Source organism: Achromobacter sp. 1011791174 (assembly GCF_059760925.1).
In genome coordinates this window covers 1-56,247 of sequence record NZ_JCBANH010000002.1, presented here as the reverse complement: position 1 = coordinate 56,247, position 56,247 = coordinate 1, and the positions used below count along the sequence as shown (strand labels likewise).

The following is a 56,247-nucleotide window of genomic DNA, read 5'->3' as shown; positions in this document are numbered from 1 at the left end:
GGGAACTGCGACGCCGCCTGATGGCGGGCTCCTTCCTGCCGGGCGAACGGCTGCGCGAAGAGCACATCGCCGCCGAAATGTCGGTCAGCCGCACGCCGGTGCGCAACGCCATCGAACGGCTGATCGCGGACGGGCTGGTGACGCGCGAGGAACGGCGCGGCGCCGTGGTGCTGGGCTGGCAGGACCGCGACATCGACGAGGCCTTCGAGCTGCGCATGCTGCTGGAACCCTACGCCGCCGGGCTGGCCGCAAGCCACGCCAGCGACGCGCAGATCGAGGAACTGGAACGGCTGAACCAGTCCATGCAGGACGCGGTCCGCTCCGCCGCCCCCGACCGCGTGCAGCAGGTCCAGCAGCTGAACAACCAGTTCCACCACAAGCTGCTGGAAGCCGCGCAGTCGGCCCGCGTGCGCGCCATGGTCGAGAACCTGCTGGACATGCCGATCATCATCGGCTCGTTCTATTTCTACGGCGACGACGACATGCTGCGCAGCGTCGAGCACCACCGGCAGATCATCGCCGCGCTGCGGGCGCGCGACGCCGAATGCGCCGCGCTGGCAGTGCGCTTTCACCTGGCGGCCACGCATCTGCTGTTCCGCAACCACCGCAAGGGCAAGGCCCAGCCGGCGGCGGCATGACGCGCCCGCCCGCGCACGAGACGGGATCGCGCTGCTCATGTCCCACAGCATGAGCAAGCCGCCAAGCGCCCGGCGCGGCGTCCTGGGTTGGGGCGCCACGCGGGCCGTCCTGGACGCGCTCGCGGCCCAGGACATCCCGTTGACGCAGGAGGAACGCGAGCGGGCGAACGCCTTCGCGCACGACGCGGACCGGCGCGACTTCATCGCCGCGCACCGGCTCGTGCGCGCCATGGCCGCCTCGATCATCGGCGCGCCGCCCGGGACGATCGTCCTGCGGCAGCGCTGCGACACCTGCGGCGGCCCGCATGGCCGCCCCACCCTGCCCGATCATCCCGGGCTGCATGTCAGCCTGAGCCACGCGAAGGGCGTCGTCGCCGCCGCCTGCGGCGACCGGCCCGTCGGCATCGACCTGGAACGATGGAACGCGTCGCAGCCGGATCATTCCGACCTGGATTTCGCGCTCGCCCCGGCGGAGCGCAAGCGGCTCCAGTCCATGGCCGCATCCGATGCGGACGCCGATGCCCCCGTCTCGCCCGCCGCGCTGGCCTTCCTGCGGCTCTGGGTGCGCAAGGAATGCCTGGTGAAACTGGGCCGGATCACGCTGGATCAGCTGGACAGCGTGGATTTCTCCGCCTTCATGCAAACCGAGTCGGTCGCGCAAGCCGCCGTGACGCATTTCGCGCACCAGGGCCTGCACTATTCCGAATGGCTCGATCCGGAACTGCGGGTCGTGGGCACGGCGGTCGGCGACGGCCCTTTCAATATCCATCCGTTCCGTTAAGGCTGCCGCCGCGCGGGACCGCCCCGGCGCGCGGCGTCCCCGGCGGCCGAGCCGCCCGACGCTGCCCGCTTGCCGTCCTAGTAGTCCCGCACCGCATCGAACCAGCGCTGCGCCTGCTCCTCGGTCACGCCGAGCCGCAAGGCCGAATCCCGCTGGCTGAACTGCCAGACGGCCTCGCCGATGTCGTCGCGCTCCGGGGTTTCGATGCCCTTCATCTGGTTGAAATGCGCGGCGAAGGCCGTGATCGCCGCCTGCGCCGCCTCGACATCCGTCGCGCCGTCGAGTGCGTCCCGCGCCGCATCATAGGCCGCGTTCGCCGCCTTGGCCTGACGGCCGCTCCAGCCCGAAAAAGGCCGCCCGTATTCACGTTGCCACCATTCCGGCTTGCGCAACTGGCTGACCGAGGCATGGCTGGTCCAGGCCCGCTGCTGTCCACGCGCCTTCATCTGCGCCCTCAGCCGCTTGCCGGCGGCTTCGTCGACGTTGTAGGCAATGAAGCGGTCCAGCAGCGGCCAGCTGTCCAGCGGCGGCAGGCCCTGCAGGTCTGGCGTGAACCGGATTTCCAGGGCCCGCAGATGAGGCAGCCGCAACAGCGCGTCCCAATCGGCGAAACGGCCCCACAGCATGAGCTGCGTCAGCGCCGGAAAGCGCTCGATGCCTTGCAGGGAAATCGCCTGACCCATCGGCCCGCCATGGAGCGACAGCGACGACGCCTGTCGCAGCAGCCCCAGGTCGGGCAGGACATAGGGCGCCATGCCTGGCCGGCGGCCCAGCGCGGGCGCCAGCGTCAACGAACCCGGCGGCTCGCCGTCGGCGGTCAGGCGCGACAGATCGCCAAACAGGTGCAGCGCGCAACCCGGCGGCAGCGTCATGTCGAGATGACCGCCGCCTTCGTCCAGGCGCAGTTGCAAGGTGTGGATCCGCGCGGCGCCGGCGTCGACGCGGCGAGCATCGCCGAATGCCGGCGTCCAGCTGAATTGCTCGATGGGGCGACGCTCGGACCAGCCGATGAAGCCGGCGTCATTGCCACAATAGCCGATATGGCGCGGCCAGGGCGATCCCGCTGGCGTGGCATAGGGATCGAGCGCCGGCCAGTGGATCGCCGCGTCGGGCGCCACGTGCAGATCGGCCTTCTTGCCCATGCCGGCGGGTCCGATGACCAGATCGCCGCGTCCCGCTTCCCGGATGAGCACATGGCTGCCCGGTTCCGTCAGGCCGAGCGCATAGCGCCCGGCATCGCTCACGGACCCCTCAGGCTGATCGGATACGTCCATGATGGCGGACATGAATTGCTCCTGGTGATATTAAGCATGCGACCCGGCGAAGGCCGGCGGCGCTCGACGCCCTGCGCGACGCCCTCACAGCGTCATGACCGGCTGGTCTTCGATCCGGAAGAACAAGGCGCGCGGCCCCAGGAAGTCCGATCCGTCCAGATACTCGAACTCCACGCGCTGACCCGGCTCGGCCACCGGCCCGAAGTGCTCGACCCGGTACATCAGGCCCCCGATGCGATAGTTGTGAACCAACGTGGCAACGTTCGAGTTGGTCGTGCGCAAGCGATAGGTCACGACTTCCTCGACCACCCCGCGCACGCCGTGCTTGTACCGCGCGCGCTTGAGCCTGGGGCTGCGCATGCCCAGCACGAGTCCCAGCAGGAAGAGAAAGCCGGCCAGCAGGATCAAGGGGCTCCAGAACAAGCTGCCGACCAGCACGGCCAGGGCGACCACGTAGAAGAACTTGCGCAGGCTCAGTTCCTCATTGCGCACGGCCTCGCGGTCGGCATCGCTGATTTCCTCGACCGAATTCCAGACTTGCGTGCTCATCGGATACTCGGCCCGCAGCAGCACGGGCGGCGTGTCGGGCGACAGCGTCAGCAGATGCAGCCGCACGGGCAGGTCCGTCAGCGCCGCGGCCGCCAGGGGCCGGAAGCCGTCGCGGGTGTCTCTGGACACCTCGTTCCAGAACGGCAGGGCCACATTCACGCGCTGCTCGCCAAACGCGTAGCAGATGCCGGGCGACTCGGCCGGGCCGAAGCCGGTCAGATGGCCGGCAACGATCTGCTTGGGCATGCGCCCCTTCAAGACCTGGTTGAAGCGACGCCAGGCGCGCGGCAGCTTCAACAACCTGCGCCCGAGAAACACCGCGAAGGCCCCCATCGCCGCCGTGCACAACAGGATCACCAGGCCGTCGCCACTGATCAGCAAGCTGCGGTCGACAATGACCAGCACCACGAACAGGACCACGCTGCTCGCCAGCAACAGAAACATCAGGCCGGCGAACACGGCCGTCAGCAATCTGCTGCTGCGACTGCGGCGCAGCAGCAGGATGTCCTCGTCGGACAGGGGTTCTTCCGTGACTTGCAGGGTCGCGCTCATGCTTGCCGCCATCTCCTTCTCAAAACGCGTCGCGCCACGATCGCGCTCAATAGATCCCGTAGGGAACCTCGACCGCCAGGGGCTTGCCGCCCTGGGCCGGACGCAGCGCATAGGCATGCACCATGCCGTCGTCGCTGGCCAGCGGCACATCCTTGCGCGTCACGCTGTAACGCTGGCCATCGAGTTCCAGCGTGCGCGGCGCCACCGCCCGGGCCTGGGCGGGCAGCAGCAGGCCGCCCAGCTCGTCGGCCATGTCCGAGAATTCGTAGTCGAGCAAGGCGCCTTCGGCGCGCAGCAGCTGCACGCGGGGCCGGTACGGCGCGGCGTCCAGGTTCCAGCCATTGACCAGATCGGTGATCCACGGGCCCGGAATGCCGTAGTTGCTGTCCAGCTCGGCCTCGCTGATCTCCGGCCCGACCACGACCAGGCAGCACACGATCTTGCCGGCCTGGTAGTCGTACACCGCCCTCTTGCCGCCCGCGGCGACCACGCCGGGCAGCATCGAGAAACGGTATTGCTGATTGAACTGCGCATCGGACACCTTGCGCCAGGCGCCGACGGTAGGCGACTGCGCCGATGGCGTTGTCGACGACGCGGGCGTCTCCCGCGCGGGTTGCTGTGTTGGTGACTGCGCCTGGCACGCCAGCGTCATCAGCATGCCTGCGGCCAAGGCGGCGACTTTGCTCGGTAAACGGATCATGTGTGGTCTTGAGCGGTTTGAAGTGATTCGAGAGATGTTGATCGAGCCAGGGATCAGCCGGCGTCCCGCCGCGCCTTATCCCGGCAGCTTGCCCTGCTTGCGCGTTGCGCGCTCAGCCAATCGCTGCGCCATGTCCTGCTGACGCTGCATCAGCTCGGCGATCTGTTCGGCATAGAGGTCGGTGAGATCGCCTTCCAGCGGCTCCGGATCGGTCATGTCGTCGATCACCACGACCGTTCCCGCCTGATCCACGCCCCAGATCCGGCTGCCGTCGCCCACGATCTTCAGCACGGGCAGGATGCCGGGCAGGCCGGCCTCGGCCAGCTGGCGCTGCTGCGCCGAGATGCTGGCCCATTCAGGCAGTTCCGGCGCATCGATGCCCAGCAGCACCAGGCCGCGCCAGAAGGTCCAGGCGGGGCCGACCTCGAATTCCTTCGCATGCGGCCAGACTTCCTCGCGCGCCATCACGCACAGGCCGTTGGCGCGCTGACAGAAGGCCGCGAACGCCGCCGGCAACGGGAAGCCGACAGCAGCCTCCAGGCTGGATATCGCCTGCGCGTCGGGCGCGGGCGCGGCCACGACCTCGAAGTACTCGGTGTCAACGGGATCCAGAATATCCCACATGCGTTCGTGAAACTGTTCGGCGGTCCGGGTCATGCAGGCTTCCTGAATCAAAGACAAATACTGGCTCGCCGCGCGGGCGGGAACCTTGAAGGCACATCACTATATCGCTGATCGCGGCGGGCCGGCGGACGCGAACGGACGCGCTATGGCGTCCCCAACGCCAACAGCGCCTTGGCGGCCTTGGCGGCGGCGGACCCGCCTGCAAAGCCCGCCAGCCAGCCGCGCAGGTCCGCGTCCTCGACCGGACGCGCGTGGCGCAGCGACTCATCCAGCAGCACCGTCAGCAGCGCGCCGATGCCGCGCGCCTTGTGGTCCAGGCGCGGCAGCAGGCCGCCCAGCACCGCGATGACGGCGGCGGGCGCGAGCGTCGCGGCGTCCGCGAAGGACTCCGCCCAGCGCGTCAGAACGATGGCGGGCGCGCAGGCGGCAAAAGCCTGCGCCACGGCCGCCGCGTCCACGCGGCCCGGGATCGCGGCGGCGAACACTTCCACCGCCTGCGCGCGCACCCCGGCCTGCTTGGCCGCCATGCCCAGGGCCAGCAATTGGGCCGTTTCGGACCGCCAGGCGCCCGGATGCGTGGCCAGCACGCGCAGGATGGCGGCCGCGCGGTGCTCGGCGTCATCGCTCGCCGCGACATTCATCAGCCCCAGATTGGCGGCCGTCAGCGGCAAAGTCGACGCCGGATGGGCCAGGCCGAGTTCGGCGCAGACCAGCGCATGGGCGTCGACGCCGTCGTTGTAGCGCAGCGGGCCCGACGGAATCAGCGCCGGCTGCGTGGCCGAAGGCGCTTCCATGGGCTCCGCTTGGATCTCGGGGTGCCACCACACCCATTGCGGAGAGCCATCGGCCTTCAAGGTTTCCGACCCACGGCTGTGCCACTCGATCCGCAAGGTGTCGGTGATCCGCGGCCACGCGCCGCCGGTGGCCTCGACCACGCGCGCGCGCTGTTCGGGCGGCACGCGCAGCAAGGCCTGGGTCAGATCCACCGGGAACGGCGCGCCACTCTCCTTGCCCGCCTCGTAACGGGCCAGCAGAACATCGGCATCGACCCAGCCCTGCGTGTCGGTGGGCGTGGCCAGCAGCGGACGGCGCGACGCCCTGCCCTGCACGATCCCCGCCACCTCGCGCAGCCGGGTGACGAAACTGGGCAGCATGGTGGTTTCCTCGGCGCTGGGCAGCGCCTTGGGTTCGCCCACATTCTCCCGCACCCACTCGCCATCGACCTGCCGGCTCCTGGTGTTTTGCCAGAACTTTCGCGGCAGGAACGCGCTCGCGGGATCGTGCGCCGCCAGCAGCAGCGCAGCCGCGTAGTGCTGTTCGTCGCGCTCGGCAAGGTGGCGCGCCCGCTTCGCCAGGGGCGCGATCGTGGCCGCCACCTGCCCGGACGTCGCCAGCCAGGCCAGCGCCAGCTCGAACTCCAGCGCGTCGGCGGGCGCTTCCAGCAGCGCGGCATAGCGTTCCTGGGCATCCTCGTCGGTCCAGGGGCGCAGCGGCGCGGGCGGCGGCAAGCCGGGAAGCGCGTTGGACGAAGGCGGGGCTTGGCCGCCCGCCGCCAGCCCTTCCCCTGCCGCGCTCCCGGCCCCGGCGTCCGACAGCATTGCCGCCACCGCCGGCGCCAGCGCGTCGCGCTGCTGATGCGCCAGATCCTCACGGCCCAGCCTGGCCAGCGCCTTCACCGCCGCCCGCTGCACGTCGGCATGCGGATGCCCCAGGCCCAAAGCCAGCGCCTGCGCCACCGCGTCGGACTCGACCGCGGCCCGCGCGCCCAGCGCCTCCAGCATGCGCAGCACCGACAGCGCCGCCGCCTTCGGCCCCGAAAAAGCGCCGCCGCAAGCTTGCACGAAGGGCGCGGCGTCGAGCAGGCCGTGCTTGTGCAGGACCTCCAGCTGCTTGACGCCCAGCGAGACAGTGGCGGTGATCGACGAACCCAGGCACAGGCGCAGCAGCGGCTGGTCCGCCGCCGTTTCTTCGGGCGTGGGCGCCAGGGACGCATACACGCGCGAGAACCAGCCGGCGCGATAGGCGGAGAAATCCCGGTTGAGCGCCTCCAGGCAGCCGCGCAGCACGCGGCCCCGCTCCAGCGTGCCTTCGTTGGCCAGCAGCACGACCGTGTTGTGCCAGTTGAATTCCTCGCGCGAGAACTTGTCGATGTTGGCCAGCGAGATCTCGCCGCCGCCTTCCACCTCGAAGACCCGCCAGAACACCTGATCGCGCAGCGCGTGGTCATGGCGCAGCATGAACAGCCGCACTTCCTGCTCGTGCCGCCCGCCCAGCCCGCCGACCATGGCCAGCACGTAGTCATCGGTGTGCTCGACCTGGAGCCCGTTGAACAGCTCGTTCAGGCGGATCGGCACGAAATTCGGGCGCTGTGACCAGCCTTGCGCCATCTCGCGCAGCCGCCTGGGCGAGGCGTCCACCGCGCGCAGGTCTGCCGACTGCACGCCCAGCATGGCGTCGTACAACGCGCGCAAGCTCGCGCCTTCCTCGACCAGCCGCGCCAGGTCGCGGTAGTAGCCCAAGATATTTTCGTAAGTCGTCATGCGAGCGGCTATTCCTCGTGAGTGCGCTGCGCGGCGGCAGCGGCGGTTTCGGCCAAGGGCGTCGCGCGCGGCGCGACGGTTTCCAGGCTGCGCAAGGTCACCGCCAGCACCGACGCGCCCTTGCGGCGCGCCGCCAGCGTGGCGGGCAAGGCTATCGGCATGCCATAGTCGTTGGACAGGCGCGCGGCAAGCTCGATGAGCTTGGCGGCCTGGGCCATCGGCTTGCCGTCGGCATCGACCAGCCTGGGCAGCAGCGCCTCCAGCGTCTGCAGCGCGCGGCAGCCGGCGAGCGCGCTGATGGAGGCCGCGTCGGCCAGCGTCTGCGCCAGCCGCCCGGCCAAGGCGAAACCGTCCGCCAGGTGCGCCGCGATCTGCTCGGCGAACGGCGCGGGATCCAGCAGGCCAACGTCGGCCAAGCGCGCGATCGCTTCCGCCGCCTGGGCGCGCTGCTCGGTCATCTTCGCCGACGCGGCCAGCGCCAAGGCCGAGTACACGGGTCCGCCCGGCGCCCTGCGGGACGCGCCCAGCGCCGCCAGCAGCGGCCCCAGGCCGCGCACGTTGATCACATTCACCGCCGCGCACAACATCGGATGGAAGTGCGCGGCCAGCGTGTCGGGGTTGGATCGCAGCAGCCAGGCCGTCCATTGCACCACCTGGTCGTAGCCGTCCTGTTCCCGCGCCTCCTGGGCGCGGAAGGTGAATTCGGCGGGCACGTCGGCGACATCCAGGGCAGGCGATGTGGAAGCGTCGGCCGCCGCCATCCAGAACGGCTTGGGCACTTCTCCCAACACCTGCAAGTCGCGCGAGAAAGTCCCTGCGCCCGGCTCGGCCAGCACCCGTTCCCAGACGAAGCGCTGGCCGGGGACGGCCACCGGCGGAATGAACGGCTCGCCCCGCGCCCGGCTGGCCCGCAGTTCGTGAAAGACGCCGGCCAGCAGAGCCAGCGGCGCATGCGTCGGCAGATATTGGTAGCCCGAGCGGGAGGTCCAGGTCTCGCGGATCGTCCAGTCGCCGGTCGCCACGTCGTAGCTTTGGCTGGTGAACGTGTTTTCCTGCAATGCCACGCCCACGGGATCCGGCTTGCCCGCGCTGGCCACGACATAGCGGGCATAGCCCTGGAAACTGACGTCATCCCGGCCCAGCAGCGCGGCGGCCAGCAGGCGTCGCGGCGAGGCATTGCGCTCGTCCCACACCGACTCGATGATCTCGGCGGCGCGGTGTCGCAGCGCCTCCGGCAGTTGCAGTTGCGGACGGCTGGCCAGATGGGCGAAGAGGCGAGGCAACTCGGCGCCGTCTCCGGCGCCCTCGAACTGCGCGCGGATCAAGGCATGCAATGCCTCGTCATCGACGATGGCGAGCGTGTGGTCGGGCAGATCCGGCAACGGTTCGCGACGCGGCGGCGGTATCGTGACTGCCTGGGCCGCCCCCTCTTCCCGCGCGCCCATCTCGCCATCCGTGGCGGCCCGCTGCGTCTCGTCCGACGAGTCCACCAGCTTGCGCGCCAGCGGCGCGAGGTCCAGCGGCATGCCTTCCAGCGCCTCGCCGACGATCCGCGAAAGGCGGTTGCGCTGCCCGGCATCGGTCCTGAGCGCGGCGAACAGCCCCAGCTGGGCCTTGACCAGCTTCTTCTCCGCACGCGTCAGGACGGCGGCCCCGGCATCGATCATCGCGTCCGCGTCCAGCAGCCCGACGGCGCGTTTGAGCATGTCCTGGGCCAGGCCCACCGCCGTGCTGGGCGCCGTGGCCAGCACGGCGAGATACGCGTGCTGGCTGGCGACGACCTCGTGCGCGGCCGGATCGGCCAGGCGATGCATGCGCAAGTACCAGGCGATGCTCTTCGCTGAAAAATCTCGCAGCAGCGCTTCCCTCGACTCGACCAGCAGCCGCTCGCGGAACGCCGGCTCTTCCTGGCACAACGCCAGGACGGCCGCGTCCCAAGCCGGCCCGGTGCGCTCGACGAGCTGGTAATCGGCGCCCATGCCCTCGACCCGGAACAAGGCCCAGAATTCACGCCCGATCCAATCGGGATGCGCCCGCAGGTGCGCGGCCATGAGCTTGCCGTGGTCCGCGTCCAGCTGCCCGTCCGCGCCGACGGCGCTGACCTGTCTCACGAAGCACCGCAGATACGCCGCCGACAAGGGCGCATCGCCGTCCAGCCGGACCAGCGCGTGGCATACCGGCCATGCCAGATGCTCACCCCACCAGTACTGCTCCGCTAACAGCTCGACGAACGCGGCGCGCCACGTTGCGTCCCGTCCGGCTGCCGCCTCGATCACGGCCGGCGTCATCTCGCCGTGGCGCGCGCCATATTCGCGCTTGCGTTCCATGTCCGCCGGCGCCAGCGTCTCCGCCACGAGCTTGGGTTTGCCCAATGCGGCCAGCACAAAGCAAGCCCGGGGCGTCGGCCCCTCCGCGTTGAACAGGCGCGATGGCGGCAAGGCCTTGGCCAGCGCGGCGCGCTCGTCCTCGTCCGCGCCGTCCAGCGCGCGCGCGAACGGCGCGATATCCGCCGCGTCGCCGCCGCCGGCGGCCTCGCGCAGCGCCGCGCGGCGTTCGGTCAGGTTCAAGGTCATGCTCCGGCTCCAGGCGCATTGAGGGGATCAAGAAACATGCGCACCGCCAGCGTGTGCTTGCACGGCCCGCGCGTGCCTTGATACTTGGCGTGCCAGGGGCAGGTGCAACGGTCTTGCGCGGGCTCGGCGCCCAGCGCGATCCGGTAGCGCTGCTGCGCCGATTGCACCGTGTACTGCCCCTCGCCTTCGCGCCGCACCCCGCCGCCGGCCACCAGCTTGCGCGCCTCGGCCAACCGGGGATGCAACGTATCCAGCAGCCCCGCCTGCACCGGCAGCGGGCGATGGAAGTACGCGCCCGCCGCCAGATCGAACCCCACCTGGCCGGAAGACGCCAGCACGCCCAGCGCGGACGCGATCTGCGCGTCGGGCAACAGGGCCCGGGCGGCCAGCTGCGCGATATCGATGCGCGGCTCGAAAGCCAGCAGCGTCGACACGAACGCCGCGTCCTCATTCGCATCGCCGCCCGCGACCAGATGCAGCACCGCGCCCTCGCCCGAGAACCCCCGCGCCTTTTCCGGGCTCAGACCCAGCGTGACCCGCGCGCCGGGCAGCTCCAGCACCCAGGCGCTGGCCTGCGGCAGCGCGCCCGCCGCCGTCTCCGCGCCATAGGCGCGCAGCGCGGTGGCATAACGCAACAAGGGCTCCAGCACGCGCAGCCGCTCCGGCCCCGCCACGCAGACCGCGCCGGGCGTCGCCTGCGTGGCCAGCCGCAGCGAGCGGGCCGCCTGGGTCGCCCACATCACGGTCTTGGTCGACGATGACCGCGGCAGCGCCTGCACGAACTGGCGCAGGGCCGCCCCCGTCAGCGCATGGCGGCACGCCATGCCCGCCGACAGCATCTGCGTCTCGGCAAAACCCTTGAGCCAGCGGGTGGGCAGCGGCACCTTTTCCTCGACAATCTCGCCCGCTCCGGTCGACACGCGCAAGGCATCACTGCCCACGTTCAGGTGCAGGGGCTCCGACGCCCGCAGCCCCGCCAGCGCCTGGCGCAGCGGCGGATTCACATCCACATTGGTCACGCCCGGCGCCACGTGCGTGGCGTCCAGCGCCGCCGCGTCCACGTCCAGGCGCGCATACACGCCGCAGCACACGCTGAACGACTCGAAGCGCAGGCCCTCGGGCGTGGACGTCACGACCGGATCGGCCGCCCGCAGCACCGCCGCCAGGGTATTGGGCGGCACATAGAACCGCGTGCGCGCCACCCGCGCCAGCATCAGCAGCGCTTGCGCCACCACGGCCGGCTGCGCCACGAAACCGGAAAAGAAGAAGGGATGCGCCACCGCGCCCGACGGCGCGACGCCGCCGCTGGTGGCCAGGCTCAGGTCGGCCTGGCCCGGGCGCTGCGCGAATTCGGAAGGGGCAAGATAGGCATAAGCCAGCTCCGCCATTCAGGGACTCCTTGATGCGGACTGGACGCCGCGATGATCCGCCGCCGTCGCGATCCGGGACGGGAACGGTTGATCTTCTGGCTGAGGCGGGCGTCCGCCATGGGACGACTGCGCCGGTGAGACGGTCAGCTGCGTGGTCATTGGGTCACATGTTAACTGGCGTCGGCGGTTGGGCCCGGCCTGCGCGGCAGGACGGGCCGGCGCCGCCACGGCGCCAGCCTCGCTGCGGGAGCGCTTCGAGACGCCGTCGGGCGGCTTGCCCCTGCCGCGTCCGACCATCACAGCCTGACTGGGTGACCGTTTGACGACGTTGACGAAACGTATCGACAAAGCGTGCCGGCAAACGGCATTGACAAAAAATATAGCTTGCTAGCATCATAGCAACATGAGTGATGACAGCGTCAAACAGTTCAACGTGTACCTGCCGGTCAGCCTGATCCGGGAGGTCAAGCACCATGCGATCGAAGCCGAGCTTTCGCTGTCGGCCCTGGTCGCCGAAGCCCTGCGGGCCTATCTGGCCGACCACGCCGACAAGCCCGCCGACCCAAACTAGGAGCCATCCCATGAAAACCGAAGGTGTAGAAGCCATATTCCTGACGACCCACAACTGGGGCAGGTCGGCCAAATTCTTCCAGTCCCTGGGCTACACGCTCGACTTCGAAACCGACCACAACTCCGGCCAGCTCCGCAACGGCCCGGGCCCCTACCTCTTCATCGCCGAAGTGCCCGCCGACCAGGCGCCAGCCATGCAGCTGGTGATGAAAGTCGCCGATGCCCGGGCTCTCCAGCTGGACCCCGGCGTCGAAGTCGTCTCCCCCTTCCAGGACACCCATTGGGGCACGCAGGAGATGACGGTGCGCGATCCCGACGGCCGTGTCTGGAGCCTGCAGGCGCCCAAGTAAAAGCGGAGCGACCGCCATGCCGAACAGCAAAGCCCCCAGCCCAGACAGCACGGCCGAGCGCACCGCGCTGTGGCGCGCCCTGCATCTGCAAGCCGATGCGCCGCCGCATGTCTTCGAGGACGACATCGGCCTGCGGCTGCTGGCCCCGCCGGACAGCTGGCGCGAGCGACCCGACATGGATCCGATCTTCACCCGGACCTTCCGCGCGTCCATGGTCGCGCGGGCGCGTTTCGTGGAAGACCTGGTGCTGGAACAGGCCGCCCAGGGCGTCGCGCAGTACGTGATCCTGGGCGCGGGCCTGGACAGCTTCGCCCAGCGCCGGCCCGACATCGCCAGCCGCATGCGTGTGTTCGAAGTGGACCAGCCCGCGCCGCAGGAATGGAAGCGCCGGCGACTGGTCGAGCTGGGTTACGGCGTGCCGGAATGGCTGCAACTGGTCCCGGTGGACTTCGAGGCCGGCGCTTCCGCCTGGCAAGCGCTGGCCGAGGCGGGCTTCGATGCGACGCGCCCGGCCTTCGTCGCTTCCACGGGCGTCAGCATGTATCTGACCCGGGACGCGACGCTGGCCACGTTTCGACAGGTGGCCGCGCTGGCGCCCGGCTCCACGCTCGCCATGACGTTCGTGCTGCCGGTGGAACAGATGGCGCCCGAGGTCCGGCCCGGCATCGAAATGGCCGTCAAGGGCGCCCGCGCCAGCGGGACGCCGTTCATCAGCTTCTATGCGCCGGCCCAGATCATGGCGATGGCGCGGGAGGCGGGGTTCCGCGATGTCCGGCACGTCGCGCCCGCCGTGCTCGCGCAGCGGTACTTCGCGGGGCGAACGGACGGCTTGAGCTTGTCGAGCGCCGAAGAATTTCTGATTGCGGGCACGTAGCCGGCGAGTACTGCCCTACGGCAGATCCTGCGCTGATTCCCGGCCACCAAACCGCGCGCCACCCGACGCGGCAAGCGCCCCGCTCGCTAGGCGGGCGCCACCTCAATCGCGATCTTCCCCCGCACCCCGTTGTTGCGGCTCTCCAGCCGCGCATGCGCGGCCGGAACATCGGCCAGCGCATAGACCGCCCCCACATGCGGCCGCAGCCGGCCCTGCGCCACCAATGCGCTCAGCTCATCGAGCTTGCCGCGATTCTGCCGGGTGAACACGAAGTGATAGGCCGCGTTCTTGCCCCAGGCCTGGATCAGGTTCTGCGGCTGCGCGATGTCCACGATCGACACCACGCGGCCCAGCTGCGCCAGCGCGTCGGGACTGCGCGACAAGGCATCGCCGCCAATGGTATCGAACACGACATCCACGCCCCGGCCATCCGTGGCCCGCAATACGGCGTCGATATAGTCCTCCTTTTCATAGTCGATCAGCACGTCCGCGCCCATCTCGCGCGCGAAGGCGAAGTTCGCTTCGCGCACGGTCGTGAGCACCCGGGCGCCGATGGCCTTGGCAAGCTGGATCGCCACGTGGCCGACCCCGCCGGCGCCGCCGTGGATCAGGATGCTCTCCCCCACCCGCAGCCCCGCGCGCGCGACCAGCGCCTCCCAGGCCGTCCCGCCCACCAGGCTCAGGCTGGCCGCCTCCAGATGACTCAGCGCGGCGGGCTTCCTGCCGACGATGCTCTCGGCGGCCACGTGGTACTCGGCGTAGCTGCCCTGCCCCTCGAAGATCTGCGGCGTGTACCAGACCTCATCTCCCGGCGCGTAGGCCGTCACCCCAGCCCCGACAGCCTCGATCACGCCCGAGACATCGTGGCCGGTGATGGCCGGCAAGGGCACCAGATCGGGATAGTCGCCGCGCCGGACCTGGTAGTCCAGCGGATTGATCGACGTGGCATGCACCCGCACCAGCACCTGCCCCGCCTGCGGCACGGGCTTGGGCACGTCGCGCAGTTCGAACGACTCGGGGCCGCCGAATGACTTGAGCACGATTGCTTTCATTTCAACTCCTAATTTCGATAAAAAGGGATATCGAGATTTTCCGATATTTACCGGCAAAAAAATTCAGAGCTCTTTCCCGATCAGCTTGGCAAAGGCGCTGATGTTGGCTTCATTGCGCTTGTAGTAGGTCCACTGGCCGATGCGCCGGGCCTCGACCAGGCCCGCGCGTTGCAGGGTGGCCAGATAGTCGGACACCGTGGACTGCGACAGTCCGACGCCTTCCTGGATGCTGCTGACGCACACGCCCACCGTATGCACGTCGCCCTCGTCCTGCGGCGGGAAGTGCCGCTCGGGATCCTTCAGGCCTTTGAGGATGTCGAGGCGGGTGCGGTTCGAGAGCGCTTTGAAAATGTCTAGCAAGTCCATGGCGGGATCATATCGGAAATTACCGATATGTCAATTTCCCCGTCGAACGCCTTGAATCCGCGCGCGGCTGGCCGCTATCGCGATGCTCATCCGCCGCACCGTGGCGCGACGAATCGGAAACGCCTCGGCGCGTCCGGCGAAGGCCGCCGCCTGCTCAACCATCCGGTCGAGCGTGGCTTCTGCCATGGGCATGCCTACCCCGCCCTCCCTGGCCAGCCGCAGCAAGTGATCCCGTCCCACCGCGGCGCCTTCGCCGCACACATCCATGTGATGCTGTCCCATCGGTCCGTGGCTGAACGTCAGGTCGAATGCGGGCGCCAATCGCCAACGCCGATCCTGCCCGAGACGCCATGCAAAGTTCTTCGGATGATCGTCCTGGTTGTGAAACAACACGTTGAAGACGGCACGCGCATAGGCCTTCTCAACCTCGCGCTCATCGCGCGTCAACAACCGGGTGGCCCGCAGCAAGGTCGTGTAGTCCGTGCTGCCCGGCATGCGGAAATCCACCTGCAGCAGGCCCGCCAGGCTATGCACGGGCACGCGCATGCCTCGTTCCCGGTCGAAGCGCGCCACGCCAAAGGCGGCAAGCCTGGACGACAGATCGAACAAGGCGCTGGCTGGCACCTCCAGGCCGCAATCGCGGGCCAGCTCGGCATACAGCTGTTCGACGGCGCATACCTCCTTATGCTCGCCCTGCGCCGGAAACTTCACCAACCAGGGAACGCCGGGCGCATCGCCGCGCGTGCTGACGTGACCGGTCGCGGCGTCGTGCTGCACCAAAGCCTTGGGCCGCGCGCCTTGCGGAGACCCGCCGGTCAGCGCCAGTTCGCGCAAGGCAACGCCCGCCTCTCCAGCCAGAGCCCGCTCGCTTTCCCGGGCCAGGGCCAGCAGGCTCCAGTCGGGCTCCACGGCATGCGGATCGGTCGCCGGCACGAAGCGCAGCGCGCCCATGGCCCGGTCCCCGATGAACGCCAGACGATCCAAGGGCCCAGGATGACGCAATCCCTGGCGGCGGAACAAACGATCCATCAGCAGCAGCCCCCAGCCATCGGGCAGGCTGTCCGCCATCAGGCCGGGCAACCGATGCAGATAAGGCGGAAAATCCCCGTAGGCCGGAGCGCGCAGCTTCAGATGCAGCGGCGACAACTCCAGTCCCTGCGCCAGGGCCTCGGACGCGTATTCAAACAGCAGCGTGGCGCCGTCATCGGCCAGGAGCCCCAGGAGCCAGTCCTCGCCCCAGCCACAGTAATGAACGGCCAGCTGCTTCATGTCTTGCTCCGACGAGGCGCCCGTTGTCGTTGCCCGGCGGATTCCGCCTGCGCCATCTGGGCGATGGATTGGCGCCTGAGCACGAACAGATCCTGCAGCTCATCCACGAGTCCCAAGGCCTGCGTCACGCGGATCAAGGTCTCCAGCGATGACTGGCCGCTGCCTTCCAGCTTGCGCAACGCGCCGAGCGACAGGCCGGCCATCTGCGCCAGCTCGCGCTGAGGCAGACCCTGGGCCAACCGCTGGATGCGCAGCCGTGAGCCCAAGGCCCGCAGGATCTCGGCGGTGGATGCCAAATTAAATGACATTTCTCTGCTCTTTATCTAGATTTTTTCTTTATAAGTATCACTTTTATGATCTTTATAGACCTATATAACGCATCACCATCTGGCAAGCAAGCCCGGCCTTCCGTACAATGCCCCTCGTGGCTATGGGACACCTTCCTTCTCACCCTGATTACCTAGGGGTCCCGCTCTCCACACCGCGCCTGCGTCACGCAGGCGTTTTCACATCGGCGTCGCCATGACGCCGCCGCTCGCTCGCAGCGGCGAGCCACCGGAGCAAGGCAAGCATGAATCAGGAACTGTTCCTGCGCCGCGCCACCAAGGTCCACGTCCCCGTGGGTTCTGGCGGCGCCACGCGCGCCCAGGTCGCGTCGGCCATCCAGGAAATCGCGGCGTTCCACTGCATCCTGTCCGAGTCGGTGATCGAGCGGATCGGCATGCTGTCCGCCGATGAACTCGCGCGCTGGCTGCGCGACATGCTTGGCGTGCTGCGCCGCCGGGTCGGCGCGCACGTGCAGCACCAGCCGTTCTATCCGGGCTTCCCCGAGCAGGTGCTGAAAGCCTCGAAGGCCGAGCTGTACCTGACGGCCGTCATGCATTACCTCACGCTGCGCCGCCTGCCGGCGCACGAGCATGCCCGCCCGCCATTGCTCGAGGGCAAGCTCGTGCCCTGGCTCATCGAACTGGGCCGCGTCGCTGAATTCGAGTCGCTGCTGGCGCCGCTGGTCTCGTCGCGCACTTCGCTGTCCGAGGTGGACGCCGCCGATGTCGCCTGGTTCATCCGGCAATACCGCGGCGATGTCTTCCGCCTGCTGCCCGGGGACGTGCCGTTCCGCGAGATCCGCGCGCTGGTTGGCGGCGCGCTGGTCCAGCACGTGGCGGGCGATGCGCGGGTGGACGAATTCCTGGATCGCAACGTCGAGACCGCGACCGACGCGCTGCGGCTGGCGGTGGCCCTGAGCGGCGGAGATGTGTCGCTGACCACGGCGACGACACGCTTCGCGCCGATGAAGCGCGGCGTGCGCCGCCTGCTGCTGCGCCTGCTCGATCGCGCGCCCAACGCAGTGGAAGACGTGATGCGCCACGCCGAGCGCTGGAAGCGCCTGGCCGAAGTGCTGCACCCGGGCGACTATGCCGACAAATACCCGCGCGCCCTGGCGGCCATCACGGCGGCGCGGCGCAACGACGCGCCGGCCTCGTTCGGGTCGCGCGTCGAGACGCTGCTGGCCCAACGGCACATCGCCGCGCTCACGCCCCTGCTGCAACAACGTCCCGGCGAATTCGCGCGCCGGCTGGATGTGACCTTGCGCCGCTCGACCGAACCCGGCGCCGTGCTGGACGCATTCGAAACGGTGGCGGCGCAAGCGTCCACGCCGATCCTGCTGCAGGTGCTGGCCCAGGCCCGGGCGCCGCGCCCCCTGCCCTTGCGGGCCTTCACGCCCAAGGGCGCACTGGCCAAGGTCTACGGCATCCAGGATCGCCGTGAGCCGCTGGCGCCCGAAGTGCTGGCGCGCGCGGCCCGGATCTGCCAGGACGCGCTCGTCAAGCGCTTCGCCTCGCTGCCGCCGCTGGGCCGCTGCTTCGTCGACCCCGCGCTGCGCGACTACATCGTGCCGCTGGCGCAGCGCGCCGCATCGAAGTCATTGCGTACGCTGGTGCGCGGCAGTCGCCTGCCGCTGCCGGACACGCGCTTCATCCGCCTGTTCCTGTGGTGGAAGAACGGCCGCGCGCGCACGGACATCGACCTGTCTGCCGCTTTCTTCGACGCCAATTTCGTGTTCATGCAGACGGTCGCGTACTACAACCTGAAGGGCTTCGGCGGCTACCACAGCGGCGACATCGTCGACGCCCCGCAAGGCGCCTCGGAGTTCATCGACCTGGACATCGACGCCCTCGTCGAGAAAGGCATCCGCTACGTCGTCACGTCCATCAACTCCTACACCCGGCAGCCGTACTGCGACCTGCCTGAGTGCTTCGCCGGCTGGATGGCCCGCGCCGATTTGGCCTCGGGCGAAGTGTACGAACCGCGCACGGTGGTCGACCGGATCGACATCGCGTCGGACACGCAGATCTGCCTGCCTTTCGTGATGGACCTGCAGGAACGCCGCGTGATCTGGGCCGACCTGGGGCTGACGTCCACGCCGCGCTGGAACAATGTGCGGAACAATCTGAGCGGGGTGTCCTTGATGCTGCGGGCATTGGTGCATACGCCCCGGTCGGATCTGGAGACGCTGTTTGATCTGCATGTACGCGCGCGGGGGGAACGGGTGGAAACGCCGCAGCAGGCCGAGACCGTATTTGCGCCTCACCAGGGGATTACGCCGTTCGATGTGGACGTGATTCGGTCACGGTTTCTTTGACTCGGGAATACTCAATCAACCCTGCTTGCGCGCCATCCGGCTCCATGGACAAGAATTGCACGCGAACCGGAGGAAGGCACCTGTGCCCGCGACTCATGTCCATAGCGGCACCCCACTGCCCGTCAAGGAAACCAGGAACGCCACCATCCCTTGGCACGCCGGGGGACGCGGCCGGCCACTTGGCCTGATGGCGCACGGGCTATCACGCACGCACTTTCACGACCGTCGACTGACGCCCGGCCCGGGGCGTACCACGCAACGGCGGAAAGCCGGCGTGCAGCAAACGCTCGAACTCATCATAGTGAGCAACAAAAATGGAACCAAAGACCAGGGGTAAATTCTCCAGTTCGGGAATGCTTGGCAGATTGATGTTTCCATTCTGATGGCCTTGGACATGCGCCTTCAAACGGCTGACTGGCGTGATGTCCTTGCCCCAATAAACCGGATACCACTGAGGGTAGCCGGGTATGGGAGCGAGGCCGGTCCTGATGGGTGTAGGGGAACTGGCCCATATTCCGTAGACCGCGCCACATGACTGCTCAATGGGAAAGGACCTGCCCAGGTTGATCGAGCCATAAACGCAGTCATGAACGGCGAAATTGCGCTTCAAGGCAAAGTCTTTGAGAAATTCCGGTACCAAGGAGGCTTCGGGCATTCGGCGGGCTCCAAACTCGGGATGAGCCGATCACTGTAACTGCTCAATGCGATGCCCAACAGTCCTCGACACCCGCTGGCGGCGGACTTGACGCCGTCACGCGCCTGCCTCAAGGCCTCGAATATTCGCGTCGCCCGCTCCAGGAACACCTTCCCGGCAGGGGCGTGACGCCTCAACCGGAAGACGGCTGCATAGGCACGTCAGAACTTCACGGCCGCAGCTCCCTTGAGCGACAGAATCTCTCTCGCTTCATCGGGCGTCGCGATTTCGTGCCCCAGACTTTCAAGCAGTTCACGCACCTTGCGTACCTGCTGCGCGTTCGATTCCGCCAGTTGCCCACGAGAGATCTGCAGCGAGTCTTCAAGCCCGACACGCACGTGGCCACCCATCGTTGCCGCTGCTGTGGCTAGACTCATCTGACTGGCCCCCGCACCCAGCACGGACCACTGGTACTGGTCGCCGAACAGCTTGTCGGCCGTGCGCTTCATGAAGACCAGGTTCTCCAGGTCAGCACCGATACCGCCCAAAATTCCCAGGACGAACTGAATGAAGATCGGCGCCTTGAACATACCGGAGTCCAGGCAGAACTTCAGGTTGTATAGATGTCCCACGTCATAGCACTCGTGCTCGAACTTGACGCGGTGCTCCTGGCCTAGTTCTTCGGCCACCATCCCGATGTCGCGGAAGGTGTTGCTAAAGATGTAGCTGTCCGATTCCCGCAGGTACGACTCTTCCCAGTCAAACTTCCACTTTTTATAACGCTGCGCCAGGGGATGCATCGAGAAGTTCATGCTACCCATGTTCAACGAGCACATCTCGGGCGAAAAACGCTTTGCGGGCGCGATGCGCTCCGCCACGGTATTGCGAAGGCTGCCGCCTGTAGAGAGGTTGACCACCGCGTTCGTCGACGCCTTGATCGAGGGCAGGAAGCCGAGGAAGTGCTCGGAGTCAATCGACACAGAGCCGTTCTCCGGATTGCGTGCGTGCAGGTGAAGCACGGCGGCGCCCGCCTGCGCCGCATCAAGGGCCTGGCGCGCAATGTCCTCGGGGCGATAGGGCAACGCGTCCGACATGGTCGGCGTGTGGATGGCGCCGGTCACGGCACAGGTGACGATGATCTTGCGAGAGGGCTTGGACATGATGGACTGCCATGTATGAACAATGGAACTCAGGACTCGACAGGCTGGCGGCGCCACACCAGCTTGATGACGGTTTCGACACCGTCTTGCATTTGCGGCGCGGTCGTCAAGACCGCGTCGCCCTGCTCGAAGCTCAGTGCGCGGCGAAGCGCCGTCCCCACCCAGTTCGGATAGGTGGAGACGTCGACCCAATGCGAGATCCAACCGGCTTCCAGCGTGAAGCGTCCGGCATAGGCAATGGAGGACTTATAGGCCTGTGCACGCTGCGCTTCCGGCGCGGCCTGCCGGTCGCCGTCAAGCCGCTCTCGACCGTCGTGAGTGATGAGCGCCATCATGCGCCCGTCGTCGCCGTAGTGAATGACGCCCGACGGCCGTGCGCCGTAGACGTCGTACAGGCGCTCCCCCCGGGGGCCGACGGCATACGCCTCTCCCAGGAACCAGGTTCCAGTCAGGTCATTCGCATTCATGCGGGTACTCCAAGTTTGAGGGTTCGTAGGTTGGTCAGGGCAAGACAGCCACTGCGCGGACCCACCCCGCCGAAGCGGCACGGATCTTCACGGGGAAGCAGATCACCTGAAAGCCCGTGGAGGGCAACAGGTGCAAGTTGCTCACCTTCTCCATCTGGAAGTAGCCGATCTCCCGACCCGCCTTGTGGCCTTCCCAGATCAGCGACGCATCTTGGGTTTCGCGGAAGCGCCGGGCGGTGTGGCTGAACGGGGCATCCCAGGACCAGGCATCGGTACCTACGACCCGGACGCCACGTTCGGTCAGGTACAGCGTCGCTTCGCGTCCCATGCCGCAGCCGCTGTCCAAGTAATCATCTTGGCCGTAGCGCGCCGCGGCGCCCGTGTTCACCAGCACGACGTCCAGGGGTTGCAAGTCATGGTTGATGCGCGCCAGTTCATCCTCGACCTCCCTGGCACGTACCACATGGCCGTCCGGCAGGTGCCGGAAGTCCAGCTTGACGCCGGGCCTGTAGCACCAGTCCAACGGCACTTCGTCGATGGTCGCGGCGCGCTCGCCGCGATTCATCGTCGATGCGTAGTGCCACGGCGCGTCCATGTGCGTCCCGTTGTGCGTCGACAGGTCCAGACGCTCGACTGCCCACGCCTCGCCGTCGGGGAGGTCTTCGGGGCGCAATCCAGCAAAAGGCTTGGCCAGAGCCTCGAAGGTCTCCTGGTGGTTCTGATACCGGATCTTTGGGCCATTCCCCGGCCGGTCCACTGGCAGGTCGTTCTCGATGGCGACGGACAGATCGATAAGTCTCATTGAGGCAGGTCCTTGGAGAAATGAGGTCGAGAGTTCGTGAACGGCGCTACTGTCTGGTCAGACCGATGGAGCGCACCAGTTCCGGCCAGGCACGGTTTTCCTTCGCCAGGAATTCCGATGCCTCTGCGACCGAGCCTCCGGCGGCCTCGCTTCCGTTGTCTTGCAGTGTCCGGATCACGTCGGGCTGCTTGAGGATGGCGTTGATTTCCGTATTAAGGCGAGTCACGACTTCCACCGGTGTGCCAGCGGGTGCCACCAGCATGAACCACAAAGAGAAGTCAACGCCAGCCAGCCCCTGCTCCTCGAAGGTGGGCACATCCGGCAGCGCCTGTGCCCGCTGGCGAGTCGACACGGCCAGGGCTTTGACCTTGCCGGACTGAACGAAAGCCCGGACAGTGCCCACGTTGTCACACAGCGCTTGCACGCTCCCCCCCAGCAAGTCGGTGACAGCGGGCGCCGCGCCCTTGTAGGGGATGTGGTTCACCCTGATGCCGGCAGAGCGCGCGAACAGCTCGGCGCAGATGTGTTGAGGTGACCCTTCTCCGGCATTTGCGATATTGAGTTCGCCGGGTTTGCTCTTTGCGCCTGCGACGATCTCCTTGAGCCCGTCTTTCGATACCCCGGGGACAACCAGCACCAGGGCCGCCGATGAAACCTTCGCGATGGGAACGAAAGCGCGGGCGGGCTCATACGGCATCTTCTGGAAGAGGCTCGGATTGACGGCCAACGGCCCAAGTCCTGCCAAAAGGAGCGTGTAGCCATCGGCCGGGGATTTAGCCACGGCGTCCGATCCAATGATGCCGTTGGCCCCCGCCTTGTTCTCGACGACGACGGGCTGAGTCAGACGGGCGCCGAGTTTCGCGGCCAACAGCCGAGCGATATTGTCTGTTCCCCCGCCAGGCGCATAGGGCACCACCAGGCGAATGGGCCGCTCTGGATACTGGGCTATTGCGGGCAAAGCCGCCAAGGACAGGGTCAAGCCAAGCACGGCGAACCGTAGCGCGAACCTCAGCATGTTTGTCTCCTCAACAAGCAGGTATGGGTTGCGCTAATTTTTAGTTATTCGAATGACTAAGTCGATATGGTAAAAACCCCTAGAAGGCATAGGCGGTGGGCGTTGGCGACATGGCAGCCAAATCGCCAATGTGAAGGCAATGTGCTGCGATGGTCCGTTGAACTGCCTCTAGTCACAGTTGGAGACCACTAGACGAACGCGGGGTGGTATTTCATCATTAGTCTTTCGAATAACTAATCGTGTGGCGAGCCCACCCGATCAGGCAGGAGACAAACCCATCACTGCCGACACGCGCATACCCCCTTCTGTGAGAGGCACAACAGCCAAGCTATGAGTCCGAAGATCGATCCAGACCACATGACAACTGCGGCCGAGCAACCTCAACGCCGACGGCGCAAGAGCGACGCGCGCGAAAGCATCCTGAACGCGGCCGAACGCCTTTTCGGCGAACTTGGCTTCACGGGCTGTTCATTGCGCAACGTAGCCGACAGTGCCGGGGTCAACCAAGGCATGATCCATTACTTCTTTCGAAGCAAAGAAGCCTTGTTCCAGGAGACGTACCTGCGCTGCGGTTCACCACTGGTCGAAGAACGCATGCGACTGCTCGACACGGAAGAAGCCGCGGCGAAGGGGGCGCCAATCCCGGTAGAGCGCCTCATCGAGATTTTTTTGGCACCCGCATTCAGGTTGGCAACGAGTGGTGATAGCGGACGTGCGTTTCTGCGCATGCAGGCTCATCTGCAACTCGACGGCACGCGCTTTGGCCACGAACTGCGCCAGCGCCTCTACGATGAATCGTCGATGCGCTTCGTCGCGGCGTTCGCGCGCAGCCTCACCGACCTGTCCCGCGAAGACGTGTCCTGGCGCTTCATGTTCATGCTCGGCGCCTACCAATATGCTCTTGCAGACACGGGTCGCATCGAGGTGATTTCCGACGGGCTCTGCTCCGCCAGCGACTTTGCCTGCTCTCTGAAGCAAATCGTGCCCTTTCTTAGCGCTGCCATGCGCTCACCCCCAATCATTGCCGGCGCATCCAAGGATCAGCGTAAGAGCCCGGCAAACCCTTCTTGAGCGCAGCAGTTGTCCCCGATAGCGTCCACCACTTTCAGGAGGACACCATGTCGAAGACAGAATTAGCGCCGGCTCCTAAGCGCCGGTCTTATCCGAAGGCGCTGAAGGCACAGATCGTGGCCAAGTTCACCGACCACTTGCCGCTATACCGCCAGGAAGGCATCCTTGCGCGCGCCGGCCTGCAGCTGCCGCGCTCGACGCTGGGCGAGTGGGTCGGCGTGTGCGAGCCAAGCCGATCACCGAAACGTTGCACCGGTGGCTGATCGCGCAACGCCAGCGCGTGCCGGAAGGCTCCGGCACCGCGCTCGCCATCGACTACAGCCTCAAGCGCTGGGAGGCGCTGACGCGCTACCTTGACGACGGCGATGCGCCGATCGACAACAATTGGGTGGAGAACCAGATCCGCCCCTGGGCGATCGGGCGTTCGAACTGGCTGTTCGCGGGCGCGCTGCGCGGGGGCCAGCGCGCGGCCGCCATCATGAGCCTGATCCAGTCGGCACGGCTCAATGGGCATGATCCGTATGCCTATATGAAGGACGTGCTTACGCGCCTGCCAACGCAGAAAAACAGCCAGATCAATGCGAAAAGTGCGGCAAGCATCGGCGGTCGCGCGGACTCATCGGGGCCACGCATGCCCCACACCATGCACCACCACGGGGAACATGCCGCGCCACTGCGCCGCCTTGGTGCGCGACGCCGCCCTGTCCCGTCCTCCGCCAGGGGGAAAAGACGCGACCTTGCCTGCAACGGTGTTGGCACGATTGTTGCTTGATGAAAAGCATACGGGAGCGGCATGCGTGCCGCGAACCAAATGGTTGGCTAGGGTTCCGATCCGCATCACGCGGATGTCTGGTCCGAGAGCCGACGACCTCGGTTGAGGTTACACGGCGGGACAAAAGCCCGGGAGAGCGGCGCCATCGGCGTCCGGCTGCTCCCGTTGCCCGTCCTCTCAACCGGAGTGTCCCGATATGATTTTGCGCCGTCTCGCGGGTCTGACGACCCTTTGCCTTGCAACACTGTGGGGCGCCCCGGCCAGCGCCGCCCCGAAAACCAGTTTCAACATCTGCTGGACCATTTATGCCGGCTGGATGCCCTGGGACTACGCACAGGCCCAGGGCATCGTTGCCAAGTGGGCCAGGAAGTACGGCATCGACATCCAGGTCACCCAGCTCAATGACTATGTCGAATCGCTGAACCAGTACACCGCCGGCAAGTTCGACGGCTGCACCATGACCAACATGGACGCGCTCACGGTGCCGGCGGCCAGCGGCGTGGACAGCACGGCGCTGTTGGCGGGCAGCTACTCCAACGGCAACGACGGCATCGTCCTGAAAGGGACCGGCAAGACGCTCGAGGACCTGAAGGGCCAGAGCGTGCATCTCGTGCAATTCTCCGTGTCCCACTATCTGCTCGCGCGCGGCCTGGAGGCCGCCGGCCTGCGCGAGCGCGACATCAAGGTCGTCAATACCTCGGACGCCGACATCGTCGGCGCCTTCGCGGCGCCCAGGGTGCAGGCCGTGGTGACCTGGAATCCGCAGCTGTCCGCCATCGCCGCCACGCCCGGCAGCACCCAGGTCTTCGACTCCAGCAAGGCGCCCGGCGAGATCATCGACCTGATGGTCGTCAACAGCGCGACACTCAAGGACAATCCCGCCCTGGGCAAGGCCCTCACCGGCGCCTGGTTCGAGGTCATGGCCCTGATGAAAGCCAATGACGGCGCCGCGCTCACGCAGATGGCGAAGGCCGGAGGCGCCACTGTCGCCGACTACCGGGCCCAGCTCGCGACCACGGCCATGATGTACACGGCAGCGGAGCAACTGGCCTTTGTCTCCAGCCCGAAGCTACCCGACACCATGAAGCGCGTCGCGCAGTTCTCGTTCGACAAGGGCCTGCTCGGCGAGGGCGCGCGCAGCGCCGACGCCATCGGGATGTCGTTTCCCGGCGGCACCACCGTCGGCAACGCCAAGAACACCAAACTCCGGTTCGACGCGACTTATCTGAAGCTCGCGGCGGACGGCGAGCTCTGAGCGCGAGGCATCCATGCGTTTCATCAATCGCCGCCCCGAACGGGGCGAACGCTGGCTGCTCGCGCTGCTGCCGTTCATCCTGCTGGCGCTGGTCTACGTGGTCGCCTCGTCCGCGCGGCTGGCCGACAACCCGGACGACCGCCTGTTGCCGAGCGTCGCGCAAATGCTCGACGCCATCGCGCGGATGGCCTTCACCGAGGACGCGCGCACCGGCTCCGTGCTGCTCTGGTCCGATACGCTGGCCAGCCTGACACGCCTGGCGCTGGGCATCGCAGTGGCCGCCCTGGCCGGCCTGGGCCTGGGCATCGCCTCCGGCGCCTTTCCGATGCTGCGGGCGACCCTGTCGCCCCTGATGGCGGTCCTCTCGATGATCCCGCCGCTGGCGATCCTGCCCATCCTGTTCATCGTCTTCGGACTCGACGAACTCTCCAAGGTCATGCTCATCGTCATCGGCATCACGCCGGTGCTGGCGCGCGACCTGGAGCAGCGGGCCCGCGAGATTCCGGCCGAACTGCTGGTCAAGGCGCAGACCCTGGGCGCCAACAGCTGGACGGCGGTGCTGCGCGTGATACTGCCGCAATTGCTGGCGCGGCTGCTGCTATCGCTGCGGCTGATGCTCGGGGCGGCCTGGCTATTCCTGATCTCGTCCGAGGCGATTTCGGCGACGGCCGGCCTGGGCTATCGGATCTTCCTGGTGCGACGCTACATGTCGATGGATGTCATCCTGCCCTATGTGGCCTGGATCACGCTCCTGGCCTGGGCGATGGACTGGGCGTTGCGCCTGATCCACCGCAAGTGCTTCCCCTGGTCCGAGGGGAGCGCGCCATGAGTTTCATCGAGATTCGCAACGTCTGGCAGCGCTATGGCGACCAGGTCGTGCTCGAACAGCTGAACCTGCGTATCGCCGAAGGCGAGTTCTGCACGCTGGTGGGCGCCTCGGGCTGCGGCAAGTCCACCTTTCTGCGGCTGCTGCTCGGCCAGGAGCGGCCCAGCAAGGGCGAACTGCGGCTCGAGGGCCGGCCGTTGCCCGCCGAACCCGATGCCCAGCGCGGCGTGGTGTTCCAGCGCTACTCGGTCTTTCCTCATTTGAACGTGCTGGACAACGTGGCCGTGGGGGTGGAATTGCGGGCCGCGCCGCTGCTCGGCCGCCTGCTGGGCCAGCGCAAGCGCGCCGCGCGCGAGGCCGCAGCGGAAATGCTCCACCGGGTCGGTCTCGGCCACGCGCTGGCGCGCTACCCCAACCAGCTCTCGGGCGGCATGCAGCAACGCCTAGCCATCGCCCAGGCGCTCATCACCCGGCCGCGCATGCTGCTGCTCGACGAGCCCTTCGGCGCGCTGGACCCCGGCATACGCAAGGACATGCACGCGCTGCTGCTCGAGCTCTGGCGCGAGGCCCGGCTGACGGTCTTCATGGTGACCCACGATCTGTCGGAGGGATTCCATCTCGGCACGCGACTGCTGGTGTTCGACAAGGTGCGCATCGATCCCCAGGCGCCGCAGGCCTATGGCGCCCGCATCACCTACGACATCCCGCTCAACCCGGACCGCGCGGCGGGCGCCAAGGCCGTGGCCTCGCTGCCGCCCCACGTCGTCGCGCGCGCCCTGCCCCCCGACGCATACATCCACACCAAGGGAATATCATGAACACCGACAGCCTTTTCATTGAAGCCCCGCTGTACGAGGAGACGCTGCCCGGCGGCGGCCACGCGTCTTTCATCCTCAAGCGCGGCCAGGTACTGCGCATCACCGACCTCGAGGGCGGCGCCAACGTCGGCATGATGTTGCTCAATGCCTGCCAGCCCAGCGAGCGCCTGAATCTGCCCGACACCCTCAAGGGCCAACACACCTTCCGGCTGACCGAAGGACATTGCCTGTATTCGGACATGGGACGCGTGCTGGCCGCCATCGTATCGGACAGCTGCGGCTGGCACGACAGCATAGGCGGCGTGCTGGACGCCGGCGAAGTGCAGGCCAAGTACGGTTCCGGCCGCTACCAGGAACTGCGCAACGGCTTCTTCCGCAACGGCCACGACAACCTGCTGGTCGAGATGGGCAAGTGGAACCTGGATCTCGAAGACCTGTTGATGGTCGTCAACCTGTTCAGCAAGGTCACCGCCGATGAGCACGGCATCCTGCGCTACGTCAGCGGCAATTCCCAGGCCGGCGACCATGTCGCGCTCTATGCGCCGATGGACACGCTGGTGGTCCTGACGGCGTTGCAGCACCCGATGGACCCGAATCCGCGCTATGCGCCCCGGCGGGTCCGGATGGCCTGGGGCCAGGCCCGCACCGCAAGCATCGCCGACGCCTGCCGCGCATCGCGCCCGGAAAACGCCCGGGCTTTCCACAATACCGAACGCCTCTACCTCTGAGGAGCCCCGCCATGTCATTGACCGCCAGCCAACTCACGCCCGAGACCGCCCTGTTTCGCCACGTCATTCCCGCCGGCGAACCCTACCTCTTCGAGGTGAAGGCCGGGCAGACCTTGCGCCTGCTCGACCTGGAAGGCAACCAGGCCGTGGATACGCTGTTCTACAGCGCCGCCAACCCGCGCGAGCGCTACGACCCGCAACGCACGCTGCGCCGCCAGGACAAGATCTACCTGACCACCGGCAGCGTGCTCTATTCCAATCTGGGCAATCCGCTGCTGACCATCGTGGCCGACACCTGCGGCCGCCATGACACGCTGGGCGGCGCCTGCGCCCAGGAAAGCAACACTGTGCGCTACGCGCTGGGCAAGCGCCACATGCACAGCTGCCGCGACAACTTCCTGCGCGCCTGCCTGCACGACGGTCGGCTGGACAAGCGCGATATCGGCGCCAACATCAACTTCTTCATGAACGTCCCGGTCACTCCCGAGGGCGGGCTGACCTTCGAGGATGGCCTCTCGGGTCCGGGCAAGTATGTCGAGCTGAAAGCCGCCATGGACGTCATCGTGCTGATTTCCAACTGCCCGCAGCTGAACAACCCCTGCAACGGCTGGAACCCGACGCCCGCCGAAGTGCTGGTCTGGGACTGACGGACGCGGCGCCGTCGAGCGCCGCCGAACATCGCTCTTCCCTGTCGAGAGTAGAGGCCGCGCTCGCGCGCCTCGCTCTCCCGCCCCGGACGACCGGGGCGCGCTATGTCATCGCGGGACGGCCCGCCACTCGAGACCGATCGAATGTTCAAGAAACTCCTGATTGCCAATCGCGGCGCCATCGCCTGCCGTATCGAGCGCACGCTGCGCGCGATGGGCGTGCAGAGCATCGCCGTCTATTCCGACGCCGACGCGGGCAGCCTGCACGTGGCCCAGGCCGACAAGGCGTACTGCCTTGGTGATGGCGCCGCGAACAATACCTACCTCGCGACGGACAAACTGCTCGACGCCGCGCGCGACGCCGGCGCCGACGCGATCCATCCCGGCTACGGCTTCCTGTCGGAGAATGCCGCCTTCGCGCAGGCCTGCATGGCCGCCGGCATCGCCTTCGTCGGGCCCACGCCCGAGCAGCTGCGGGTTTTCGGCCTGAAGCACACCGCGCGGGCACTGGCCCGTGAGCAGGGCGTGCCGATGCTCGAAGGCACCGACTTGCTGGACAGCCCCGCAACCGCCCTGGCCGCGGCCGAACAGGTCGGCTATCCGGTGATGCTCAAGAGCACCGCTGGCGGCGGTGGCATCGGCATGCGGGTGTGCCGGTCACCGCAGGAGCTGCAGGACGCCTTCGCTGTCGTGCAGCGCCTGGGGCAGAGCAACTTCAGCAATGCGGGCGTCTTCATCGAGCGCTACATCGAACGCGCCCGCCATCTGGAAGTGCAGGTATTCGGCGACGGCCGGGGCGGCGTGCTGACCCTGGGCGTGCGCGACTGCTCGGTGCAGCGACGCAACCAGAAGGTCATAGAGGAAACCCCCGCGCCCAACCTGCCCGATGCCATCGCCAGCGCGCTCTGCGAGGCGGCCGTGACGCTGGCGCGCGCGGTGCGCTATCGCAGCGCCGGCACGGTGGAGTTCGTCTATGACAGCGATGCGCAACGCTTCTATTTCCTGGAGGTCAACACCCGGCTGCAGGTCGAGCACGGCGTCACCGAGCAGGTCTGGGGCGTGGACCTCGTGCGCTGGATGATCGAACTCGCCGCCGGCACGCTGCCCCCGCTGGAGCAACTCGCGCAGGGGCTGCGGCCCCAGGGACACGCCATCCAGGCGCGGCTGTACGCCGAAGACCCCGGACGCGATTTCCAGCCCAGTCCGGGCCTGCTGAGCGAGGTGGCCTTCCCCGCCGCCGACGGTCGCGCGCTGCGGATCGACACCTGGGTGGAAGCCGGCTGCGAAATCCCGCCTTACTTCGACCCCATGATCGCCAAGGTGATCGCCTGCGCGCCCACCCGCGACGCGGCGCGCGACGCGTTGGACGCGGCCCTGGCGCAGACCCGTCTCTACGGCGTGGAGACCAATCGCGACTATCTGCGCCAGATCCTGGCGGATGCGCCCTTTTCCAGCGGATCGCCCTGGACGCGGTGCCTGGAAACGCTGGCCTACCGCAGCACGGCGCTCGACGTGCTGTCCTCGGGCACGCTGACCACGGTGCAGGACTGGCCAGGCCGCCAGGGCTACTGGGCCGTGGGCGTGCCGCCTTCCGGCCCCATGGACGACCGCGCGCTGCGCCTGGGCAACCGGCTGCTGGGTAACGCCGAAGGCGCGGCCGGGCTCGAGATCACGATGTCGGGACCGCGACTGCGTTTTCGCGCGCCCGCGGTGGTGGCGGTCACCGGCGCGCGGTTGCCGGTCCTGCTCGATGGCGCCGAGCAGCCCATGGACACGGCCTTGTTCGTGCCCGCTGGCGCGACGCTCACGCTTGGCGCTATCCAGGGCGCGGGCGTCCGAAGCTACCTCGCCCTGCGCGGCGGCCTGCAATTGCCGGATTACCTGGGCAGCAAGAGCACCTTCACCCTGGGCCAGTTCGGCGGTCACGGCGGCCGGGCGCTGCGGGCCGGCGATGTCCTGCACCTGCCGACGCTCGACGACGCCTCGGCCGGCGCCAGCTTGCCGCCGACGTTGCTCGCCCCCCTGCCCCCCGTGCGCCGGATCCGCGTGATCTACGGCCCCCACGGCGCTCCCGAGTATTTCACCGCCGGGTACATCGAGACTTTCTTCGCCGCCCAATGGGAGGTGCACTTCAACTCCAGCCGCACGGGCGTCCGGCTGATCGGTCCCAGGCCCGAATGGGCCCGCGACAGCGGCGGGGAAGCGGGCCTGCATCCTTCCAACATCCACGACAACCCGTATGCCGTGGGGGCCGTGGATTTCACGGGAGACATGCCGGTGATCCTGGGACCCGATGGTCCGAGCCTGGGCGGTTTTGTGTGCCCGGTGACGGTCATCGAGGCGGACCTGTGGCAGCTCGGCCAGCTCAAGGCGGGCGACCGCGTGCAGTTCATTGCGGTGGATCTGCCCACGGCCCGCCGCCTGGCCGATGCGCGCGACCAGGAAAGCGCGACGCTGACCCCGGACCAACAGGACTGGCAAGCCACGGCCCCTGCCTCGCCGATCGTGCTCGACACGGGCGCCGGCGACCAGCGCCTGGTGGCCCGCCTGTCGGGCGACACCCATCTGCTGCTCGAAGTGGGCGCGCCCGAACTGGACCTCGTCACGCGCTTCCGGGCGCACGCCCTCATGCAGGCCCTGCAGGCGCAGGATATCGATGGCATCGTCGACCTGACGCCCGGCATCCGCTCGCTGCAGGTCCACTATTGCCCGCGCAAGCTGCCGCTGCCGGTGTTGCTGCAGGACATCGCGGCGCAATGGGCGCGCGTCAGCGCCGCCCGCGACCTGAGCGTGCCCTCCCGCATCGTGCACCTGCCGCTGTCCTGGGACGATCCGGCCTGCCAGCTCGCCATCGACAAATACATGACCACCGTGCGCAAGGATGCCCCATGGTGCCCGAGCAACCTTGAATTCATCCGTCGCATCAACGACCTGCCCGACATCGACGCGGTCCGCCAGACGGTCTTCGACGCCAGCTACCTGGTGATGGGCCTGGGCGACGTCTATCTCGGCGCGCCCGTGGCCACGCCGCTGGATCCGCGACATCGCCTGGTCACCACCAAATACAACCCCGCTCGCACCTGGACAGCCGAAAACTCGGTGGGCATCGGCGGCGCGTATCTCTGCGTCTACGGCATGGAAGGACCCGGCGGCTACCAGTTCGTCGGCCGCACGCTGCAGATGTGGAACCGCTACCGGACCGTGCCCGCCTTCGACGGCCAGCCCTGGCTGCTGCGCTTCTTCGACCAGCTGCGCTTCTATCCGGTCAGCGCCGAGGAGCTGGCGCGGATCCGGCGAGACTTTCCGCTGGGACGGTTCCCCTTGCGGATCGAGCCGGCGGAACTGCACCTGGCCCAATACCAGGACTTCCTGCGCCGCGAGGCCGAGGACATCGCGGCCTTCAAATCACACCAGGCCGCGGCCTTCGACGCGGAGCGTCAGCGCTGGATCGACACCGGACAGGCGCACTTCGAAAGCGACGACACGGCGGCAGGCACCCCCCAGGCCGAAGCGCCGCTGCCCGAAGGCTGCCACGGCGTGGAAAGCGATATCACCGGCAACCTGTGGCAGGTGCGGGTACAGGTCGGTCAGCAAGTACAGGCTGGCCAGGAACTCGTCGTCCTGGAATCGATGAAAATGGAAATCACCGTGAATGCGCCACAGGCCGGCGTCGTGCGCGAAGTGCGCGCGCAACCCGGCGCCTCGGTGCGCGCGGGCCAGTGCGTCGTGGTCATCGAAGCCAATCGAGGAGATTCGACTCGGTAAACATCACGCCCCTCAACAAAACCAGGGACCTTGGTACCGTCCAGGCACATGACGGTACCCATCCTGGTCATTCAAGGTCCAGCTTTGTGATGCCGCCGACCATACCGGCGGTTCCTCGGGGTTTGCCGAGGCGGCTTGAGATGCCGTGGAACGCCAACGGGCTGTCAGGGGTGGATTTGCATGCGTATTCCGGACGGCATGGAACCCGTCCGGCAGGATCAGCTCGATGCCCGGCGGCCAGCTCCGTCACGCCCGAATGAAATCGACCAAGGCCCGCAGCGCCGCAGGCAGGTGCCGCCGCCCCGAGTAGTAGAGAAAGAACCGGCCAGGCGGCGCAACATAGTCCCGCAGCAGCGCCACCAGCCGGCCCGCGGCCAGATCCTCGCGGACCATGGCCTCATAGACGTAGGCCACGCCTGCGCCGTCGCACGCGGCCTGGATCATCGGCACGTCGTCGTCGAACACCAAAGGGCCGTTGACCTCGATGGCCAGCGGCTCGCCCTTCACCTGGAACTCCCAGGCATAGCGGTGGCCGCTGGGAAAACGGCGACCAATGCAGGCATGGCCGGGCAGCTCGCGCGGCGTCCGTGGCGTGCCGCGCAAGACGAGATAGGACGGCGCGGCCACGCATGCAAAGCGCTGCGGCGGCCCGACAGGCGTCGCCACCATGCCTCCGGCCAGACTCTCGCCGTAGCGAATGCCGGCATCGAAGCCATCCCCCACGATGTCGGCCAGGCCGTCATCGGTCACGACATCCACCTGCACACGCGGGTATTTCGCCACGAATCCCGCCAGCATCGGCGCCAGCACCAGCCGCGCCGCCGGGCGCGGCACATTCAGGCGCAGCGTGCCGGTTGGCTCGGCCTGCAAGGCGGTCATGTCCTCCAGCGCGTCAGCGACTTCCCGCAAGGCGGGATCGAGTCGATCCAGCAAACGCTGGCCCGCCTCGGTCGGTGTCACGCTGCGCGTGGTGCGGTGTAGAAGGCGCACGCCCAGCCGCTCTTCCAGACCGCGCATGGCGTGGCTCAAGGCCGAGGCGGACACGCCGCGCTCGGCCGCCGCCTTGCGGAAGCTGCGATGCCGCGCGAACGCATCGCCAGCCTGCCGAACGACGACTGGCGCAAGACCCGCAGCCCGGACTTCCAGGAGCCACGCCTGAGCGCGAATCTTGCCCTGGTCGAAGCCTTGCGCCGCATTGGGGAGCGCCACGGACTGACGCCGGCAGCGGTGGCGATCGCCTGGGCGCTGCGGCAACCCGCCGTGACCGGCGCCATCGTCGGCGCGCGACGGGCTGAGCAGGTCGATGGGCTGCTGGGCGCGGCGCAATTGTGGTTGAGTGCGGATGAGCTGGCGGAGATCGCGCCCTTGCTGCCTGAGGGTATGGGTACTAATGTGCCGGAGGCGGGGGCTTCGTGAGCGGGGGTCCCTCTCTGCGCGCACGATGACTATGCGTTCGCTCCGTTGCTGCCTTGGGCAGGCGGCAGCGGGGCTTCTGCAGACGGCGGGCATTCAGCCTATACCGTCGATAAGCCGTTCGGCTTCGCTGGCAATGTCGCCCCTCTTCAACTTCGCCAACCGAGTGACGTGCGAAGGTGCAGTCAGGTCTGGATCATCAACGGCAGGGGCTCAATCGAGTCCCCGGGATCCATCGCCACGGCCACCGCCAGCCGCTTGCGCAGGCCGGCGATGGTTATCGATAGTTTTCGAAGTCGCAATTCCTTCGAATCAAGGGCTTACGAAGACATCTCGATACTTGGCGATAGTCCTTGAAGGACCTCAATTCACTCCCACTCAATCGTCGCAGGCGGCTTGCTCGACACGTCATACACCACCCGGTTAATCCCGCGGACCTCATTAATAATCCGCGAAGAAACCCGAGCCAGCAACGGATGCGGCAGCGGCGCCCAGTCGGCCGTCATGAAGTCAAACGTCTGCACCGCGCGCAGCGCGACGACATACTCATACGTCCGCCCATCACCCATCACCCCCACCGACTTCACCGGCAGGAACACGGCAAACGCCTGCGAGGTCAGCTCGTACCAGGTCAGGCCGCTGGCCTCGTCCTTGGTATTGCGCAGCTCTTCGATGAAGATCGCATCGGCGCGGCGCAGCAGTTCGGCGTACTCGTGCTTGACCTCGCCCAGGATCCGCACGCCCAGGCCAGGACCCGGGAACGGATGACGGTAGACCATCTGCGGCGGCAGGCCCAGGGCCACGCCCAGTTCGCGGACTTCGTCCTTGAACAGTTCGCGCAGCGGCTCCAGCAGCTTCAGGTTCAGCGTGTCGGGCAGGCCGCCGACGTTGTGGTGCGACTTGATCGAAGTGGCCTTGCCGGTCTTGGCGCCGGCCGATTCGATGACGTCGGGGTAGATGGTGCCCTGGGCCAGCCACTTGGCGCTCTTCTGCTTGCCGGCCTGGTCCTGGAACACTTCCACGAATTCGCGGCCGATGATCTTGCGCTTGGCTTCGGGATCGGCCACGCCGGACAGCTTGCCCATGAACTGGGCGGTCGCGTCGATGTGGATGATCTTGACGCCCATGTTCTCGGCGAAGGTCTGCATGACCTGCTTGCCTTCGTCCAGGCGCAGCAGGCCGTGGTCGACGAAAACGCAGGTGAGCTTGTCACCGATGGCCTTGTGGATCAGGGCCGCGGCCACCGAGGAATCCACGCCGCCGGACAGGCCCAGGATGACTTCGTCGTCGCCGACCTGCTCGCGGATGCGGGCCACGGCTTCGGCCACGTAGTCGGGCATGTTCCAGTCGCCCTGGCAACCGCAGATCTCGTTGACGAAGCGCGACAGCATGGCCTTGCCCTGCACGGTGTGCGTGACTTCGGGGTGGAACTGCACGGCGTAGAACTTGCGGTCTTCGTCGGCCATGCCGGCGATCGGGCAGGACGGCGTGGACGCCATCAGCTTGAAGCCCGGCGGCAGCGCGGTGACCTTGTCGCCGTGGCTCATCCAGACCTTGAGCATGCCGTGGCCTTCGTCCGTCGTGAAGTCGGCCAGGCCGTCGAGCAGCTTGGTGTGGCCGTGCGCGCGGACTTCGGCGTAGCCGAATTCACGGTGGTCGGAGAAGCTGACGACACCGCCCAGCTGCTGCGCCATGGACTGCATGCCGTAGCAGATGCCCAGCACCGGCACGCCCAGCTCGAACACGGCGTGCGGCACGCGCATGGAGCCTTCTTCGTAGGCCGAGGCGTGGCTGCCGGACAGGATGATGCCCTTCAGGCCCTGGGCCAGCTGCTCGCGCACGAAGGCGTCGTCGACGTCGCCCGGGTGCACTTCGGAATAGACGCCGGCTTCGCGGACGCGACGGGCGATCAGTTGGGTGACTTGCGAACCGTAGTCCAGGATGAGGATGCGCTGGTGCATGAGACTCTACCTATTGGAAATAAAACCGCACCGGCAGAACCGCTGACTGATTTTGCGATTCTGCCGGTGCGTGATGCCTGACATTGTAGTTGACTGTGTGGATCAGTCGGCGCGGTAGTTGGGCGCTTCCTTGGTGATCTGCACGTCGTGCACATGCGACTCGCGCACGCCCGCGGAGGTGATCTCCACGAATTCGGTCTTGGTGCGCATGTCGTCGATGGTGGCGCAGCCGCAGTAGCCCATCGAGGCGCGGATGCCGCCGACCAGTTGGTAAATGATGGCCAGCACGCTGCCCTTGTAGGGGACGCGGCCTTCGATGCCTTCGGGGACCAGCTTGTCGGCGTTGTTGGCCGGGTCCTGGAAGTATCGGTCGGCCGAGCCTTCCGTCATGGCGCCCAGGCTGCCCATGCCGCGGTACGACTTGTACGAACGGCCCTGGAACAGCACGACTTCGCCGGGGGACTCTTCCGTGCCGGCGAACATGCCGCCCATCATGCAGGCGGAGGCGCCGGCGGCGATGGCCTTGGCCACGTCGCCCGAGTAGCGGATGCCGCCGTCGGCGATGAGCGGCACGCCCGTGCCTTCCAACGCCTTGGCCACGTCGGAGATCGCGGTGATCTGCGGCACGCCCACGCCCGCGACGATGCGGGTGGTGCAGATGGAGCCGGGGCCGATGCCGACCTTGACGCCGTCGGCGCCGTACTCGACCAGCGCGCGCGCGGCGGCGGCGGTGGCGATGTTGCCGCCAATGACTTCAACCTTGGGGAAATTCTGCTTGACCCAGCGCACGCCTTCCAGCACGCCACGGGAGTGGCCGTGCGCGGTGTCGACGATCAGCACGTCGACGCCCGCGGCGACCAGCTTCTCGACGCGCTCTTCGGTGCCGGCGCCCACGCCCACCGCCGCGCCCACGCGCAGCTGGCCCAGGGCGTCCTTGTTGGCGACCGGATGCTCGGTGTTCTTGACGATGTCCTTGACCGTGGCCAGGCCGCGCAGCTCGAAGCCGTCGTTGACGATCAGCACGCGCTCCAGGCGATGCTTGTGCATCAGGGCCTGGGCTTCGTCCAGCGTCGCGCCTTCCTTCATCGTGACCAGGCGATCCTGCGGGGTCATGATGTTGCGCAGCGGCTGGTCGAGGTTCTCTTCGAAGCGCAGGTCGCGGTTGGTGACGATACCGACCAGCTTGCCGCCTTCGACCACCGGCAGGCCGGAGATGCCGTGCTGGCGCTGCAGCGCGATGGCGTCGCGCACCTTCATCAGGGGAGTGACCGTGACCGGATCGATCACGATGCCGAACTCGTGACGCTTGACGCGGGCCACTTCACGGGCCTGGGCGTCGGCGGACAGGTTCTTGTGGATGATCCCGATGCCACCCTCTTGCGCCATGGCGATGGCCAGGCGCGACTCCGTCACGGTGTCCATGGCGGCGGACACAAGCGGGATGTTCAGGGTGATGTTGCGAGACAGGCGCGTGGCCAGGGAAGTGTCGCGAGGCAGGACCTCGGAATACGCAGGCACCAGCAACACATCGTCGAAGGTGAGCGCTTTTTGTACGAGACGCATGGGTAACTCCGGGCGCAAAGCAAGATTATACGCCGAGCAGGCTTTTTTTCTAGGTGTTCTCCCTAGGAAAATTTTGGGGAACTTTGTGAATCAAGCACTTAGCGACTGCAAGAAGCGGCTGGGCATGCGCTGCCCGGCTCTCCGCTCTGGCACATGCTTGCCGGCATCCCCGTCTGACGATGCGGACTTGGAGCAGTCTTCGGCCCGCATCATCGTCTTGACGACGACGCACGCCAACGCGTTCATCTCATATTTTTATCCGGGCAATATTGACAGCTGGTTTTACCCGGAACATAATCAGACAAGCTCCAGATCCATATCCATCCCTGACGCACCGCTCATGGCCCAGCTCACTGATACCCACACCGCCTTCGCCGGCCACCACATCCTCGCCTCCGGCTCCCTGGCCGACGTAGCGCTCGCCGTCAAGCACGCCCCGCCCTCTTCGCCGTCCGCCCCCGTGCTGATCTTCAACGACAGGACCGGCCACCAGGTCGACCTGAACCTGAGCGGCACCGACGAGGAAGTCGTCGCGCGCCACGCGCCGCCGCCCCCAGTTGTCGCCGATACCCCAGAGTCGGACGACGCCACACCCGAAGCCCCGCGCGGCCGCGGTCGCCCCAAGCTGGGCGTGGTGCCGCGCGAAGTGACGCTGCTGCCGCGCCACTGGGACTGGCTGGCCGCGCAGCCCGGCGGCGCGTCGGTGGCGCTGCGCAAGCTGGTCGAACAGGCGCGCCGCGACAATGAAGTCCGCGACCGCAAGCGCGAACGGCAGGAAGCCGCCTATCTCTTCATGTGCAGCCTGGCCGGCAACCTGCCCGGATTCGAGGAGGCCACGCGCGCGCTGTATGCCGACGATCGCAAGCGCTACGCGGAGCAGGTCGCGTCCTGGCCCGAGGATGTCCGCAACTATGCCTTGCGGCTGGCGTGGGAAACGGACGGCGGCGAGGCTTGAGGCGCGGGTGCGCCAGCGCCTGCTACGCTATGCTCATCGCCCCCTCCCCACGAGACGCTCCATGTCCGATCCTGCCGCCCGCAACCTGCTGCTCTATGACGGCGACTGCCCCTTCTGCTCGAACTATGTGCAGCTGATGCAGCTGCGCAAGACCATCGGCCCGCTGGACGTGCTGAACATGCGCGAGCATCCCGACCTGGCGGCGCATTTCCGCGCGCGGGGCTATGACCTGAACGAAGGCATGCTGCTGCAATGGGACAGCAAGATCTACTGGGGCGCCGACTGCGTCAACCGGCTGGCCCTGCTCAGCACCGGTAGCGACCTGTTCAACCAGATCAACGCCGCCATCTTCCGCAAGCCCTGCCTGTCCAAAGCGCTGTATCCCTTCATGCGCGCCGGCCGCAATCTGGGGCTGACGCTGATGGGCAAGGGCAAGATGCAGTATTGATTCCCGCCTGGCGCGCCAGATTCCCACTCGATGCGCGCCAGCCTTTCACTCCTCCCACTCAACCCACCCTCCAATATGATTTCCGTCAGAAGACTGCTGCCCGCTGAATGGGCCCTGGCTTTTCCGCTCATCGCGCAACTGCGCAACCTGGACGAGGCGGAATTCCTGCGCCGCGCCCGCCGTCAGGCGCATGGCGGCTACGAGCTGGTCGGCGCCTACCTGAACGACGCGCTGGTCGGCGTCATGGGCATGCGACCGGTGCACACCCTGGCCCGTGGCCCGCACCTGCACGTGGACGATCTGGTGGTGGACGCGGCCGTGCGAGGCAGCGGCGCGGGACATGCGCTGATGGCCTACGCCGAGGCGGACGCGCGAGCCCGCGAGATGAGCGCGGTGTTCCTGGACGCACGGCCCGACGCCATTCCTTTCTATGAAAAGGAAAACTACGTGCGGCATCCTGCGCCTTCGATGAAGAAGTCGCTGGCGCCCTGACGCGGCCCTGCCTGGCGACAGCCGCGCCCTCCGGCGCGCCTTCACGACGGACGCGAACCAAGCGCCGCCATGGCCTTGCCCAAGGCCTGCGGCGCATACCCATCCCAGGGACGATTGCCGATATCCAATCGCTCCCGCGCGTCCGCGATGGTCCAGTGCGCGCCGCCGCGCACCTGCTCCAGTTCGTCCCAGCTGATCGGCACCGAGATCGGCAGGCCCGGCCGCGCCCGCGCCGACCAGGGCGCCACGGTCGTCGCGCCAAAGCCGTTGCGCAGGTAGTCCGCGTAGATCCTGCCCACCCGGTTGCGCGGACCGCTCTTGGCCACGAACAACTGCGGCCAGGCCTGCGCCAGATGCCGCACCAGGGCCGCTGAAAAATCCTTCGTGGTTTCCCAGCCATGCTGCCTGCGCAGCGGCACCAGCACATGCAGGCCCTTGCCGCCGCTGGTCTTGAGCCACGCGTCCAGCCCGATCTCGCTCAACAACGCGCGCAGCACCCGGGCCGCCTGCCTGACGCTCTCCCAGGGCACGCCCTCGCCCGGGTCCAGGTCGAACACGATGCGGTCCGGCTTGTCGATGGCCGTCTTCACGGCGTTCCAGGTGTGGAATTCGATGGCATTCATCTGGACCGCCGCCAGCACCGCCCTCGGCGTCGGCAGCTCCAGCAAGGGCGGATGCCCCGGATACAGGGACTCCGGCAACAGACGCGCGCCGGGCATCGCGGCATCCATGTGGCGCTGGAAAAACAGGTCCCCCCCGATGCCCGACGGCGCGCGCACCAGCGAGACCGGCCGCCCCTTCAGATAGGGCCTCATCAACGGAGCAGCCTGCGTGTAGTAGCGCGCGAGGTCGCCCTTGGTCAGGCCGCTCGCGGGATCGATGACGCGCTCCGCGTGCGTCAGCCGGCCCGGCCCGCCGGCATGGGGCTTGCCGTCTTCCCGTCGTGTTTGTCGCCCTCGCTCGCCCGGCATCCGGCCTCCCTTTCCATGGCGCGCGCTCGATCCAGGGCGGCGCCGAACCGCCGTCAGGAACATGAGCGCGGCAAACAGACAACACGTCGCCCCGCGCCTAGCTGGCGGGCACTTCCCGCGCGATGGGTTGCGGCGCGCGCGGCGGCGGCCGCAAGCCTTCGGGCAAGCGGCGCAGCAGCTCATCCAGCGGCACCGCGCGTCCGTACAGCCAGCCCTGCGCCTTGGCGACGCCATGCGTGGACACCGCCATCGCCTGCTCGATGGTTTCGACGCCCTCGGCGATGACGTCCAGGTCCAGCGACCGGGCCAATTCGACGATCTGGATCGCCACCGTCCGGCGCGGCCCCTTGTCCGCGATGCCTTGCGTGAAGAGCTTGTCCAGCTTCAGGTAGTCCAGCGAAAAGGACGCCAGATAGGCCAGGCTCGAATAGCCGGTGCCGAAATCGTCGATCGCGATCCGCACGCCCAGCGCGCGCAATTCCTCGATGCGCTCCTTGGCGTTCTGCTCCAGCAGGCCACGCTCGGTCAGCTCGATGAACACCAGCTTCGGGTCGCGGCCCGTCACTTCCAGCAGGCGCTGGGTCAGGGCGCGCCCCTTGCCCGAGCACAGCTCGCTGGGCGCCAGGTTCAGCGACACATAGAAATCCGGCGCCTGCGCGGCGATGACCGGGATGTCCTGGCGGGCCAGGTCGAACACCATCGTGGCGACGTCCCCGGACAGGCCGAAGCGTTCGGCGGCGGGAATGAAGATGTCCGGGCCGATCGCCTCGGCGCCCAATGGCCGGCGCCAGCGCAACAAGGCCTCGGCGCCCACCCAGGCGCCGCTGCGCAGGTCCACGATGGGTTGGTAGGCCAGATAGAAATCCCGGTTTTGGATGGCGCGCTGCAACTGCGTGCGCAGATCCAGCGCGCGCCGCGACTGCCAGAAGATCACCGTGAACACCAGCAGCCCGGCCAGCGCGCCCGTGACGCCTACGATCCATCGGGTCAGCGCCATGTCGTGCAGATAGGCATGCTTGGGCAGGGTCGCCATGGCGAAGAAAGAGAACTTCGACGACGGCGTCAGCGCGACGACGGCGCCGGCGCGCTCCTCGGTCACGGGCACGCGATCTTCCAGGCCTTCCATCCAGGCGGGGTCGACGTTGCCGCTGCCCAGGAATTGCGCCGCCGTGCCCGGATACGCCAGCCCCAGCGTCATGTGCGGGGCCAGCAGCTCCGCCGCGCCCAGGAAGTCGCCGCGATTCAGGAAAATGGCATAGCCGCCATCGGCCAGCGCGCTGTAGTGCAGATTGGGCGCGGCCGGCAGCACCACGTCGCTCCAGACCTTGACACCGCGCACGGACACGAAATCGGGCTGGCCGATATCCACCTTGTCCATGCTATGGCCCAGCGAGGAACAGGCCACGCGCGATCCGTCCAGCACCGCGATGGCGCGCAGCAGCGGCGACTGCAGCACCAGCTTGCCCATCTCGGCACGGGCGAAGGACGCGCACGGCGGACTGTTGCCCATGTCGCCGAGCGTCCGGCTGACCTCCCACAGCTGGGTCAGCACGTCGTCGGCGCGCTTGAGCACGGCCTTGGACACGGTCTGGGCCTGATTCTTGGCCCGTTCAAACGCAAAATAGTCCAGCAGCGCGATCCCCATGAATGTGGGAACCACCGCAGCGACCAGCATTGCGCAAACCAAAACAAGTGTCGTCGCGAGCTTGCTCATTCGAACCGCCCCCCATCTCACGCCTTGTTGATGGTGATCAGAAGCACTGCGAATGTTGCAGGCCAAAATAATACCGCGCAGTAGCCCGGCATGGTGTTCAAAATCGCGTAAATGCTCGCAAACCGGTCGGAAAACTGGCGCTTTTGAAGAAAAATGACGAATCCTCACCGCAGCGCCGCCTCCGCCGGACGGCTTCCCTCCATCCGGCGCGCCTTGCTGCTGCTCGGCATCGCCTGTACGGCGCCGACGATTTTCGTGGCGGCGGGCGCCGCCTACGAAGACTTCCTGCTGCGCAAGGAACGGGTATACGAGGCCGCGCTGGCTTCCGCCCGCAGTCTGGCGGGCGAGCTGGAACGGGAGCTGCGCGGCGTGGAAACCGGCCTGCGCATCCTGGCCACCGAGGACGAACTCCAACGCGGCGCGCTGCCGGCCTTCCATCGGCGGCTGGGCGACGCGCTGCGCCTGCAGAACGTGGACGGCTACATGCTGCTGGACCCGCAGGGCGTGCCGCTAGCCGACAGCGGCATGCCCAATCCCGGGCCGGCGATCCGCAGCGCCCTGTCCGACGCGGCGCTGGCCAAGATGGGACGCGGCCGCGACATCGTCATGGCCGGCCTGTTCAGCACCGCCCTGCATAATGAGCCGATGCTGGCCATCGGCATACCCGTAGAGATCAGTGGCGAAGTGCGCTATGGCCTGTACGCGCAGGTCCGGCCGCAACGCATCGGCCAGGCGCTGCGCCGGCAGGCCATGCCGGATGGCTGGGTAGCGGCGGCGCTGGACGACGACGGGCTGATCGTGGGCCGCACGCGCGAGGAAATGCGCTACGTCGGCCAGCACGCGGTGCCATCGCTGGCCGCCGCCGCCGCGCGCGAACGCGAAGGCACGCTGCGCAGCGAAACCAAGGAAGGCATCCCGGTGCTGACCGCCTTCAGCCGCAGCAGCGACGGACGCTGGACCGTGGCGGTCGGCGCGCCCCTGTCCGCCCTGACGGCGGACCTGTGGCGCTCACTGATCTGGGGCGCCTGCGCCGGGCTGGCCATCATCGCCGCCGGCATCTGGGCGGCCTACCGCCTGGCGACCCGGATCGAGCATGCCGTGGCGGCGCTGGTCCCGCCGGCGATCGCGCTGGGACGCGGCGAGGCCATCGACGTGCCCGAAAGCCGCTACAGCGAGACCGCCATGCTGGGCCGGTCCCTGCTGCACACGTCCCGCATGCTGTCCCAGGCCCGCCGGCAGGCGTACCACGATCCCCTGACCTCGCTGAGCAACCGCCTGCTCTTTTGCGAACTGGCGGCCCGCGCGCTGGCCGCGGGCGAGCGCAGCGCCCGGCCCGCCGCGCTGCTGGCGCTGGACCTGGATCACTTCAAGGCGGTGAACGACACGCAGGGGCACGGCTCGGGCGATCTGGTGCTGAAGATCGCGGCGGAACGCATGAGCGCCACCTTGCGCGCCACCGACATCGTGGCGCGCTTCGGCGGCGACGAGTTCGTCGTGCTGCTCGATGGCGCCGACGTGGATACGGCGCGGGATGTGGCGCGCAAGCTCAACCAGGCGCTGGCCGAACCCTATCCCGGCATCCTCTCATCCGTCACGGCCTCGATCGGCATCGCCTGCTTTCCGCGGGACGGCAGGCATCTGGAAGCGCTGCTCGCGCAGGCCGACGGCGCGCTGTACGCGGCCAAGGCCGCCGGGCGCAACCGCTACGAAATGGCCTCGTCCTCGAGCGCGACAAATCCGACACTAGGCGCCAGAGCGGTCCGGGAGCCCGCCGCCCTGTCATAGGCCCGGAGCGCTGGACCGGGCGCCAGCAGCGGACACCGGCGCTAGTTCAGACGCTCGAAGCGCCACTCGCCCATGAGCAAGCCCGCAGTGCCGCTGATGCGATAGTCATAGTGCTTGCCTGGTTCGACCCGCAGCTCGTGATACTCGACGGGTTCGGACACGTTGAAGTACTGGATTCCGATCTTGCGCATGCCGGCAGGCACGCGCAGCACCGCCACCCGGTTGGCATCGACATTGACCACATGTCTGCCATCCAGATAAATGAGCACATTGACGGCCGCCCCGGAAACGCCCGCGTCGCGCGCGATTCGGATCTCGCCCTTGTCCGGCGCGGACTGCAACAGCGACGGATCCAGAAAGGCCGACGCAGGCGCCCTGGGCCCGGTCTCGACATCGACTGGCACGGTCATGCAGCCCGCCAGCGAGGCGCAGATCAACAGGGCAGAGCAATATCTGATCATCAACTTCCACTCTCCTTACGGCAGTTCGCGCGGCAGGCGCATTGTGCCCGATCCCGAGGCGCGGCCCGCCTGCCACAGGCCGGATCAACGCCCCTGGCCGGCCAAAGAATGCACGCAGTCGCGCACGCCTCGGCGTGGCAGGCGCCCCCATCTCGCTGATAAATAACTGAAAGTAATGAGTTTCCAAGGGAAAACCCCAGAAAGGGAATTTACTTATGCCCTTTAATTATTTGCCGGACGCATACTGCAAGCGTAAGAATTCGTCCTTAGCATAAGTCAAGCCAGATGGAACTGCGTCAACTCGAGGCCTTCGCGGCCGTCATGTCCACCGGCAGCGTCACCGCCGCCGGTCGCCTGCTGGGCCGATCGCAGCCCGCGATCAGCCGGCTGCTGCAAGAGCTGGAAGCCGAGATCGGCTACGCCCTGTTCTCCCGCAGCGGTCCGCGCGTGACCCCCACCGAGCAAGGATTCCTGCTGTACGAGGACGTGGAGCGGGCGCTGGCCGGCATGCGGCAGATCCGCGAGCGCGCCGGCGAGATCGCGCGCGGCCAGGCCCAGCCCCTCTTGATCGCCGCCACGCCGGCGCTGGCCGCCGGCCTGGTGCCCGCCGCCTTGCAGCGCATGCAGGCAGGCGCGGACGCCGCCCGCCTCGTCGCCGATCAAGCCGCCCCCCCAGACCCGCACCCAGCCGCCCCTGTCGGCCCAGGCCGCATCCAGCTGCGCAGCGCCTCGCCCGAGCGCGTGGTGCACGCGGTGCTGACCGGCGCCGCCCAGCTGGGCGTGACCAGCCTGCCGCTGGAGCATCGCGGCCTGACGGTGCACTGGATCGGTCAGGCCGCCTGCGTGGTCGCCTTGCCGGAAAACGATCCGCTGGCCGCGCACGACGTGGTGCCGGTGTCGGCGCTGGCCGGCCGCCGGCTCATCACCATGGCCAACCCCTACCGCCTGCGCCGCCGCCTGGACGCCGCGCTGGCCGCCAACGCGCCGGCCGCCGGCACCATAGAGACCAACTCGTCCATCAACGCGCTGGCCGCCGTGCGCGCCGGCCTGGGCGTGTCGGTGCTGGAGCCGGTCACCGCCTACGGCACGCCCATGCCGGGCGTGGCGATCCGTTCCATCGACCTGGACATACCATTTTTCTTCGGCGTCATCACGCCGCAGGCCCAACCGCCCTCGTCCGCCTGCCTGGCCGCCGCCGCCACGCTGGCCGAGGCCGCCGCCGCGCTGCTGCCCGGTTTCGTCCGGCATGACGCCTGCGAACACGGCGCGCTGCTGCAATCGGTCTACGGCGACGACGCGCCCAGCCTGCCCGACGGCCCCGGCGACGCCGCCGTCGCGCCTGCCCCGGCCCGCGCCGCCGACGCCCCCAATACGGAAACACCCCGCCATGACTAAGCCCGACGCCGGCCTCGCCGCGCTGGAAACGCGCCTGCGCCAGGACCTGTCCTGGCTCGAACTCCCCGCCAGGAACTGGGTCACGCCCCGCCTGGAAAACGGCCAGCCCGTGCTGGACGTGGCCATCATCGGCGGCGGCATGGCCGGCCTGGCCGCGTCCGCCGCGCTGACGCATCTGGGCGTGAACGCGCCCATCTTCGACCAGTCGCCCGAAGGCTATGAAGGCCCCTGGGCCACCACCGCGCGCATGGAAACGCTGCGCTCGCCCAAGCAGCTGACCGGCCCCGCGCTGGGCCTGCCGGCGCTGACCTTCCGCGCCTGGTTCGAAGCCCAGTTCGGACTGGAAGCCTGGGACGCGCTGGACAAGATCCCGCGCCTGCAATGGATGGACTACCTGCGCTGGTACCGCCGCGTGCTGGGCCTGGACGTGCGCAACGAACATCGCGTGCTGGCCGTGCTGCCGCGCGCCGACGGCCTGGTCCGGCTCGATATCGAATCCCCCGCCGGCCGCCACGCGGTGCTGACGCGCCGCGTGGTGCTGGCCACCGGCCGCGACGGCCTGGGCGGCGCCTACGTGCCCGGCTTCGCGCACAAGATCCCGCGCGCGCGCTGGGCGCACTCGTCCGACGTCATGGACTACGCCACGCTGGCCGGCAAGCGCGTCGGCGTGGTGGGCGCGGGCGCGTCCGCCATGGACAGCGCGGCCACCGCGCTGGAAGCCGGCGCCGCCAGCGTCGACCTGCTCATCCGCCGCGACGACATTCCGCGCATCAACAAGGGCAAGGGCGCCGGCAACCCCGGCCTGACCCATGGCCACCTGAACCTGCCCGACGACTGGAAGTGGAAGATCCGCCACTACATCAACGCCGCCCAGGTGCCGCCGCCGCGCGGCAGCACGCTGCGCGTGTCGCGCCACCCGAACGCCCGCTTCAACCTGGGCTGCGGCGTGCAGGACCTGGCGCTGGTCGACGACGAGATCCGCGTGACCACGCCCAAGGGCGAGTTCGCGCTGGACTTCCTGATCTTCTCGACAGGCTTTCGCATCGACTGGACCGCGCGGCCGGAGTTCGCCGCGCTGGCCCCGCACGTGCGCGCCTGGGGCGACCGCTACACGCCCGCCGCCGGCGACGAGGACCAGGAACTGCATGACTCCCCCGACCTGGGCCCCGCCTTCGAGCTGCAGGAAAAAACGCCCGGCGCCTGTCCCGGGCTGGACCGCGTGCACTGCTTCTCGTACCCGGCCGCGCTGACACACGGCACGGTGTCGGGCGACATCCCCGCCATCAGCGAGGGCGCGAAGCGCCTGGCCCAAGGCATCGCCGGGCTGTTCTACCGCGAGGACGTGGCCACGCACTACGCCAACATGGAAGCGTTCTCCGAGCCGGAAGTGTTCGGCGACGAATGGACGCCCGCGCCACCGCCCTCGGCCGTATCCGCGCAGCCGGCAACGGCGGCAGCGCCCACGCAAGCCCGCACGCATACAGCGCCAGCCACCGCCGCCACGGAGACCGCCAAATGACCGGCTGGCTACTGCGCCGCATCGCGCAAGCCGCGGTGGTGGTGTTCCTGATGACGCTGATCGTCTTCATCGGCCTGCACGCCATCGGCAATCCGGTGGACATCCTGATCGGCCAGGACGTGGACCAGGTGGACCGCGCCCGCATCATCGCCGAGCTGGGCCTGGACAAGCCGCTGTGGCAGCAGTATCTGGGCTTCCTGAACGGCGCGCTGCACGGCAACCTGGGCAACAGCTTCGTCTACAACATCCCGGCCGTGGAACTGGTGATCCAGCGCCTGCCGGCGACCTTCGAGCTGGCCATCGCCGCCATGCTGCTGGCGGTGCTCATCGGCCTGCCGCTGGGCCTCCTGGCCGGCCTGTATCCGGACAGCCGGTACTCCAAGCTGATCATGGCGGGCAGCATCGTGGGCTTCTCGCTGCCCACGTTCTGGATCGCGCTGATGCTCATCATGACCTTCAGCGTGTCGCTGGGCTGGCTGCCGGCCAGCGGCCGCGGGCAGACGGTGGAGTTGCTGGGCTTCCAGTGGTCCTGGCTGACCGCCGACGGCTGGCGTCACCTGATCCTGCCGGCCTTCAACCTGTCGCTGTTCAAGATTTCGCTGGTCATCCGCCTGACGCGCGCCGGCGTGCGCGACGTGCTGCCGCAGGACTACGTCAAGTTCGCCCGCGCCAAGGGCCTGTCGCCGGTTCGCGTGGTGGGCGTGCACGTGCTGCGCAACACCATGATCCCGCTGGTGACGGTGCTGGGCCTGGAGCTGGGCTCGACCATCGCCTTCGCCGTGGTCACCGAGAGCATCTTCGCCTGGCCCGGCGCCGGCAAGCTGATCCTGGACAGCCTGAACGCGCTGGACCGCCCGGTGATCGTGGCCTACCTGATCGTGGTGGTCTGCCTGTTCGTCACGCTGAACCTGATCGTGGACATTCTTTATAAAGTGCTGGACCCGAGGGTGCGGCTGGAGGCCTCGGCATGAGCGCGGCATCAACACCTACCCCGACGCCCGCCCTGCGCCGCGAATCCCCCTGGCGCCGCAACCTGGCCGAGTTCCTGTCGTCCAAGACCGCCGTCGTCGGCCTGGCCGTGTCGCTGCTGCTGATCCTGGCCGCCGCGCTGGCGCCCTGGATCGCGCCGCAGAATCCCTATGACCTGCTGCAGATCGACGTGCTGGACGCGCGCCTGACGCCGGGCAGCATGAACGGGCTGGACACCTTCCGCTACTGGCTGGGCACCGACGGCCAGGGCCGCGACCTGCTGTCGGGCATTCTCTACGGCCTGCGCATCAGCCTGGTGGTGGGCGTGGGCTCGGCGCTGATCGCCGGCGTGGTCGGCACGCTGCTGGGCCTGCTGGCCGCCTATGCCGGCGGCAAGACCGACGCGCTGATCATGCGGCTGGTGGACCTGATCCTGTCCTTCCCGTCCATCCTGGTGGCCATGATGATCCTGGCCTACCTGGGCAAGGGCGTGGGCAACGTGGTGCTGACCCTGGTGATCCTGGAATGGGCCTACTACGCGCGCACCGCGCGCGGCCAGGCCCTGGTCGAGCGCCGCCGCGAATACGTGGAAGCGGCCCGCTGCCTGGACATCCCGGACTGGCGCATCATGTTGAAGCACATCCTGCCCAACTGCCTGCCGCCGCTGATCGTCATCGGCACGCTGCAGATCGCGCGCGCCATCACGCTGGAAGCCACGCTCAGCTTCCTGGGCCTGGGCGTGCCCGTGACCGAGCCGTCGCTGGGCCTGCTGATCTCGAACGGCTTCCAGACCATGCTGTCCGGCGAATACTGGATCAGCTTCTATCCCGGCATCGCGCTCCTGATCACCATCGTGGCGATCAACCTGGTGGGCGACCGCCTGCGCGACGTGCTGAACCCGAGGAACCACAAATGAGCGCCGCCCATCACGACGCGGCCTCGCGCCCGGCCGCCGCGCCCGCGACGCTGGAAGTGCGCGACCTGCGCACCCATTTCTTCACCCGCGCAGGCACGCTGCCCGCCGTGGACGGCGTGTCCTTCACGCTGGAACGCGGCAAGATCCTGGGCCTGGTCGGCGAGTCCGGCTCGGGCAAGTCCGTCACCGGCTTTTCCATCATGGGACTGGTCGACGCGCCGGGCCGCGTGGTCGGCGGACAGGTCCTGTTCCAGGGCCGCGACCTGACGCAGCTGGCGCCGCGCGAGCTGCGCAAGCTGCAGGGCAACCGCATCGCCATGATCTTCCAGGATCCGATGATGACGCTGAACCCCGTGCTGCGGGTAGACGCGCAGATGATCGAAACCGTGCGCGCCCACAGCAAGGTCAGCCGCGCCCAGGCGCGCGAACTGGCCCGCGACACGCTCGGCATGATGGGCATCCCCAGCCCCGAGGAACGGCTGCTGGCCTACCCGCATCAACTATCCGGCGGCATGCGCCAGCGCGTGGCCATCGCCATCGCCATGCTGCACCGGCCGGACCTGATCATCGCCGACGAACCCACCACGGCGCTGGACGTCACCATCCAGGCGCAGATCCTGTCCGAGGTGCAGAAGCTCGCGCAGCAGCACGGCACCAGCCTGATCTGGATCACCCACGATCTGTCCGTGGTGGCCGGCCTGGCCGACGAAGTGGCCGTGATGTACGCCGGCCGCATCGTCGAGCACGGCACGGTCGACGACGTGCTGGACCGTCCGCAGCATCCCTACACCGTGGGCCTGATCGACAGCCTGCCCAGCAACAACCGGCGCGGCCAGCGGCTGCGCCAGATTCCCGGCATGACGCCCAACCTGCTCAACCTGCCCCTGGGCTGCGCCTTCGCCACGCGCTGCGCGCGCGCCAGCGCCGCCTGTATCCGCACACCCCTCATCAGCGAGGCCCTGCCCGGCCACCGCGTGCGCTGCTTCCACCCCACCATCCAGATCCGGGAGGTGGCGGCATGAGCGGCACCGAGCGCCAAACGGACGCAGCGCGGCGCGACGCCACGGCCAACCCGGCGCGCGACGCGCAGGACGCCACGGCGACGCAGGGCGACGCCACGCCCCTGATCGAGCTGCGCAACGTCAGCAAGCGCTTCGGCGAACGCCCCGTGGGCGCCGCCGGCCGCCTGTTGCAACGCGCCGGCCTGTCCAGGCCGCCCGCCGTGACCCGCGCCGTGGACGGCGTGGACCTGATCGTGCGGCCCGGCGAAGTGGTCGGCCTGGTCGGCGAGTCCGGCTGCGGCAAGTCCACGCTGGGCCGCGTCGCGGCCGGCCTGCTCACGCCGTCCGGCGGCGAGGTCCGCATCAACGGCCTGCGCCCCGCCGACATGACGCCGGCCCAGGCGCACCAGGCCCGCCTGAAAGTCCAGATGATCTTCCAGGACCCCTACGCCAGCCTCAACCCGCGCCTGCGCGTGGACGAGATCGTGGGCGAGGCCGCGCGCATCCATGGTTTGGTCGGCCGGGGCGAGTTCGACGACTACGTCAGCGCCCAGCTGCAGCGCGCCGGCCTGGATCCGGCCCTGCGCCAGCGCTATCCCCACCAGTTCAGCGGCGGCCAGCGCCAGCGCATCGGTATCGCCCGCGCGCTGGCGGTGCAGCCGTCCATGCTGGTCTGCGACGAGGCCGTGGCCGCGCTGGACGTATCGATCCAGGCGCAGATCCTGAACCTGTTCATGGACCTGCGCGAGGACCTGGGCCTGACCTACCTGTTCATCAGCCACGACCTGGGCGTGGTCGAGCACCTGTCGGACCGCGTGGTCATCATGTACCTGGGCCGCGTGGTCGAGACCGCCACCGTGGAAGAGGTGTTCCAGCGCCCCAACCATCCCTACACCCAGGCGCTGCTGGCCGAGATCCCCGACCTGAAGTCGCGGCGCAAGGTCTTCACCGCCATCAAGGGCGAGATCCCCAGCCCGCTCAACCCGCCCGACGGCTGCCATTTCCATCCGCGCTGCCCGCATGCGATGCCGCGCTGCAAGACCGAGGTTCCCACATTGAAGGGAATCGCCATCAACCACCATTCCGCCTGTCATTTGAACGACATGCACTGATCGCAAGCGGCTGGCATGGCGCCAGCCCCTGCCGTTCCCCCTCACCAAGGACCCCGAACATGAAACGCCTGATCCTCTCCACCCTGGCCGCCGCCCTTCTGGGCGCGTCCGCCGCCGCCTCGGCCGACAAGCTGTCCATCGGCTTCGCCGACCCGCTGTCCTCGCTGGATCCGCAGCTGAACAACCACGCCGGCGACCGCTCGGTGGCCCTGCACTTCTGGGACCTGCTGATCGAGAACAAGTGGAACAAGCTGCAACCCGGCCTGGCCGTCAGCTGGAAGCCGCTGGACGACAAGACCTGGGAATTCAAGCTGCGCGAAGGCGTGAAGTGGCAGGACGGCACGCCCTTCACGGCCGACGACCTGATCTACTCCTACACCCGCGCCCGCGCCGTGCCCGGCAGCGTGGCCACCTACGCAGGCTACCTGCGCACCATCGACTCGATGAGCGCCAAGGACCCGCTGACCCTGATCGTCAAGACCAAGGCTCCCAATCCCGACCTGCCGCTGAACCTGGCCTCGGTGCACGTGGTCAGCAAGCACGTGGGCGAGAAGTCCAGCACCGAGGACTACAACTCGGGCAAGGCCATGGTCGGCACCGGCCCCTACAAGTTCGTGTCCTACACCCCCGGCGACCGCGTCGTCATGGCGCGCAACGACGGCTACTGGGGCGACAAGCAGATCTGGGATCAGGTCAACTACCGCTACATCAACAACGCCGCCGCCCGCACCGCCGCGCTGCTGGCCGGCGACGTGGACGTGATCGACAAAGTCTCGGTGTCCGACCTGGCCAAGCTGCAAAAGGCGCCCAACGTCTCGGTCTATCCCTACGACGGCCTGCGCGTCATGCTGCTGCAACCCAGCTTCAACCCCGCGTCCAGCCCGTACATCACCGACAACGCCGGCAAGCCGCTGGACAAGAACCCGCTGCTGGACGTGCGCGTGCGCCAGGCGCTGAACCTGGCCATCAACCGCAAGGCCATCGCCGACCGCATCCTGCAGGGTGCCGCCACCGAGGCCAACCAGTGGATGCCCAAGGGCACCTTCGGCTACAACCCCGACGTCAAGGACATCCCCAACGACGTGGCCCAGGCCAAGAAGCTGCTGGCCGAGGCGGGCTTTCCCGACGGCTTCAAGCTGACCATGCACGTGCCCAACGACCGCTACCCGCAAGGCCCGGAAACGGCCCAGGCGGTGGCGCAGTTCTGGACCCGCGTGGGCGTGAAGACCCAGGTGGAAGTGGTGCCGTGGGCCGTGTACTCGGGCCGCGCCAACAAGAACGAGTTCGCCATGAGCATGCTGGCCTGGGGCAACGGCACCGGCGAAGCCAGCTACGCGCTGGTCAACATCCTGGCGACCGTCGATGCCAAGAAGGGCCTGGGCGCGTCCAACTGGGGCCACTACAGCAACCCCAAGGTCGACGCCGCGCTGGAGCAGTCCACCTCGGAATTCGACGTGGCCAAGCGTGAAGCCATCCTGCGCGACTCGGTCAAGCTGGTGGCCGACGACGTGGGCATCATCCCGCTGTTCCACTACAAGAACATCTGGGCCGCCAAGAAGGGCCTGAAAGTCACCCCCATGACCAGCGACCGCACCGCCGCCATGATGGTGACCAAGGACTCGGGCAAGTAAGGCAGGCACCATGGTTCCCACCCTGAGCATCCAGCCCGCCGACGCGCTCATCGACGTGCCGCGCGGCATCCGCGTCGAGCACGTCGCGCCCGGCCAGACCGTCGAGATCACCGCGCTCACCCGCCGCAACGGCGTGCTGTGGCAAAGCCACGCCGCCTTCGTCGCGGGCGAGGACGGCAGCGTGGACCTGACGCGCGACGCGCCCGTCTCGGGCGACTACGCCGGCGTCTCGCCCATGGGCCTGATCTGGTCGCAGTCCCCCGTGGACTCGCCCAGCCGCGAGCCCTTCAACCATCCCGTCACCGAGCCGCTGGTCACCGAGGTCCTGGCGCGCGCCGCCGGCGCACAGGTCCAGGGCCAGTTCACGCAGCGCCTGGCCGCCGAGGGCGTGACGCGCCAGGACGTGCGCGAGCACGGCCTGGTCGGCACGCTGTACCTGCCGCCCGGCGCGGCGCCCGGCTCGCATCCCGCCGTGCTGATCCTGAACGGGTCCGGCGGCGGCATCAACGAACCGCGCGCCGCGCTGTACGCCTCGCGCGGCTACGCCGCCTTCGCGCTGGCCTATTTCAAGGCGCCGGGCCTGTCGGACTACATCTCCAACACCCCGCTGGAATACTTCCAGACCGGCCTGCGCTGGCTGCGCGACAAGGTCCGGCCCAAGCACGACTTCGTCGCCGTCAGCGGCCAGTCGCGCGGCGGCGAGCTGGTACTGCTGCTGGGCGCCACCTTCCCCACGGAAGTGTCGGCCGTGGTCGCCTACGTGCCCGGCGCCGTGGTCCATAGCGGCCAGAACGCCTGCGACCCCAAGATCGGCCGCGAAGGCCCGACCTGGCTGCTGGGCGGCAAGCCCCTGCCCCACGTCTGGGAAAACAACCGCACCGCCACCTGGGCCCCGTTCGACGAAGGCCCCTCGCCGCACCGCCACGAGAAGGCCATCCTCACCGCCCTGCAAGACCCCGACGCCGTGGCCCGCGCCCGCATCAAGGTCGAGGACATCCAGGGTCCGGTCATGCTGCTGTCCGCCACCGACGACGGCTCCTGGCCGTCCAGCCTGTACTCGAAGATGGTGCGGGACAAGCTGACGGAAGTGGATCACCCCTATCCCGTCCGGTGGCTGGATTACGAGAACGGCGGCCACTCCATCCTGTTCCCCTACGTGCCCACCACCCAACTGGTCTATGCCCACCCCGTATCCGGCAAGATCAGCACCAGCGGCGGCAATCCCAAAGACAACGCCCGCGCCGACCAGGAATCCTGGGAAGGCGTGCTGAAGTTCCTGGACGCGGCGGTGAAGGCGCGGGCAAGCGGCGGCCACGCCCGCCCGTCCGCGCAGCGCAACGACGCCGACGTCACGGCCCAGCCCGGCCGCGCCGGCTGAACGACACACCCGGAGACTCATTCCATGGCACAACAACCCATCGTCTACGACGCCGCCCAGGATCTGGTGGACCAGCTCGTCGGCCTGAAATCCGACGACGCCACCTACGCCGTGCGCCACCAACGCGACAAGGTCGCCGCCGCCACCCAGGGCAGCTATGACGCGCTGTTCGACCCCGCCCTGCCCGGCCTGACCCTGGCCGAGCGCCTGCTGGTCGCACTGTATGCCGCGCGCCTGACGCCCGCCCCCGAGCTGACCGCGCACTATCGCCAGCGCGCCATCGACGCCGGCACCAGCGCTGCCGATATCCAGGTCGCTGAAACCGGCAAGCCGGCGGACGCCGCCGACACGCGTCTGACCGCCATCCTGGAATTCACGCGCAAACTGATCGAAAAGCCCGTCGAGGGCGACGAGGCCGCGCTCAAGACCCTGCCCGCCGCCGGCGTATCCACGCCCGCCGTGGTCACGCTGTCGCAGTTGGTGGCCTTCCTGTCGTACCAGGTGCGGCTGGTGGCCGGCCTGAAGGCAATGCAGGCCCAGGCCAGCCGCCCCGCCAGCGCCGCCGCCACGCCGCCCGCGCCGCATCCGGCCAACACCGCCGCCACCGCGCCCGGCGACGCCATCAGGCTGCGCGGCTTCACCAATGAATCGCTGGAATGGAAAGCCTGGCTGGACGTGGTCGACCTGGAACAGGCCACGCCCGAACAGATCGCCATCCTGGAAGAAAGCCACCCCAAGGCCAAGGTCTCGGACTACTACCGCTTCCTGGTGCACCAGCCCGAGATCCTGCGCCAGCGCTCCACCGCCTTCAATGCCATCATGTACGCCCCCGGCGGCATGTCGCGCGCCGAGCGCGAGCTGGGCGCCACCGTGGTGTCGCGGGTGAATGGCTGCGTGTATTGCGCATCGGTCCACGCCCAGCGCTTCGAGCAGCTGGCCAAGCGCAACGACGTCATCGCCCAGGTGTTCGAGAACCCGGCCACCGCCGGCACCACGGCGCGCGAACTCGCCATCGGCGCGTTCTCGATCCAGCTCACCGACGCGCCGGCATCGGTCAACGCCGACAGCATCCAGGCCCTGAAGGACGCCGGCCTGAACGACGGCGAGATCCTGGACCTGCTGCACTCGGATGCGATCTTCGCCTGGGCCAATCGTTTGATGCTGAACCTGGGCGAGCCGGTCTACGCGGCGGCCTGATCATGCGGGTTCCGGCGCCTTGCGCGCCGGGCATCCCATCCGTCGATGTCCGGCGCCGTGCCGCCGGACATCCACTACCGCGCTCATGACCGGAGCGGGATGCCAAACCGCTACGGCGGCGGCGGGCTGGCAAGCCTGCGCACCGCCGGCCGCCATCCGCCGCTCAATGCTCCGGCATCGCCGAGGAATGGTGGCTGGTGATGCGCCAGTCCTGGCCGTTCCACGCGTAGGTATAGGTATAGCGCGCGGCCACCGAACGGCCGTCTTCGAACTTGAAGGTGTACAGCCCGCTGGCGATGGCATCGTTGCAACCGATGCGCACCGCCCGGCTGTTGATGCTGCCCACCGGATGCCTTTCCATGAAGTGCACGAAATAATCGCGCTTGGCGTCCCGCGTCAGCCGGGGCGTGTTGGACATCGTGGGCAGCAGCACCGCGTCGTCCTCGTACATGGACACCACCTTGTCCGGATTGCCCGTCTTGAGCATGTCGTTCCAGCGTTCGAACTGATCCGCGATTTCGCTCTCGGTGGTCGGTTTGCAAGTCTCTGCTTGCGCCGCGTAGGGAATGGCGCACAGCGCCAGAGACAGGATCAGCGTGGAACGTTGCATTCAAGGACTCCTTGGCCGTCAGGCCGCTAACACCCGCCGCGCGGCTCACAAGCCCGATCGGCCCGGGAGC

The 56,247-nt window shown here is 67.8% G+C and carries 51 protein-coding genes, 1 pseudogene and 1 riboswitch (1 of these 53 only partly in view); of the genes and pseudogenes, 29 read left to right on the top strand and 23 right to left on the bottom strand.

Annotated features, from left to right (window positions below; all coding sequences use genetic code 11):
* Positions 1-638, top strand: the 3' portion of a protein-coding gene (locus tag AC6LJ5_RS01270) for a GntR family transcriptional regulator (RefSeq protein WP_103274848.1). 28 nt of this gene lie to the left of the window's left edge; 638 of the gene's 666 nt are visible here — the last part of the coding sequence; its start codon lies off the left edge, out of view; the stop codon is at positions 636-638.
* A 37-nt stretch (positions 639-675) separates the two neighbouring features.
* A complete protein-coding gene (locus AC6LJ5_RS01265; RefSeq protein WP_498139620.1) occupies positions 676-1,419 on the top strand; it encodes a 4'-phosphopantetheinyl transferase family protein in 744 nt (247 codons plus the stop codon).
* Between the two features lie 77 nt (positions 1,420-1,496).
* Here AC6LJ5_RS01265 and AC6LJ5_RS01260 read toward each other — a convergent pair whose 3' ends face one another.
* The 7 genes from AC6LJ5_RS01260 to AC6LJ5_RS01230 all read right to left on the bottom strand — a co-directional run bounded on the left by AC6LJ5_RS01260 (position 1,497) and on the right by AC6LJ5_RS01230 (position 11,619).
* A complete protein-coding gene (locus AC6LJ5_RS01260; protein ID WP_498139619.1) occupies positions 1,497-2,705 on the bottom strand; it encodes a hypothetical protein in 1,209 nt (402 codons plus the stop codon).
* 72 nt (positions 2,706-2,777) lie between these two features.
* On the bottom strand, positions 2,778-3,794 hold the full coding sequence (locus tag AC6LJ5_RS01255; protein ID WP_498139618.1) for a hypothetical protein: 1,017 nt from the start codon (positions 3,792-3,794) through the stop codon (positions 2,778-2,780).
* 46 nt (positions 3,795-3,840) lie between these two features.
* A complete protein-coding gene (locus tag AC6LJ5_RS01250; RefSeq protein ID WP_103274852.1) occupies positions 3,841-4,494 on the bottom strand; it encodes a hypothetical protein in 654 nt (217 codons plus the stop codon).
* A 75-nt stretch (positions 4,495-4,569) separates the two neighbouring features.
* Positions 4,570-5,151, bottom strand: coding sequence for an SMI1/KNR4 family protein (locus AC6LJ5_RS01245; protein ID WP_498139617.1), 582 nt, complete (start codon positions 5,149-5,151; stop codon positions 4,570-4,572).
* Between the two features lie 110 nt (positions 5,152-5,261).
* Complete coding sequence (locus AC6LJ5_RS01240) at positions 5,262-7,658, bottom strand: DUF6493 family protein (RefSeq protein WP_498139616.1); 2,397 nt, start codon at positions 7,656-7,658, stop codon at positions 5,262-5,264.
* Between the two features lie 8 nt (positions 7,659-7,666).
* Complete coding sequence (locus tag AC6LJ5_RS01235) at positions 7,667-10,231, bottom strand: DUF6493 family protein (RefSeq protein ID WP_498139615.1); 2,565 nt, start codon at positions 10,229-10,231, stop codon at positions 7,667-7,669.
* Entirely contained in the window at positions 10,228-11,619 is a 1,392-nt protein-coding gene (locus tag AC6LJ5_RS01230; protein ID WP_498139614.1) for an SWIM zinc finger family protein, read from the bottom strand. Before AC6LJ5_RS01230 ends, AC6LJ5_RS01235 begins: the two co-directional genes overlap by 4 nt.
* A gap of 385 nt (positions 11,620-12,004) precedes the next feature.
* On the opposite strand from AC6LJ5_RS01230, the gene AC6LJ5_RS01225 reads away from it, so the two are divergent.
* From AC6LJ5_RS01225 to AC6LJ5_RS01215, 3 genes are read left to right on the top strand one after another with little or no spacing between them, the layout of a single operon-like run.
* On the top strand, positions 12,005-12,172 hold the full coding sequence (locus AC6LJ5_RS01225; RefSeq protein ID WP_103274857.1) for a ribbon-helix-helix domain-containing protein: 168 nt from the start codon (positions 12,005-12,007) through the stop codon (positions 12,170-12,172).
* A gap of 10 nt (positions 12,173-12,182) precedes the next feature.
* The gene (locus AC6LJ5_RS01220) at positions 12,183-12,521 is read left to right on the top strand and encodes a VOC family protein (protein ID WP_103274858.1); all 339 of its coding nucleotides are present in this window, start codon (positions 12,183-12,185) and stop codon (positions 12,519-12,521) included.
* Positions 12,522-12,537: 16 nt separating this feature from the next.
* Positions 12,538-13,395 (top strand): class I SAM-dependent methyltransferase, encoded by an 858-nt coding sequence (locus tag AC6LJ5_RS01215; protein ID WP_498139613.1) that lies wholly within the window; start codon positions 12,538-12,540, stop codon positions 13,393-13,395.
* A gap of 86 nt (positions 13,396-13,481) precedes the next feature.
* On the opposite strand, the gene AC6LJ5_RS01210 is transcribed toward AC6LJ5_RS01215, so the two are convergent.
* From AC6LJ5_RS01210 to AC6LJ5_RS01195, 4 genes are all read right to left on the bottom strand, one after another.
* Complete coding sequence (locus AC6LJ5_RS01210) at positions 13,482-14,447, bottom strand: zinc-dependent alcohol dehydrogenase family protein (RefSeq protein WP_498139612.1); 966 nt, start codon at positions 14,445-14,447, stop codon at positions 13,482-13,484.
* Between the two features lie 63 nt (positions 14,448-14,510).
* Positions 14,511-14,813 (bottom strand): ArsR/SmtB family transcription factor, encoded by a 303-nt coding sequence (locus AC6LJ5_RS01205; RefSeq protein WP_103274861.1) that lies wholly within the window; start codon positions 14,811-14,813, stop codon positions 14,511-14,513.
* A gap of 30 nt (positions 14,814-14,843) precedes the next feature.
* On the bottom strand, positions 14,844-16,082 hold the full coding sequence (locus tag AC6LJ5_RS01200; protein ID WP_498139611.1) for a type II toxin-antitoxin system HipA family toxin: 1,239 nt from the start codon (positions 16,080-16,082) through the stop codon (positions 14,844-14,846).
* Entirely contained in the window at positions 16,079-16,390 is a 312-nt protein-coding gene (locus AC6LJ5_RS01195; protein WP_103274863.1) for a helix-turn-helix domain-containing protein, read from the bottom strand. Before AC6LJ5_RS01195 ends, AC6LJ5_RS01200 begins: the two co-directional genes overlap by 4 nt.
* Positions 16,391-16,653: 263 nt before the next feature.
* Here AC6LJ5_RS01195 and AC6LJ5_RS01190 point away from each other — a divergent pair, with 263 nt between their 5' ends.
* A complete protein-coding gene (locus tag AC6LJ5_RS01190; protein WP_498139610.1) occupies positions 16,654-18,726 on the top strand; it encodes a TerD family protein in 2,073 nt (690 codons plus the stop codon).
* A 202-nt stretch (positions 18,727-18,928) separates the two neighbouring features.
* Here AC6LJ5_RS01190 and AC6LJ5_RS01185 read toward each other — a convergent pair whose 3' ends face one another.
* The 5 genes from AC6LJ5_RS01185 to AC6LJ5_RS01165 form a co-directional block, all read right to left on the bottom strand.
* Positions 18,929-19,381, bottom strand: coding sequence for a hypothetical protein (locus AC6LJ5_RS01185; RefSeq protein ID WP_498139609.1), 453 nt, complete (start codon positions 19,379-19,381; stop codon positions 18,929-18,931).
* Positions 19,382-19,581: 200 nt separating this feature from the next.
* A complete protein-coding gene (gene kce, locus AC6LJ5_RS01180) occupies positions 19,582-20,520 on the bottom strand; it encodes a 3,5-dioxohexanoate:acetyl-CoA acetone transferase (RefSeq protein WP_498139608.1) in 939 nt (312 codons plus the stop codon).
* A gap of 29 nt (positions 20,521-20,549) precedes the next feature.
* Complete coding sequence (locus tag AC6LJ5_RS01175; protein ID WP_103274866.1) at positions 20,550-20,987, bottom strand: lipocalin-like domain-containing protein; 438 nt, start codon at positions 20,985-20,987, stop codon at positions 20,550-20,552.
* Positions 20,988-21,021: 34 nt separating this feature from the next.
* Positions 21,022-21,789, bottom strand: coding sequence for a cyclase family protein (locus AC6LJ5_RS01170; RefSeq protein WP_498139607.1), 768 nt, complete (start codon positions 21,787-21,789; stop codon positions 21,022-21,024).
* A gap of 46 nt (positions 21,790-21,835) precedes the next feature.
* Complete coding sequence (locus AC6LJ5_RS01165) at positions 21,836-22,804, bottom strand: Bug family tripartite tricarboxylate transporter substrate binding protein (protein ID WP_498139606.1); 969 nt, start codon at positions 22,802-22,804, stop codon at positions 21,836-21,838.
* A 330-nt stretch (positions 22,805-23,134) separates the two neighbouring features.
* Between AC6LJ5_RS01165 and AC6LJ5_RS01160 the strand changes: the two genes are divergently transcribed.
* From AC6LJ5_RS01160 to uca, 9 genes and pseudogenes are all read left to right on the top strand, one after another.
* Positions 23,135-23,875, top strand: a complete 741-nt coding sequence (locus tag AC6LJ5_RS01160) for a TetR/AcrR family transcriptional regulator (protein WP_498139605.1) — start codon at positions 23,135-23,137, stop codon at positions 23,873-23,875.
* Positions 23,876-23,922: 47 nt separating this feature from the next.
* Positions 23,923-24,138, top strand: coding sequence for an IS66 family transposase (locus AC6LJ5_RS01155; protein WP_392411431.1), 216 nt, complete (start codon positions 23,923-23,925; stop codon positions 24,136-24,138).
* Positions 24,123-24,452: pseudogene (locus AC6LJ5_RS01150) on the top strand (IS66 family transposase); the annotation flags it as partial. The gene AC6LJ5_RS01155 and the pseudogene AC6LJ5_RS01150, both read left to right, overlap by 16 nt.
* Before the next feature lie 231 nt (positions 24,453-24,683).
* Positions 24,684-24,784: riboswitch (guanidine-I (ykkC/yxkD leader) on the top strand.
* Positions 24,785-24,843: 59 nt separating this feature from the next.
* Entirely contained in the window at positions 24,844-25,902 is a 1,059-nt protein-coding gene (locus AC6LJ5_RS01145) for a putative urea ABC transporter substrate-binding protein (protein ID WP_498139604.1), read from the top strand.
* Positions 25,903-25,915: 13 nt separating this feature from the next.
* Positions 25,916-26,731 carry an ABC transporter permease gene (locus tag AC6LJ5_RS01140; protein WP_392411433.1) on the top strand — a complete coding sequence of 272 codons (816 nt, stop codon included), beginning with the start codon at positions 25,916-25,918 and terminating at the stop codon, positions 26,729-26,731.
* A complete protein-coding gene (locus tag AC6LJ5_RS01135; protein WP_498139603.1) occupies positions 26,728-27,546 on the top strand; it encodes an ABC transporter ATP-binding protein in 819 nt (272 codons plus the stop codon). Before AC6LJ5_RS01140 ends, AC6LJ5_RS01135 begins: the two co-directional genes overlap by 4 nt.
* Complete coding sequence (locus AC6LJ5_RS01130) at positions 27,543-28,274, top strand: urea amidolyase associated protein UAAP1 (RefSeq protein ID WP_392411435.1); 732 nt, start codon at positions 27,543-27,545, stop codon at positions 28,272-28,274. Before AC6LJ5_RS01135 ends, AC6LJ5_RS01130 begins: the two co-directional genes overlap by 4 nt.
* A gap of 11 nt (positions 28,275-28,285) precedes the next feature.
* Entirely contained in the window at positions 28,286-28,921 is a 636-nt protein-coding gene (locus tag AC6LJ5_RS01125; RefSeq protein ID WP_392411436.1) for an urea amidolyase associated protein UAAP2, read from the top strand.
* 144 nt (positions 28,922-29,065) lie between these two features.
* Positions 29,066-32,686, top strand: coding sequence for an urea carboxylase (gene uca, locus AC6LJ5_RS01120; RefSeq protein ID WP_498139602.1), 3,621 nt, complete (start codon positions 29,066-29,068; stop codon positions 32,684-32,686).
* A 246-nt stretch (positions 32,687-32,932) separates the two neighbouring features.
* On the opposite strand, the gene AC6LJ5_RS01115 is transcribed toward uca, so the two are convergent.
* On the bottom strand, positions 32,933-33,832 hold the full coding sequence (locus tag AC6LJ5_RS01115) for a LysR family transcriptional regulator (RefSeq protein WP_498139666.1): 900 nt from the start codon (positions 33,830-33,832) through the stop codon (positions 32,933-32,935).
* Between AC6LJ5_RS01115 and AC6LJ5_RS01110 the strand changes: the two genes are divergently transcribed.
* Complete coding sequence (locus AC6LJ5_RS01110) at positions 33,764-34,102, top strand: aldo/keto reductase (RefSeq protein WP_498139601.1); 339 nt, start codon at positions 33,764-33,766, stop codon at positions 34,100-34,102. The genes AC6LJ5_RS01115 and AC6LJ5_RS01110 overlap by 69 nt on opposite strands.
* 365 nt (positions 34,103-34,467) lie before the next feature.
* On the opposite strand, the gene guaA is transcribed toward AC6LJ5_RS01110, so the two are convergent.
* Positions 34,468-36,060 carry a glutamine-hydrolyzing GMP synthase gene (gene guaA / locus AC6LJ5_RS01105; protein ID WP_103274871.1) on the bottom strand — a complete coding sequence of 531 codons (1,593 nt, stop codon included), beginning with the start codon at positions 36,058-36,060 and terminating at the stop codon, positions 34,468-34,470.
* A 102-nt stretch (positions 36,061-36,162) separates the two neighbouring features.
* Entirely contained in the window at positions 36,163-37,623 is a 1,461-nt protein-coding gene (guaB, locus tag AC6LJ5_RS01100) for an IMP dehydrogenase (protein ID WP_103274872.1), read from the bottom strand.
* Positions 37,624-37,963: 340 nt separating this feature from the next.
* Between guaB and AC6LJ5_RS01095 the strand changes: the two genes are divergently transcribed.
* The 3 genes from AC6LJ5_RS01095 to AC6LJ5_RS01085 all read left to right on the top strand — a co-directional run bounded on the left by AC6LJ5_RS01095 (position 37,964) and on the right by AC6LJ5_RS01085 (position 39,518).
* Positions 37,964-38,578, top strand: a complete 615-nt coding sequence (locus AC6LJ5_RS01095; RefSeq protein ID WP_498139600.1) for a DUF2239 family protein — start codon at positions 37,964-37,966, stop codon at positions 38,576-38,578.
* 61 nt (positions 38,579-38,639) lie between these two features.
* Positions 38,640-39,026: a DCC1-like thiol-disulfide oxidoreductase family protein gene (locus tag AC6LJ5_RS01090; protein ID WP_498139599.1), complete on the top strand. Its 387-nt coding sequence runs from the start codon at positions 38,640-38,642 to the stop codon at positions 39,024-39,026.
* Positions 39,027-39,101: 75 nt separating this feature from the next.
* A complete protein-coding gene (locus AC6LJ5_RS01085) occupies positions 39,102-39,518 on the top strand; it encodes a GNAT family N-acetyltransferase (protein WP_498139598.1) in 417 nt (138 codons plus the stop codon).
* A 41-nt stretch (positions 39,519-39,559) separates the two neighbouring features.
* Here the strand turns inward: AC6LJ5_RS01085 and ligD are convergent, their stop codons facing one another.
* Positions 39,560-40,489 (bottom strand): non-homologous end-joining DNA ligase, encoded by a 930-nt coding sequence (ligD, locus tag AC6LJ5_RS01080; RefSeq protein ID WP_498139597.1) that lies wholly within the window; start codon positions 40,487-40,489, stop codon positions 39,560-39,562.
* Between the two features lie 97 nt (positions 40,490-40,586).
* The gene (locus AC6LJ5_RS01075; RefSeq protein WP_158658439.1) at positions 40,587-42,164 is read right to left on the bottom strand and encodes an EAL domain-containing protein; all 1,578 of its coding nucleotides are present in this window, start codon (positions 42,162-42,164) and stop codon (positions 40,587-40,589) included.
* Between the two features lie 192 nt (positions 42,165-42,356).
* On the opposite strand from AC6LJ5_RS01075, the gene AC6LJ5_RS01070 reads away from it, so the two are divergent.
* Positions 42,357-43,988 carry a diguanylate cyclase gene (locus AC6LJ5_RS01070; protein WP_498139596.1) on the top strand — a complete coding sequence of 544 codons (1,632 nt, stop codon included), beginning with the start codon at positions 42,357-42,359 and terminating at the stop codon, positions 43,986-43,988.
* A gap of 41 nt (positions 43,989-44,029) precedes the next feature.
* Here the strand turns inward: AC6LJ5_RS01070 and AC6LJ5_RS01065 are convergent, their stop codons facing one another.
* Positions 44,030-44,398: a hypothetical protein gene (locus AC6LJ5_RS01065; RefSeq protein ID WP_212322219.1), complete on the bottom strand. Its 369-nt coding sequence runs from the start codon at positions 44,396-44,398 to the stop codon at positions 44,030-44,032.
* A 336-nt stretch (positions 44,399-44,734) separates the two neighbouring features.
* Here AC6LJ5_RS01065 and AC6LJ5_RS01060 point away from each other — a divergent pair, with 336 nt between their 5' ends.
* The 9 genes from AC6LJ5_RS01060 to AC6LJ5_RS01020 are packed head-to-tail and all read left to right on the top strand — an operon-like array spanning position 44,735 to position 55,567.
* On the top strand, positions 44,735-45,844 hold the full coding sequence (locus AC6LJ5_RS01060; RefSeq protein WP_392412272.1) for a LysR family transcriptional regulator: 1,110 nt from the start codon (positions 44,735-44,737) through the stop codon (positions 45,842-45,844).
* Positions 45,837-47,363, top strand: coding sequence for an NAD(P)-binding domain-containing protein (locus AC6LJ5_RS01055; protein ID WP_498139595.1), 1,527 nt, complete (start codon positions 45,837-45,839; stop codon positions 47,361-47,363). The genes AC6LJ5_RS01060 and AC6LJ5_RS01055 overlap by 8 nt, the downstream gene beginning before the upstream one ends.
* Positions 47,360-48,334, top strand: a complete 975-nt coding sequence (locus AC6LJ5_RS01050; RefSeq protein WP_498139594.1) for an ABC transporter permease — start codon at positions 47,360-47,362, stop codon at positions 48,332-48,334. Before AC6LJ5_RS01055 ends, AC6LJ5_RS01050 begins: the two co-directional genes overlap by 4 nt.
* A complete protein-coding gene (locus AC6LJ5_RS01045) occupies positions 48,331-49,248 on the top strand; it encodes an ABC transporter permease (RefSeq protein ID WP_498139593.1) in 918 nt (305 codons plus the stop codon). Before AC6LJ5_RS01050 ends, AC6LJ5_RS01045 begins: the two co-directional genes overlap by 4 nt.
* Positions 49,245-50,270 carry an ABC transporter ATP-binding protein gene (locus AC6LJ5_RS01040; protein ID WP_498139592.1) on the top strand — a complete coding sequence of 342 codons (1,026 nt, stop codon included), beginning with the start codon at positions 49,245-49,247 and terminating at the stop codon, positions 50,268-50,270. The genes AC6LJ5_RS01045 and AC6LJ5_RS01040 overlap by 4 nt, the downstream gene beginning before the upstream one ends.
* Entirely contained in the window at positions 50,267-51,361 is a 1,095-nt protein-coding gene (locus tag AC6LJ5_RS01035) for an ABC transporter ATP-binding protein (RefSeq protein ID WP_498139591.1), read from the top strand. Before AC6LJ5_RS01040 ends, AC6LJ5_RS01035 begins: the two co-directional genes overlap by 4 nt.
* Positions 51,362-51,420: 59 nt before the next feature.
* A complete protein-coding gene (locus tag AC6LJ5_RS01030; RefSeq protein ID WP_103274885.1) occupies positions 51,421-52,992 on the top strand; it encodes an ABC transporter substrate-binding protein in 1,572 nt (523 codons plus the stop codon).
* A 10-nt stretch (positions 52,993-53,002) separates the two neighbouring features.
* Complete coding sequence (locus AC6LJ5_RS01025; RefSeq protein WP_498139590.1) at positions 53,003-54,370, top strand: acyl-CoA thioester hydrolase/BAAT C-terminal domain-containing protein; 1,368 nt, start codon at positions 53,003-53,005, stop codon at positions 54,368-54,370.
* Between the two features lie 24 nt (positions 54,371-54,394).
* The gene (locus AC6LJ5_RS01020) at positions 54,395-55,567 is read left to right on the top strand and encodes a CMD domain protein (RefSeq protein WP_498139589.1); all 1,173 of its coding nucleotides are present in this window, start codon (positions 54,395-54,397) and stop codon (positions 55,565-55,567) included.
* A gap of 163 nt (positions 55,568-55,730) precedes the next feature.
* Here AC6LJ5_RS01020 and AC6LJ5_RS01015 read toward each other — a convergent pair whose 3' ends face one another.
* The gene (locus AC6LJ5_RS01015) at positions 55,731-56,177 is read right to left on the bottom strand and encodes an SgcJ/EcaC family oxidoreductase (RefSeq protein ID WP_498139588.1); all 447 of its coding nucleotides are present in this window, start codon (positions 56,175-56,177) and stop codon (positions 55,731-55,733) included.
* Positions 56,178-56,247: the final 70 nt, after the last annotated feature.

Coding starts and splice junctions, on each gene's coding strand:
- AC6LJ5_RS01265 (WP_498139620.1), top strand. CDS start 676: ATGTCCCACAGCATGAGCAAGCCGCCAAGCGCCCGGCGCGGCGTCCTG.
- AC6LJ5_RS01260 (WP_498139619.1), bottom strand. CDS start 2,705: ATGTCCGCCATCATGGACGTATCCGATCAGCCTGAGGGGTCCGTGAGC.
- AC6LJ5_RS01255 (WP_498139618.1), bottom strand. CDS start 3,794: ATGAGCGCGACCCTGCAAGTCACGGAAGAACCCCTGTCCGACGAGGAC.
- AC6LJ5_RS01250 (WP_103274852.1), bottom strand. CDS start 4,494: ATGATCCGTTTACCGAGCAAAGTCGCCGCCTTGGCCGCAGGCATGCTG.
- AC6LJ5_RS01245 (WP_498139617.1), bottom strand. CDS start 5,151: ATGACCCGGACCGCCGAACAGTTTCACGAACGCATGTGGGATATTCTG.
- AC6LJ5_RS01240 (WP_498139616.1), bottom strand. CDS start 7,658: ATGACGACTTACGAAAATATCTTGGGCTACTACCGCGACCTGGCGCGG.
- AC6LJ5_RS01235 (WP_498139615.1), bottom strand. CDS start 10,231: ATGACCTTGAACCTGACCGAACGCCGCGCGGCGCTGCGCGAGGCCGCC.
- AC6LJ5_RS01230 (WP_498139614.1), bottom strand. CDS start 11,619: ATGGCGGAGCTGGCTTATGCCTATCTTGCCCCTTCCGAATTCGCGCAG.
- AC6LJ5_RS01225 (WP_103274857.1), top strand. CDS start 12,005: ATGAGTGATGACAGCGTCAAACAGTTCAACGTGTACCTGCCGGTCAGC.
- AC6LJ5_RS01220 (WP_103274858.1), top strand. CDS start 12,183: ATGAAAACCGAAGGTGTAGAAGCCATATTCCTGACGACCCACAACTGG.
- AC6LJ5_RS01215 (WP_498139613.1), top strand. CDS start 12,538: ATGCCGAACAGCAAAGCCCCCAGCCCAGACAGCACGGCCGAGCGCACC.
- AC6LJ5_RS01210 (WP_498139612.1), bottom strand. CDS start 14,447: ATGAAAGCAATCGTGCTCAAGTCATTCGGCGGCCCCGAGTCGTTCGAA.
- AC6LJ5_RS01205 (WP_103274861.1), bottom strand. CDS start 14,813: ATGGACTTGCTAGACATTTTCAAAGCGCTCTCGAACCGCACCCGCCTC.
- AC6LJ5_RS01200 (WP_498139611.1), bottom strand. CDS start 16,082: ATGAAGCAGCTGGCCGTTCATTACTGTGGCTGGGGCGAGGACTGGCTC.
- AC6LJ5_RS01195 (WP_103274863.1), bottom strand. CDS start 16,390: ATGTCATTTAATTTGGCATCCACCGCCGAGATCCTGCGGGCCTTGGGC.
- AC6LJ5_RS01190 (WP_498139610.1), top strand. CDS start 16,654: ATGAATCAGGAACTGTTCCTGCGCCGCGCCACCAAGGTCCACGTCCCC.
- AC6LJ5_RS01185 (WP_498139609.1), bottom strand. CDS start 19,381: ATGCCCGAAGCCTCCTTGGTACCGGAATTTCTCAAAGACTTTGCCTTG.
- kce (WP_498139608.1), bottom strand. CDS start 20,520: ATGTCCAAGCCCTCTCGCAAGATCATCGTCACCTGTGCCGTGACCGGC.
- AC6LJ5_RS01175 (WP_103274866.1), bottom strand. CDS start 20,987: ATGAATGCGAATGACCTGACTGGAACCTGGTTCCTGGGAGAGGCGTAT.
- AC6LJ5_RS01170 (WP_498139607.1), bottom strand. CDS start 21,789: ATGAGACTTATCGATCTGTCCGTCGCCATCGAGAACGACCTGCCAGTG.
- AC6LJ5_RS01165 (WP_498139606.1), bottom strand. CDS start 22,804: ATGCTGAGGTTCGCGCTACGGTTCGCCGTGCTTGGCTTGACCCTGTCC.
- AC6LJ5_RS01160 (WP_498139605.1), top strand. CDS start 23,135: ATGAGTCCGAAGATCGATCCAGACCACATGACAACTGCGGCCGAGCAA.
- AC6LJ5_RS01155 (WP_392411431.1), top strand. CDS start 23,923: ATGTCGAAGACAGAATTAGCGCCGGCTCCTAAGCGCCGGTCTTATCCG.
- AC6LJ5_RS01145 (WP_498139604.1), top strand. CDS start 24,844: ATGATTTTGCGCCGTCTCGCGGGTCTGACGACCCTTTGCCTTGCAACA.
- AC6LJ5_RS01140 (WP_392411433.1), top strand. CDS start 25,916: ATGCGTTTCATCAATCGCCGCCCCGAACGGGGCGAACGCTGGCTGCTC.
- AC6LJ5_RS01135 (WP_498139603.1), top strand. CDS start 26,728: ATGAGTTTCATCGAGATTCGCAACGTCTGGCAGCGCTATGGCGACCAG.
- AC6LJ5_RS01130 (WP_392411435.1), top strand. CDS start 27,543: ATGAACACCGACAGCCTTTTCATTGAAGCCCCGCTGTACGAGGAGACG.
- AC6LJ5_RS01125 (WP_392411436.1), top strand. CDS start 28,286: ATGTCATTGACCGCCAGCCAACTCACGCCCGAGACCGCCCTGTTTCGC.
- uca (WP_498139602.1), top strand. CDS start 29,066: ATGTTCAAGAAACTCCTGATTGCCAATCGCGGCGCCATCGCCTGCCGT.
- AC6LJ5_RS01110 (WP_498139601.1), top strand. CDS start 33,764: ATGCCGCGCGAACGCATCGCCAGCCTGCCGAACGACGACTGGCGCAAG.
- guaA (WP_103274871.1), bottom strand. CDS start 36,060: ATGCACCAGCGCATCCTCATCCTGGACTACGGTTCGCAAGTCACCCAA.
- guaB (WP_103274872.1), bottom strand. CDS start 37,623: ATGCGTCTCGTACAAAAAGCGCTCACCTTCGACGATGTGTTGCTGGTG.
- AC6LJ5_RS01095 (WP_498139600.1), top strand. CDS start 37,964: ATGGCCCAGCTCACTGATACCCACACCGCCTTCGCCGGCCACCACATC.
- AC6LJ5_RS01090 (WP_498139599.1), top strand. CDS start 38,640: ATGTCCGATCCTGCCGCCCGCAACCTGCTGCTCTATGACGGCGACTGC.
- AC6LJ5_RS01085 (WP_498139598.1), top strand. CDS start 39,102: ATGATTTCCGTCAGAAGACTGCTGCCCGCTGAATGGGCCCTGGCTTTT.
- ligD (WP_498139597.1), bottom strand. CDS start 40,489: ATGCCGGGCGAGCGAGGGCGACAAACACGACGGGAAGACGGCAAGCCC.
- AC6LJ5_RS01075 (WP_158658439.1), bottom strand. CDS start 42,164: ATGCTGGTCGCTGCGGTGGTTCCCACATTCATGGGGATCGCGCTGCTG.
- AC6LJ5_RS01070 (WP_498139596.1), top strand. CDS start 42,357: ATGACGAATCCTCACCGCAGCGCCGCCTCCGCCGGACGGCTTCCCTCC.
- AC6LJ5_RS01065 (WP_212322219.1), bottom strand. CDS start 44,398: ATGACCGTGCCAGTCGATGTCGAGACCGGGCCCAGGGCGCCTGCGTCG.
- AC6LJ5_RS01060 (WP_392412272.1), top strand. CDS start 44,735: ATGGAACTGCGTCAACTCGAGGCCTTCGCGGCCGTCATGTCCACCGGC.
- AC6LJ5_RS01055 (WP_498139595.1), top strand. CDS start 45,837: ATGACTAAGCCCGACGCCGGCCTCGCCGCGCTGGAAACGCGCCTGCGC.
- AC6LJ5_RS01050 (WP_498139594.1), top strand. CDS start 47,360: ATGACCGGCTGGCTACTGCGCCGCATCGCGCAAGCCGCGGTGGTGGTG.
- AC6LJ5_RS01045 (WP_498139593.1), top strand. CDS start 48,331: ATGAGCGCGGCATCAACACCTACCCCGACGCCCGCCCTGCGCCGCGAA.
- AC6LJ5_RS01040 (WP_498139592.1), top strand. CDS start 49,245: ATGAGCGCCGCCCATCACGACGCGGCCTCGCGCCCGGCCGCCGCGCCC.
- AC6LJ5_RS01035 (WP_498139591.1), top strand. CDS start 50,267: ATGAGCGGCACCGAGCGCCAAACGGACGCAGCGCGGCGCGACGCCACG.
- AC6LJ5_RS01030 (WP_103274885.1), top strand. CDS start 51,421: ATGAAACGCCTGATCCTCTCCACCCTGGCCGCCGCCCTTCTGGGCGCG.
- AC6LJ5_RS01025 (WP_498139590.1), top strand. CDS start 53,003: ATGGTTCCCACCCTGAGCATCCAGCCCGCCGACGCGCTCATCGACGTG.
- AC6LJ5_RS01020 (WP_498139589.1), top strand. CDS start 54,395: ATGGCACAACAACCCATCGTCTACGACGCCGCCCAGGATCTGGTGGAC.
- AC6LJ5_RS01015 (WP_498139588.1), bottom strand. CDS start 56,177: ATGCAACGTTCCACGCTGATCCTGTCTCTGGCGCTGTGCGCCATTCCC.